Source organism: Leclercia sp. AS011, assembly GCF_037152535.1.
Lineage (GTDB): Bacteria > Pseudomonadota > Gammaproteobacteria > Enterobacterales > Enterobacteriaceae > Enterobacter.
This window is the reverse complement of the sequence record NZ_JBBCMA010000006.1, coordinates 113,203-169,780: the sequence shown is the minus strand read 5'-3', so window position 1 is coordinate 169,780 and position 56,578 is coordinate 113,203. Positions and strand designations below refer to the sequence as shown.

At 58.9% G+C, this 56,578-nt stretch carries 53 protein-coding genes and 1 pseudogene (1 of these 54 cut by a window edge); 19 read left to right on the top strand and 35 right to left on the bottom strand.

The annotated features are described in order from the left end of the window. Nucleotides 1-186 precede the first annotated feature (186 nt). The 3 genes and pseudogenes from aphA to WFO70_RS19550 all read left to right on the top strand — a co-directional run bounded on the left by aphA (nt 187) and on the right by WFO70_RS19550 (nt 1,464). Complete coding sequence (gene aphA, locus WFO70_RS19560; protein WP_337018559.1) at nt 187-900, top strand: acid phosphatase AphA; 714 nt, start codon at nt 187-189, stop codon at nt 898-900. A 93-nt stretch (nt 901-993) separates the two neighbouring features. Then, a pseudogene (locus WFO70_RS19555) lies at nt 994-1,108 on the top strand (secondary thiamine-phosphate synthase enzyme YjbQ); the annotation flags it as partial. Between the two features lie 2 nt (nt 1,109-1,110). Next, nucleotides 1,111-1,464, top strand: a complete 354-nt coding sequence (locus WFO70_RS19550; RefSeq protein WP_142490045.1) for an MmcQ/YjbR family DNA-binding protein — start codon at nt 1,111-1,113, stop codon at nt 1,462-1,464. On the opposite strand, the gene uvrA is transcribed toward WFO70_RS19550, so the two are convergent. After that, nucleotides 1,465-4,290: an excinuclease ABC subunit UvrA gene (gene uvrA / locus WFO70_RS19545; RefSeq protein ID WP_337018557.1), complete on the bottom strand. Its 2,826-nt coding sequence runs from the start codon at nt 4,288-4,290 to the stop codon at nt 1,465-1,467. It lies immediately after the preceding gene. A 251-nt stretch (nt 4,291-4,541) separates the two neighbouring features. On the opposite strand from uvrA, the gene ssb1 reads away from it, so the two are divergent. Beyond that, nucleotides 4,542-5,066, top strand: coding sequence for a single-stranded DNA-binding protein SSB1 (gene ssb1, locus WFO70_RS19540; protein WP_337018555.1), 525 nt, complete (start codon nt 4,542-4,544; stop codon nt 5,064-5,066). A 61-nt stretch (nt 5,067-5,127) separates the two neighbouring features. Here ssb1 and WFO70_RS19535 read toward each other — a convergent pair whose 3' ends face one another. Beyond that, a complete protein-coding gene (locus WFO70_RS19535; protein ID WP_337018553.1) occupies nt 5,128-5,409 on the bottom strand; it encodes a YjcB family protein in 282 nt (93 codons plus the stop codon). 612 nt (nt 5,410-6,021) lie between these two features. Here WFO70_RS19535 and WFO70_RS19530 point away from each other — a divergent pair. Continuing rightward, on the top strand, nt 6,022-7,350 hold the full coding sequence (locus WFO70_RS19530) for a GGDEF domain-containing protein (protein ID WP_337018552.1): 1,329 nt from the start codon (nt 6,022-6,024) through the stop codon (nt 7,348-7,350). A gap of 338 nt (nt 7,351-7,688) precedes the next feature. Continuing rightward, nucleotides 7,689-9,275 (top strand): EAL domain-containing protein, encoded by a 1,587-nt coding sequence (locus WFO70_RS19525; protein WP_337018550.1) that lies wholly within the window; start codon nt 7,689-7,691, stop codon nt 9,273-9,275. On the opposite strand, the gene soxS is transcribed toward WFO70_RS19525, so the two are convergent. Beyond that, nucleotides 9,272-9,598 (bottom strand): superoxide response transcriptional regulator SoxS, encoded by a 327-nt coding sequence (soxS, locus tag WFO70_RS19520; protein ID WP_103177869.1) that lies wholly within the window; start codon nt 9,596-9,598, stop codon nt 9,272-9,274. The two genes, WFO70_RS19525 and soxS, sit on opposite strands and share 4 nt — an antisense overlap. Nucleotides 9,599-9,696: 98 nt before the next feature. Here soxS and soxR point away from each other — a divergent pair, with 98 nt between their 5' ends. The 4 genes from soxR to WFO70_RS19500 all read left to right on the top strand — a co-directional run bounded on the left by soxR (nt 9,697) and on the right by WFO70_RS19500 (nt 14,548). Continuing rightward, nucleotides 9,697-10,155 (top strand): redox-sensitive transcriptional activator SoxR, encoded by a 459-nt coding sequence (soxR, locus tag WFO70_RS19515; RefSeq protein WP_337018548.1) that lies wholly within the window; start codon nt 9,697-9,699, stop codon nt 10,153-10,155. 274 nt (nt 10,156-10,429) lie between these two features. Then, nucleotides 10,430-11,101, top strand: coding sequence for a glutathione S-transferase family protein (locus tag WFO70_RS19510; RefSeq protein ID WP_337018546.1), 672 nt, complete (start codon nt 10,430-10,432; stop codon nt 11,099-11,101). Between the two features lie 299 nt (nt 11,102-11,400). Beyond that, entirely contained in the window at nt 11,401-12,750 is a 1,350-nt protein-coding gene (gene ghxP / locus WFO70_RS19505; RefSeq protein WP_156262696.1) for a guanine/hypoxanthine transporter GhxP, read from the top strand. Nucleotides 12,751-12,901: 151 nt separating this feature from the next. Beyond that, nucleotides 12,902-14,548 (top strand): Na+/H+ antiporter, encoded by a 1,647-nt coding sequence (locus tag WFO70_RS19500; RefSeq protein ID WP_337018544.1) that lies wholly within the window; start codon nt 12,902-12,904, stop codon nt 14,546-14,548. An 81-nt stretch (nt 14,549-14,629) separates the two neighbouring features. Here the strand turns inward: WFO70_RS19500 and WFO70_RS19495 are convergent, their stop codons facing one another. Then, a complete protein-coding gene (locus WFO70_RS19495) occupies nt 14,630-15,517 on the bottom strand; it encodes a LysR family transcriptional regulator (RefSeq protein WP_337018542.1) in 888 nt (295 codons plus the stop codon). Between the two features lie 100 nt (nt 15,518-15,617). On the opposite strand from WFO70_RS19495, the gene WFO70_RS19490 reads away from it, so the two are divergent. Continuing rightward, nucleotides 15,618-16,028: a CidA/LrgA family protein gene (locus WFO70_RS19490; protein ID WP_307763426.1), complete on the top strand. Its 411-nt coding sequence runs from the start codon at nt 15,618-15,620 to the stop codon at nt 16,026-16,028. Next, a complete protein-coding gene (locus WFO70_RS19485; protein ID WP_142487865.1) occupies nt 16,021-16,710 on the top strand; it encodes an LrgB family protein in 690 nt (229 codons plus the stop codon). The genes WFO70_RS19490 and WFO70_RS19485 overlap by 8 nt, the downstream gene beginning before the upstream one ends. 76 nt (nt 16,711-16,786) lie before the next feature. Here WFO70_RS19485 and WFO70_RS19480 read toward each other — a convergent pair whose 3' ends face one another. Both WFO70_RS19480 and WFO70_RS19475 read right to left on the bottom strand, forming a co-directional pair. After that, nucleotides 16,787-18,064 carry an ABC transporter substrate-binding protein gene (locus tag WFO70_RS19480; RefSeq protein ID WP_442913405.1) on the bottom strand — a complete coding sequence of 426 codons (1,278 nt, stop codon included), beginning with the start codon at nt 18,062-18,064 and terminating at the stop codon, nt 16,787-16,789. Between the two features lie 71 nt (nt 18,065-18,135). After that, entirely contained in the window at nt 18,136-19,431 is a 1,296-nt protein-coding gene (locus WFO70_RS19475) for a Gfo/Idh/MocA family protein (protein ID WP_337018537.1), read from the bottom strand. 46 nt (nt 19,432-19,477) lie between these two features. On the opposite strand from WFO70_RS19475, the gene WFO70_RS19470 reads away from it, so the two are divergent. Next, the gene (locus tag WFO70_RS19470; protein ID WP_337018535.1) at nt 19,478-21,055 is read left to right on the top strand and encodes a hypothetical protein; all 1,578 of its coding nucleotides are present in this window, start codon (nt 19,478-19,480) and stop codon (nt 21,053-21,055) included. 210 nt (nt 21,056-21,265) lie between these two features. Here the strand turns inward: WFO70_RS19470 and actP are convergent, their stop codons facing one another. The 3 genes from actP to acs all read right to left on the bottom strand — a co-directional run bounded on the left by actP (nt 21,266) and on the right by acs (nt 25,257). Continuing rightward, nucleotides 21,266-22,915: a cation/acetate symporter ActP gene (gene actP / locus WFO70_RS19465; RefSeq protein ID WP_337018533.1), complete on the bottom strand. Its 1,650-nt coding sequence runs from the start codon at nt 22,913-22,915 to the stop codon at nt 21,266-21,268. Then, entirely contained in the window at nt 22,912-23,226 is a 315-nt protein-coding gene (locus WFO70_RS19460; protein ID WP_142487870.1) for a DUF485 domain-containing protein, read from the bottom strand. Before WFO70_RS19460 ends, actP begins: the two co-directional genes overlap by 4 nt. Before the next feature lie 72 nt (nt 23,227-23,298). Then, nucleotides 23,299-25,257 (bottom strand): acetate--CoA ligase, encoded by a 1,959-nt coding sequence (gene acs / locus WFO70_RS19455; RefSeq protein ID WP_337018530.1) that lies wholly within the window; start codon nt 25,255-25,257, stop codon nt 23,299-23,301. Nucleotides 25,258-25,677: 420 nt separating this feature from the next. Between acs and gltP the strand changes: the two genes are divergently transcribed. After that, nucleotides 25,678-26,991, top strand: coding sequence for a glutamate/aspartate:proton symporter GltP (gene gltP, locus WFO70_RS19450; RefSeq protein ID WP_337018528.1), 1,314 nt, complete (start codon nt 25,678-25,680; stop codon nt 26,989-26,991). A gap of 86 nt (nt 26,992-27,077) precedes the next feature. Here the strand turns inward: gltP and WFO70_RS19445 are convergent, their stop codons facing one another. The 3 genes from WFO70_RS19445 to fdhF form a co-directional block, all read right to left on the bottom strand. Further along, a complete protein-coding gene (locus tag WFO70_RS19445) occupies nt 27,078-27,752 on the bottom strand; it encodes a tetratricopeptide repeat protein (protein ID WP_337018526.1) in 675 nt (224 codons plus the stop codon). Nucleotides 27,753-27,869: 117 nt separating this feature from the next. Continuing rightward, the gene (locus WFO70_RS19440) at nt 27,870-28,022 is read right to left on the bottom strand and encodes a Hok/Gef family protein (RefSeq protein ID WP_337018524.1); all 153 of its coding nucleotides are present in this window, start codon (nt 28,020-28,022) and stop codon (nt 27,870-27,872) included. 324 nt (nt 28,023-28,346) lie between these two features. After that, the gene (fdhF, locus tag WFO70_RS19435) at nt 28,347-30,494 is read right to left on the bottom strand and encodes a formate dehydrogenase subunit alpha (RefSeq protein WP_337018522.1); all 2,148 of its coding nucleotides are present in this window, start codon (nt 30,492-30,494) and stop codon (nt 28,347-28,349) included. Nucleotides 30,495-30,737: 243 nt separating this feature from the next. Between fdhF and WFO70_RS19430 the strand changes: the two genes are divergently transcribed. Then, nucleotides 30,738-31,469, top strand: a complete 732-nt coding sequence (locus tag WFO70_RS19430; protein ID WP_337018521.1) for a response regulator transcription factor — start codon at nt 30,738-30,740, stop codon at nt 31,467-31,469. On the opposite strand, the gene WFO70_RS19425 is transcribed toward WFO70_RS19430, so the two are convergent. The 6 genes from WFO70_RS19425 to WFO70_RS19400 all read right to left on the bottom strand — a co-directional run bounded on the left by WFO70_RS19425 (nt 31,466) and on the right by WFO70_RS19400 (nt 37,695). After that, nucleotides 31,466-32,479, bottom strand: coding sequence for a carbohydrate kinase family protein (locus WFO70_RS19425; protein WP_337018630.1), 1,014 nt, complete (start codon nt 32,477-32,479; stop codon nt 31,466-31,468). The genes WFO70_RS19430 and WFO70_RS19425 overlap by 4 nt on opposite strands. After that, nucleotides 32,476-33,336, bottom strand: a complete 861-nt coding sequence (locus WFO70_RS19420) for a ketose 1,6-bisphosphate aldolase (protein WP_337018519.1) — start codon at nt 33,334-33,336, stop codon at nt 32,476-32,478. The genes WFO70_RS19425 and WFO70_RS19420 overlap by 4 nt, the downstream gene beginning before the upstream one ends. Nucleotides 33,337-33,345: 9 nt before the next feature. Further along, the gene (locus WFO70_RS19415; RefSeq protein WP_337018517.1) at nt 33,346-34,032 is read right to left on the bottom strand and encodes a D-lyxose/D-mannose isomerase; all 687 of its coding nucleotides are present in this window, start codon (nt 34,030-34,032) and stop codon (nt 33,346-33,348) included. A gap of 51 nt (nt 34,033-34,083) precedes the next feature. Next, nucleotides 34,084-35,025: an ABC transporter substrate-binding protein gene (locus WFO70_RS19410; protein ID WP_337018515.1), complete on the bottom strand. Its 942-nt coding sequence runs from the start codon at nt 35,023-35,025 to the stop codon at nt 34,084-34,086. A gap of 157 nt (nt 35,026-35,182) precedes the next feature. After that, on the bottom strand, nt 35,183-36,178 hold the full coding sequence (locus WFO70_RS19405; protein ID WP_156262707.1) for an ABC transporter permease subunit: 996 nt from the start codon (nt 36,176-36,178) through the stop codon (nt 35,183-35,185). A gap of 2 nt (nt 36,179-36,180) precedes the next feature. Next, entirely contained in the window at nt 36,181-37,695 is a 1,515-nt protein-coding gene (locus WFO70_RS19400) for a sugar ABC transporter ATP-binding protein (RefSeq protein WP_337018512.1), read from the bottom strand. Nucleotides 37,696-37,825: 130 nt separating this feature from the next. Here WFO70_RS19400 and WFO70_RS19395 point away from each other — a divergent pair, with 130 nt between their 5' ends. Together WFO70_RS19395 and yjdP are read left to right on the top strand one after the other, a co-directional pair. Next, nucleotides 37,826-40,108, top strand: coding sequence for an ATP-binding protein (locus WFO70_RS19395; protein WP_337018510.1), 2,283 nt, complete (start codon nt 37,826-37,828; stop codon nt 40,106-40,108). Nucleotides 40,109-40,178: 70 nt separating this feature from the next. Beyond that, nucleotides 40,179-40,505 carry a DDRRRQL repeat protein YjdP gene (gene yjdP, locus WFO70_RS19390; RefSeq protein WP_337018508.1) on the top strand — a complete coding sequence of 109 codons (327 nt, stop codon included), beginning with the start codon at nt 40,179-40,181 and terminating at the stop codon, nt 40,503-40,505. A gap of 85 nt (nt 40,506-40,590) precedes the next feature. Here the strand turns inward: yjdP and phnP are convergent, their stop codons facing one another. The 16 genes from phnP to WFO70_RS19310 all read right to left on the bottom strand — a co-directional run bounded on the left by phnP (nt 40,591) and on the right by WFO70_RS19310 (nt 52,422). Further along, nucleotides 40,591-41,349, bottom strand: coding sequence for a phosphonate metabolism protein PhnP (gene phnP, locus WFO70_RS19385; RefSeq protein ID WP_337018506.1), 759 nt, complete (start codon nt 41,347-41,349; stop codon nt 40,591-40,593). A gap of 9 nt (nt 41,350-41,358) precedes the next feature. Then, entirely contained in the window at nt 41,359-41,793 is a 435-nt protein-coding gene (phnO, locus tag WFO70_RS19380) for an aminoalkylphosphonate N-acetyltransferase (RefSeq protein WP_337018504.1), read from the bottom strand. Next, on the bottom strand, nt 41,786-42,337 hold the full coding sequence (gene phnN / locus WFO70_RS19375; RefSeq protein WP_337018628.1) for a ribose 1,5-bisphosphokinase: 552 nt from the start codon (nt 42,335-42,337) through the stop codon (nt 41,786-41,788). The genes phnO and phnN overlap by 8 nt, the downstream gene beginning before the upstream one ends. Next, on the bottom strand, nt 42,334-43,470 hold the full coding sequence (gene phnM / locus WFO70_RS19370) for an alpha-D-ribose 1-methylphosphonate 5-triphosphate diphosphatase (RefSeq protein WP_337018502.1): 1,137 nt from the start codon (nt 43,468-43,470) through the stop codon (nt 42,334-42,336). Before phnM ends, phnN begins: the two co-directional genes overlap by 4 nt. Beyond that, nucleotides 43,467-44,147: a phosphonate C-P lyase system protein PhnL gene (phnL, locus tag WFO70_RS19365; RefSeq protein WP_337018500.1), complete on the bottom strand. Its 681-nt coding sequence runs from the start codon at nt 44,145-44,147 to the stop codon at nt 43,467-43,469. Before phnL ends, phnM begins: the two co-directional genes overlap by 4 nt. Before the next feature lie 147 nt (nt 44,148-44,294). After that, nucleotides 44,295-45,050, bottom strand: a complete 756-nt coding sequence (phnK, locus tag WFO70_RS19360; RefSeq protein WP_337018499.1) for a phosphonate C-P lyase system protein PhnK — start codon at nt 45,048-45,050, stop codon at nt 44,295-44,297. Continuing rightward, on the bottom strand, nt 45,047-45,892 hold the full coding sequence (gene phnJ, locus WFO70_RS19355; RefSeq protein WP_029740231.1) for an alpha-D-ribose 1-methylphosphonate 5-phosphate C-P-lyase PhnJ: 846 nt from the start codon (nt 45,890-45,892) through the stop codon (nt 45,047-45,049). Before phnJ ends, phnK begins: the two co-directional genes overlap by 4 nt. Next, the gene (locus WFO70_RS19350; RefSeq protein ID WP_337018497.1) at nt 45,885-46,949 is read right to left on the bottom strand and encodes a carbon-phosphorus lyase complex subunit PhnI; all 1,065 of its coding nucleotides are present in this window, start codon (nt 46,947-46,949) and stop codon (nt 45,885-45,887) included. Before WFO70_RS19350 ends, phnJ begins: the two co-directional genes overlap by 8 nt. Next, on the bottom strand, nt 46,949-47,533 hold the full coding sequence (gene phnH / locus WFO70_RS19345; protein ID WP_337018495.1) for a phosphonate C-P lyase system protein PhnH: 585 nt from the start codon (nt 47,531-47,533) through the stop codon (nt 46,949-46,951). The genes WFO70_RS19350 and phnH overlap by 1 nt, the downstream gene beginning before the upstream one ends. Then, nucleotides 47,530-47,982: a phosphonate C-P lyase system protein PhnG gene (phnG, locus tag WFO70_RS19340; RefSeq protein WP_303569607.1), complete on the bottom strand. Its 453-nt coding sequence runs from the start codon at nt 47,980-47,982 to the stop codon at nt 47,530-47,532. The genes phnH and phnG overlap by 4 nt, the downstream gene beginning before the upstream one ends. Next, nucleotides 47,983-48,708, bottom strand: a complete 726-nt coding sequence (gene phnF, locus WFO70_RS19335; protein WP_337018491.1) for a phosphonate metabolism transcriptional regulator PhnF — start codon at nt 48,706-48,708, stop codon at nt 47,983-47,985. Nucleotides 48,709-48,728: 20 nt separating this feature from the next. Continuing rightward, nucleotides 48,729-49,508 carry a phosphonate ABC transporter, permease protein PhnE gene (phnE, locus tag WFO70_RS19330; RefSeq protein WP_028015213.1) on the bottom strand — a complete coding sequence of 260 codons (780 nt, stop codon included), beginning with the start codon at nt 49,506-49,508 and terminating at the stop codon, nt 48,729-48,731. Nucleotides 49,509-49,610: 102 nt separating this feature from the next. Next, nucleotides 49,611-50,627, bottom strand: a complete 1,017-nt coding sequence (gene phnD / locus WFO70_RS19325) for a phosphonate ABC transporter substrate-binding protein (protein WP_337018489.1) — start codon at nt 50,625-50,627, stop codon at nt 49,611-49,613. A 23-nt stretch (nt 50,628-50,650) separates the two neighbouring features. Further along, a complete protein-coding gene (phnC, locus tag WFO70_RS19320) occupies nt 50,651-51,439 on the bottom strand; it encodes a phosphonate ABC transporter ATP-binding protein (protein ID WP_337018487.1) in 789 nt (262 codons plus the stop codon). A gap of 133 nt (nt 51,440-51,572) precedes the next feature. After that, the gene (yjdN, locus tag WFO70_RS19315) at nt 51,573-52,004 is read right to left on the bottom strand and encodes a VOC family metalloprotein YjdN (protein WP_337018485.1); all 432 of its coding nucleotides are present in this window, start codon (nt 52,002-52,004) and stop codon (nt 51,573-51,575) included. A gap of 82 nt (nt 52,005-52,086) precedes the next feature. Next, nucleotides 52,087-52,422, bottom strand: coding sequence for a zinc ribbon domain-containing protein YjdM (locus WFO70_RS19310; protein ID WP_337018483.1), 336 nt, complete (start codon nt 52,420-52,422; stop codon nt 52,087-52,089). A gap of 592 nt (nt 52,423-53,014) precedes the next feature. On the opposite strand from WFO70_RS19310, the gene crfC reads away from it, so the two are divergent. Beyond that, complete coding sequence (gene crfC, locus WFO70_RS19305; RefSeq protein WP_337018481.1) at nt 53,015-55,372, top strand: clamp-binding protein CrfC; 2,358 nt, start codon at nt 53,015-53,017, stop codon at nt 55,370-55,372. Further along, nucleotides 55,369-56,247 (top strand): diguanylate cyclase regulator RdcB family protein, encoded by an 879-nt coding sequence (locus WFO70_RS19300; protein WP_337018479.1) that lies wholly within the window; start codon nt 55,369-55,371, stop codon nt 56,245-56,247. Before crfC ends, WFO70_RS19300 begins: the two co-directional genes overlap by 4 nt. Nucleotides 56,248-56,290: 43 nt before the next feature. Here WFO70_RS19300 and kdgT read toward each other — a convergent pair whose 3' ends face one another. Beyond that, a protein-coding gene (kdgT, locus tag WFO70_RS19295; protein ID WP_337018626.1) for a 2-keto-3-deoxygluconate transporter crosses the window boundary here: on the bottom strand, nt 56,291-56,578 show its end. 708 nt of this gene lie beyond the right edge of the window; only the last 288 of its 996 coding nucleotides appear in the window; its start codon lies off the right edge, out of view — the gene reads right to left on this strand; its stop codon occupies nt 56,291-56,293.

Genomic DNA, 56,578 nt, shown 5'->3' with positions numbered 1-56,578 from the left:
CACGGCCTCCTTCGGTTAGCGAAGGGGGCCGGAATGGGTAAAGCCCCGCGTTGTGATACCCCTCCTTTTATTGTGGATTGGATAAAAAATTCCCTTTCCTTCCCCTGCCGCTACGGTTATTTTCGAGGTGGTTTTTGACCATCCGCTCAAAATAAAAAATAACGGTTTGAATATTCAGGGGAAAAAATGCGCAAAATCACACTGGCGCTCAGCGCTGTCTGCTTGTTGCTCTCGCTTAGCCACCCGGTGGCGGCGCGCCCCTCATCACCTCCGTCGTTATATACCGGCACCAACACCGCCAGACTGGCCGAGCAGGCACCAATCCACTGGGTCTCCGTTGCCCAGATTGAAAACAGCCTGATAGGCCGCCCGCCCATGTCGGTAGGCTTTGATATTGATGACACCGTGCTGTTCTCCAGTCCGGGCTTCTGGCGGGGGAAAAAGACCTGGTCACCGGACAGCGATGACTACCTGAAAAACCCGGCCTTCTGGCAGCAGATGAACAACGGCTGGGATGAGTTCAGCATACCGAAAGAGGTGGCCCGCGCGCTGATTGCCATGCACGTTAAGCGCGGCGACCGGATCTGGTTTATTACCGGGCGTCATCCCACGAAAACCGAAACCGTTACCCAGGCATTGCAGAACGCCTTTCTGATCCCCGCCGCGGCCATGAACCCGGTTATTTTTGCCGGTGAGAAAGCGGGCACTAACAATAAAGCCCAGTGGATGGAGCAGAAACAGGTCAAGATTTACTACGGCGATGCCGACAGCGACATCACCGCGGCCCGCGAGGCGGGGGCCAGAGGCATTCGGGTGCTGCGCGCCTCCAACTCGACTTACAAACCGCTGCCACAGGCGGGGGCCTTTGGTGAAGAGGTGATCGTCAATTCAGAATATTGAGTAGCCGGGCAGAAAAGACGCTTTTTTAAGCAGATTTACCCGCTACGGGTTTTACCTTTCGTCGTATTGCTGCACACTTAGAAGGAAACGGAGCTGCCGGTGAAACATAGCCGCGCGCAGCTCGGCACCTGGCGGGGGGATCTGGCCGGGAGCACATCGTATCCATGGCGGTTCGCGCAAAATTATCGCTACGCTACAAGGGGAGTAATGATGACAATTTCGGAGATACTTCAGTACTGCATGAATAAGCCGGGTGCGGAGCAGAGTGTGCACAGTGACTGGAAGGCAACCCAGATTAAAGTCGCAGACGTGCTGTTTGCGATGGTGAAAGATGTGGAGGGGCGTCCGGCGGCCTCGCTAAAAACCAGCCCGGAACTGGCGGATCTGCTGCGCCAGCAGCACACCGACGTGCGTCCCAGCAAGCACCTGAATAAAGCGCACTGGAGTACAGTCTATCTCGATGGGTCGATACCGGATTCGCAGATTTACTACCTGGTGGATGCCTCGTACAAGCAGGCGGTGGAACTGCTGCCGGAGATGACCCGGCAGCAGCTGTCAGTCTGACTACTGCAGAAGTGGTTTAAGGAAGCGGGCCGTGTGCGAGGCTTCGCACTCCGCGACGGTTTCCGGAGTGCCGGAAACCAGAATTTCGCCGCCGCCGCTGCCGCCTTCCGGGCCCAGATCGACAATCCAGTCCGCGGTTTTAATCACGTCCAGGTTGTGCTCAATCACCACGATGGTGTTGCCCTGATCGCGCAGCTGGTGCAGCACCTCGAGTAGCTGCTGGATATCGGCAAAGTGCAGACCGGTGGTCGGCTCATCCAGAATGTACAGCGTCTGCCCGGTACCGCGTTTGGAGAGCTCACGCGCCAGTTTGACGCGCTGCGCTTCCCCGCCCGACAGGGTGGTCGCTGACTGGCCCAGACGAATGTAGGTCAGACCGACATCCATCAGGGTCTGGAGCTTACGCGCCAGCGCCGGAACCGCATCAAAGAACTCACGCGCCTCTTCGATGGTCATATCCAGCACTTCGTGGATGGTTTTGCCTTTGTACTTAATCTCCAGCGTTTCGCGGTTATAGCGTTTGCCTTTGCACTGGTCGCACGGCACGTAGATATCCGGCAGGAAGTGCATCTCAACCTTGATCACCCCATCACCCTGACAGGCTTCACAGCGACCGCCGCGAACGTTAAAGCTGAAACGTCCTGGCGTATAGCCGCGGGAACGCGATTCCGGCACGCCGGCAAAGAGTTCACGTACAGGCGTAAAGACGCCGGTATAGGTGGCCGGGTTAGAGCGCGGCGTACGACCGATCGGGCTCTGGTCGATATCGATCACCTTGTCGAAGTGCTCCAGACCGTGGATATCGCGGTATGGTGCCGGTTCAGCGAGGGTTGCGCCGTTGAGCGCCGTCTGCGCAATCGGGAACAGGGTGTCGTTGATCAGCGTTGATTTACCGGAACCCGAGACACCGGTGATACAGGTGAACAGGCCGACCGGCAGGGTCAGGGTCACGTCTTTCAGGTTGTTGCCACGGGCACCGGTCAGCTTCAGCACTTTTTCCGGGTCGGCGGGCACGCGCTGTTTCGGCACTTCAATCTTGCGCTTGCCGCTCATGTACTGGCCGGTCAGGGACTCCGGTACCGCCATAATGGCGTCCAGAGGCCCTTCCGCCACCACCTGACCACCGTGCACGCCAGCCCCCGGGCCGATGTCGATCACATGGTCGGCGGCGCGGATGGCGTCTTCATCGTGCTCAACCACAATCACCGTATTGCCGAGGTTACGCAGGTGGATCAGCGTCCCGAGCAGACGTTCGTTGTCGCGCTGGTGCAGGCCGATGGACGGCTCATCCAGCACGTACATGACGCCGACCAGGCCCGCGCCAATCTGGCTCGCCAGACGGATACGCTGGGCTTCACCGCCGGACAGGGTCTCTGCCGAGCGGGAGAGGGTCAGGTAGTTCAGACCGACGTTGACCAGGAACTTGAGGCGATCGCCGATCTCTTTCAGCACTTTCTCAGCGATTTGCGCGCGCTGGCCGGAGAGCTTCAGGTTGGTGAAGAAGTCCATCGCATGGCCGATGCTCATGTCTGAGATGGTCGGCAGCGGCGTGTTTTCAACATACACGTGGCGCGCTTCGCGGCGCAGACGAGTCCCGTCACAGGTGGCGCAGGAGCGGTTGCTGATAAACTTCGCCAGCTCTTCACGTACCGCACTGGATTCCGTCTCTTTGTAACGGCGCTCCATGTTGTGCAGCACGCCTTCGAACGGATGACGGCGCACCGAGGTATCGCCGCGATCGTTCATGTATTTAAACTCGATGTTCTCTTTCGCCGAGCCGAACAGGATCACTTTGTGCACGGTTGGGCTGAGGCTGCCCCACGGCGCTTCGACGTCGAACTTGTAGTGTTCAGCCAGCGACTTCAGCATCTGGAAATAGTAGAAGTTACGCTTATCCCAGCCGCGGATCGCGCCGCCCGCCAGCGACAGCTCCGGGTTCTGGATCACCCGGTCAGGATCGAAATACTGCTGCACGCCAAGACCGTCACAGGTCGGGCAGGCACCCGCCGGGTTGTTGAACGAGAACAGACGCGGTTCCAGCTCGCGCATACTGTAGCCACAAACCGGGCAGGCGAAGTTGGCAGAGAAGAGCAGCTCTTCCGCCTGCGGATCGTCCATATCGGCCACCACCGCCGTACCGCCGGAGAGATCCAGCGCGGTTTCGAACGACTCGGCGAGGCGCTGGGTCAAATCGTCACGCACCTTAAAGCGGTCGATCACCACCTCGATAGTGTGTTTCTTCTGCAGCTCCAGCTTTGGCGGATCGGAGAGATCGCACACTTCCCCGTCAATACGGGCGCGGATATAGCCCTGGCTGGCCAGGTTCTCCAGCGTTTTGGTGTGCTCGCCTTTACGCTCTTTAATGATAGGGGCCAGCAGCATCAGGCGTCTGCCTTCCGGCTGGGCCAGCACGTTATCCACCATCTGGCTGACGGTCTGGGCCGCCAGCGGAACATCGTGATCCGGGCAGCGTGGCTCGCCCACGCGGGCATACAGCAGACGCAGGTAGTCATGGATTTCGGTGATGGTCCCGACGGTGGAACGCGGGTTGTGGGAGGTCGACTTCTGCTCAATAGAGATGGCAGGCGACAGCCCTTCGATATGGTCGACGTCAGGCTTTTCCATCAGCGACAGGAACTGACGCGCATAGGCAGAGAGAGACTCAACGTAACGACGCTGCCCTTCGGCATACAGGGTGTCGAAAGCCAGTGAAGATTTGCCTGAGCCTGAAAGCCCGGTCACGACGATCAGTTTGTCGCGAGGGATAACGAGGTTGATATTCTTGAGATTGTGGGTGCGCGCGCCCCGAACTTCTATCTTATCCATTCACCTTTCCCGGTAGGTAGATACACGGAATGCCTGGTTTGTTTGAAGGACAACCGGCAGAAACGATTAATTATGACACAAATTGACCTGGCTGGATATACAGTATTGGAATGCAAATTCTGATTACTTGTGCAACAATGTAACCCTCGTGAGAACTCTGGAAGATGCTTCGAAACTATCGGAAGACCACGTGGAAATGGTACACTCGCGCGCTTACACTATTTTCAGACACGTTTTCAGGAGACACGATCATGGCCAGCAGAGGCGTAAACAAGGTGATTCTCGTCGGTAATCTGGGCCAGGACCCGGAAGTACGCTATATGCCGAGTGGTGGTGCAGTGGCCAACATTACGCTGGCGACGTCCGAATCCTGGCGCGATAAAGCGACCGGTGAGATGAAAGAGCAGACCGAATGGCACCGCGTTGTGCTGTTTGGCAAACTGGCTGAAGTGGCCGGTGAATATCTGCGTAAAGGCTCCCAGGTCTATATCGAAGGCCAGCTGCGTACCCGCAAATGGACCGATCAGTCCGGCGCAGAAAAATACACCACCGAAGTGGTGGTTAACGTCGGCGGCACCATGCAGATGCTGGGTGGCCGTCAGGGCGGTGGCGCACCAGCAGGTGGCGGCCAGCAGCAGGGCGGTTGGGGTCAGCCTCAGCAGCCACAGGGCGGCAACCAGTTCAGCGGCGGCGCACAGTCCCGTCCGCAGCAGCCGTCTGCACCGGCGCAGTCTAACGAACCGCCAATGGATTTCGACGACGACATCCCGTTCTGATAACAGAACCTGCGTTTCGCAACCACAAAAAACCCAGACATCGTCTGGGTTTTTTTATTCACTAGGTGTACATCATCGGCCAGTCTGGTGGTGTATGGCTCATCGCCTCAACCATTACCGCTTTAACGTTGTTCCAGATAACGGCTACATCCAGCAGGGTGATGCCCAGCAGGCCGGTCGCGAACCAGCATGCCGCCGCCAGACCCAGACAGGTGCTCACCACCGCCAGCACGGTGTAATCTGATTTACGAAACTGAATGTTCAGCGTGCTGGCCAGAAACATCAGCACCGCGCTCAACAACTCCCAGCGTGCAAACACAACACCGGTGGTAATAGCTGCCATAATAGGATCCTCAAAGATAACCGCCGCCGGGTAAAGCGCGACGTTGCCCACACACTGTGGCAAACTGGCTATCGGCAGGCTCAGACTCACAACAATGAAACAATGTTTCTTGTTACATAAGATGTGTGAACTATATCACATTTGTTCTTTTATTCGCCACTGGGCAAATGCATAAAAATGGCCTGAATTAACCCTGTAGTCACAACGGTTATAGTTAGCAAAAATATATATTTAGCCTGCTAACCGGTGTAATTACGATAACTTTGCTGATAATTCATTGAGATAAGAAAACATGTACAGGCCGGGAGCGGATGTACAATATTTACAGCCTCAGGGCTATGGCTTATGCTTCTTCCGGTTGCTTACTCCGTTCGTAATAAATAAATCAGGCTTGACCTTTTTGCTGGTTATTATTATTTGTCATTTTATTTTTACACACGCATCCCTGTAAGATCGTCAGTATTAATTTATGCTGACTGACTATCACTTTATTCCTGATTAATTCGTTGCGGTATTTCTGTCTCGTTAATGAGCTGCGAATAAACAATGAAGCAAGTAAATCGAGAGAATAGTAATGACAGTACCCGGGCCCTGCACGCATTAGCTAAATTAATGCCAAAGTTATCATCCCATGCCACCTTAACGTCTCTGCTGGAGACGATTAATCATACCTTTGACGCTCAACTGAGCTGGGTGATGATGCAGGATGATACGGGTCAGCCGCAGTTTGTCAGTGCCGGGAAATTAACCTGCCATCCGCTGGAAATTAATGCGTTTCTTGCCAGCCTGTTATTGCAGCGCCATCGCCGTTCATGGCGGGTCATCGGCTGGAAAGAGAATTTGGGTGCGCTGATATTTCCTCCCGGACATCCGGGCCATCAGCAATTACAGTCCGGGGTGCTGTGTAAAATGGCACCGCATCAGCAGGGCTATTTCTTCCTGGGGTTTACGCAGCCGCAAAACACCCTCACCGTGCTGAAAGAGGTGGTGATTATCCTGGTGGAAAAGCTGAAGGATTTTGTCACCGGTCTCGTCGCCCGGGAGCGCACGGCCAAAGAGATGCAGCGGATGATCGCCCAGTACAAAACGCTGTTTGAACGGGCACCGGTGCTGATGAATTCGTTCGACAGGAATAGCCGCTGCGTATTGTGGAATGCCGAATGCGAAAAGGTATTTGGCTGGACCATGGCGGAGATCAACGCTTATGCCGATCCGCTGGCGCTGTTTTATCCTGACCCGGAGGTGCGCCGTCGGGTGCACGAGTCGGTTAACACCACTCCGCTGAACGATATGTATGAATGGCATCCGGTACGGCGGGACGGAATGCAGCTCACCATCCTGTGGTCGAACATCTCCCTGCCGGACGGCTCAATTCTCAATATCGGGCTCGATATCACCGCCCGCAAAAAAGCAGAGCGGCAGCTGGAGATGAAGGCCATGACCGACGATCTGACCCGCTGCTTAAATCGCTTTGCCATCCTGCAGCAGATTGCCGCTGCCCTGGAGGCCAGCCAGCGGCAGGAGGCCGACAGCCACTTCTCGGTGCTGATGTTTGACCTGGATTTCTTCAAACAGATCAATGACCAGTGGGGGCACCTGGTGGGAGATGCCGCGTTGGTGCACTTCTGTGACTGCCTGCGGGGGCTGATCCCGCCCGGCTCAGCGCTGGGGCGGGTGGGCGGAGAGGAATTTTTACTGCTGCTGCCGAAGACCCGCAGCGGCGCGGCGGTACAGCTCTCTGCCCGGCTTCGCCAGGCGCTGGCCGGGACGCCGCTTAACGTCGGCAGCCGGACGCTGATCCTCTCCTTTAGCGCGGGGGTGGTCGAGGTGAGCAGTGCCCGGCACGATACTTCCTCATTACTCATTAGCGCAGATAAGGCACTTTATGATGCCAAACGCGCGGGCAGAGGAAAAACAATCGTCGCGGTTGATTATTTATAAATCACTTTAATCATTATCATGGGATAAATAGCACAAAATCTCATGATGAAGTTGCGCTTTTTTCACGCTGTCGGTAGTTTGACTTAATCGACGACATTCTGTTGCGTAATCCGGGTGCCTGGCTTTCTAAACGAGTATTTATTTTACTTAATAAACAGCAAACGAATACTTTCAGTTTGGCTTACGGACAAATATTATCGGCATAACCAAATATTAGGTTATTGGTGTTAAAAGTCAGTTGCTAACTTCGCATGATTCATGCAACGTAATCACCTGTTTAGCAAAGCATCCGGCCTTCATGATTACAGGCACATAAAAAGCAGGGATATAGGGCGGAAATGAATCGTAGCGCACGGGACAAGGTGCTGAGTATAGTCGGGGTTATCATGGTAGTTTCGCTACCTGTGATGCTTGCGCTATGGTTTGCCCAGCAACGCGCGGTTAACGAAACACGCAGCCAACTCAGCTCCTTTGCTCAACTCGCTTTAGATAAAACTGAACTGGTTATTCAACAGGTGGAGCTGGCACGTCATGCGGCTGAACAGTATTCGGGCGATATTTGCACGCCAGCACACCGACAGGATATGTTAAATATCGTGCGGGGCCGGCTTTACATTGCCGACCTGCTCTATGCTGATGGCCGTGAATTCCTCTGCTCCACGACGGGCACCCCCGATACCCCTTATACAATTTCCGCCGCCAATTACCAACGCCAGCCTGACGTCTCTATCTATTATTACCGCGATACGCCCTTTTATGCGGGATATAAGATGACGTATATGCAATTAGGGCATTATGTGGTGGTGGTGAACCCCCTGACCTATAGCGAGGTCATGTCTTCGGATCGCTCTCTGGCATGGGGTGTATTTGATACGGTGACCAACGCCTTTTTTTCCGTCAGCGAACAGGCGAATCAAAATGAATTAAAAACGCTGATTGGTGATAACACTCTCGCCTTCCAGAACGAAGGCCGCTTTTATACTATTGTTCGCTCGGACAAGCGCCCCATTGCCGCTATTGTTTCAACGACCAACCAGCGTTTTTATGAAGTGCTCTATCATCAGGCAACATTAACCCTGCCGCTGGGAATGATTAGCAGCATTATTATTTTACTGATGTGGTCGCGAACGCGACGGGAATTTAATTCCCCGGGGCGTTTATTGCATCGGGCATTAAATAAAAGACAGCTTTGCCTGCACTACCAGCCAATTATTGATATTAAAAGCAACGTCTGTGTCGGGGCTGAGGCGCTGTTGCGATGGCCTGGATTTAACGGCCCGGTGATGAGTCCGGTAGAATTTATCCCGCTGGCAGAAGAAGAGGGCATGAGCGAGCGCATTACCGACTACGTGGTGGAAGAAGTCTTCAGCGATTTGGGCCCTTTCCTGGCCTGCAATCCGCATATCTATATCTCCATTAACCTGTCGGCGACCGACTTCCACTCTTCACGCCTGATTGCGATGATCACCGATAAGGCCCGCCACTACAACGTTCGGGCCCAGCAGATTAAAATCGAAGTGACCGAGCGCGGGTTTATCGACGTGCCGAAAACGACGCCGGTGATTCAGGCGTTCCGTCAGGCAGGTTATGAAGTGGCGATCGATGATTTTGGTACCGGCTATTCCAACCTGCACAACCTCTACTCCCTGAACGTCGATATCCTGAAAATCGATAAATCCTTTATTGATACGCTGACCACCAACAGCACCAGCCACCTGATCGTCGAGCACATTATCGAAATGGCCCAGAGCCTACGCTTAAAAACCATCGCCGAAGGGGTGGAAACGGCGGAACAGGTCACCTGGTTAAACAAGCGCGGCGTGCAGTATTGCCAGGGCTGGCACTTTGCGAAGGCCATGTCGCCGCAGGATTTCATGACCTGGCAGCAACAGCCTGTCGCGGCATCACTCGCCCACAGCCACTAATTCAGCTGATGACGGTAGTCGCTGGGGGTGCGATCAAACTCGCGGCGGAATACGCGGGAAAAGGTCTGCTGAGAGACATAGCCCAGATCCATGGCGATATCAAAAATAGGTCGCTGGGTCGTGCGCAGCGCCTGGGCGGCCAACAATAACCGGCGCTGACGAATGTATTCGCCCAGCGTCTGGTGCGTGACGGCGCGGAACATCCTCTGCAAATACCACTTCGAATAACCTGACTTTTTCGCCACCACATCGATACTCAAGGGTTGATCGATATGGTCATCCATCCATTCAATAAGTGTCTGAATAATTTGTTGATGCGACATAAAGCAGCCTCCCTCTGGGTACACCTGTGTCTGTAGATTCGTCGTTTTGTCTGCGGGCGAGTATAATTCCTCAAGTTAACTTGAGGTAAAGAGGTTTTATGGAAAAGAAATTACCGCGGATAAAACCGCTGCTGACCCCGGGCGAGGTGGCCAGGCGTAGCGGCGTGGCGGTGTCAGCCCTGCATTTTTATGAAAGCAAAGGGTTAATTAAGAGTATTCGCAACACCGGCAACCAGCGGCGTTATACCCGTGACGTGCTGCGCTACGTGGCGATCATTAAGATTGCCCAACGCATTGGCATCCCGCTGGCCACCATTGGCGAGGCGTTCGGCATCCTGCCGGAGGGGCATACCCTGAGTGCAAAGGAGTGGAAGGCGTTATCCTCCCAGTGGCGCGACGAGCTGGATCGGCGCATTCATACCCTGGAGGCGCTGCGCGATGAGCTTGACGGCTGCATCGGCTGCGGTTGCCTGTCGCGCAGCGACTGCCCGCTGCGTAACCCTGGCGACAGACTGGGCGAGCAGGGCACCGGCGCGCGGCTGCTGGAAGAGGATTAGCCAGACGCAGTAAAAACTAAAGCGCCACAGAGGGCGCTTTAGTTTATTCCCGGTCTTTGTCTTTCTCTCTATCCCGCTGGTTCACAGGAGGGTTTCCCCCGACATCAACACCCCTCAGTCGAGCATGCTTTGGAGGTTCCGGTTTGTGCTGACAATTTAAGTCTAGGCCGGGAGCCCGGGTTTTCCAGCGCGCCTGTACAAAAACTCGGCGAAATTTTTTCGCCAGGTTGTGCAATTTTCTATAGTTAGTGGATAAGCCCAACTGGAGATGACCATGATTAAGGTCCACCACCTCAACCAGTCCCGATCCCAGCGCGTGCTCTGGGCGCTGGAAGAGCTCTCACTGCCCTATCAGATTGAACGTTATCAGCGGGATAAGACCATGATGGCCCCCGCCGCGTTGCGCAAAGTCCACCCGCTGGGCAAATCCCCGGTGCTGGAGGATAACGGCCTGATCCTCGCGGAGTCGGGGGCTATCCTCGAATACCTGCAGGAGACCTACGATCCCGGGTCGCAGCTTAAGCCGCAGGATCGCGAGATGAAACTGCACTACCGTTTCTGGCTCCACTACGCCGAAGGCTCCCTGATGCCGCTGCTGCTGATGAAGCTGGTCTTCTCCAGCCTCGGTAAACCGCCGATCCCGTTTGGCCTGCGCTCGCTGGGCAAAGTGCTGGGGCAGGGGGTGCAGAAGGCCTATCTCAACAAACAGCTGGAAACTCACGCCCGTTTTCTCGAGTCCTGGCTGAAGGATCACCGCTGGTTTGCCGGGGATAGCCTCAGCATGGCGGATGTGCAGATGAGCTTCCCGGTGTTTGCCCTGCTGAAACGTGGCGGTATCGAGGATCTTCCTCACCTGCAGAGCTGGATGAAAAACGTCGAAATGCGTCCGGCCTGGCAGCGGGCGATCCAGCAGGGCGGTCCGTTCGAAATTCCTGGCGAGTCCTGAAAATGTTATCAAATTGCGCATTCACGATAACGTTTGCGCATACTCTGTCTACTTCTTCACCACCCCGTATGGAAATTAGCGAAAAACGGCAAAGTTAAGTTGAAAACGCCCATGTTTAAGCCGGATAATCGTTTGCCTTTAATTCAACACCCGTTTTGTCAGCGTGAAGCTAAACGTTTGCTTTTTTTATGACGCCCCTCTTTGTCATAAACGCAGCACAGGGATAAGACGTTTCGCTGGTCGTGGAGTGTCCATCACGCTGACCGACGACGATAATAATTTTTCAGGGGATGTTTTCTATGTCTACGCCATCTGCGCGTACCGGCGGTTCACTCGACGCCATGTTCAAAATTTCTGCCCGCGGCAGCACCGTGCGTCAGGAGATCGTTGCCGGTCTGACGACCTTCCTGGCGATGGTCTACTCGGTGATCGTGGTCCCGGGCATGCTGGGCAAAGCCGGTTTCCCACCGGCGGCGGTCTTTGTTGCCACCTGTCTGGTGGCCGGTGTGGGCTCCATCGTGATGGGTCTGTGGGCCAACCTGCCGCTGGCGATCGGCTGCGCCATCTCGCTGACCGCCTTCACCGCGTTCAGCCTGGTGCTGGGTCAGCAGATCAGCGTGCCGGTTGCGCTGGGTGCCGTGTTCCTGATGGGTGTGCTGTTTACCATCATCTCCGCTACAGGTATCCGTAGCTGGATCCTTCGCAACCTGCCGCAGGGCGTTGCGCACGGCACCGGGATCGGTATCGGTCTGTTCCTGCTGCTGATTGCCGCCAACGGCGTTGGTCTGGTGATCAAGAACCCGCTGGACGGTCTGCCGGTTGCGCTGGGTAATTTCGCCAGCTTCCCGGTGATCATGTCGCTGATTGGCCTGGCGGTGATCATTGGTCTGGAAAAACTGAAAGTGCCGGGCGGCATCCTGCTGACCATCATCGGCGTTTCTGTTGTGGGTCTGATTTTCGATCCTGCGGTGCACTTCTCCGGCGTGTTCGCCATGCCATCCCTGAGCGATGAAAACGGCAACTCGCTGATCGGTAGCCTGGATATCATGGGCGCGCTGAACCCGGTGGTACTGCCAAGCGTGCTGGCTCTGGTGATGACCGCGGTCTTCGACGCCACCGGCACCATCCGTGCGGTAGCGGGCCAGGCGAATCTGCTGGATAAAGACGGTCAGATTATCGATGGCGGCAAAGCGCTGACCACCGACTCCCTGAGCAGCGTCTTCTCCGGCCTGGTGGGTGCTGCCCCGGCAGCCGTGTATATCGAATCTGCGGCGGGTACGGCGGCAGGCGGTAAAACCGGTCTGACGGCGATCACCATCGGCGTGCTGTTCCTGCTGATCCTGTTCCTTGCTCCGCTGTCGTATCTGGTGCCGGCATACGCCACTGCACCGGCGCTGATGTACGTTGGCCTGCTGATGCTGAGCAACGTGGCGAAAATTGATTTTGCCGACTTCGTTGATGCGATGGCCGGTCTGATCACCGCGGTGTTCATCGTGCTGACCTGTAACATCGTAACCGGCATCATGATCGGTTTCGCGTCGCTGGTGATTGGCCGTATCGTCTCCGGTGAATGGCGTAAGCTGAACATCGGTACGGTAGTGATTGCCGTGGCGCTGGTGGCATTCTACGCGGGCGGCTGGGCTATCTAAGCTGGCAACTGCACAAAACAACGGGTGGCTCAGGCCGCCCGTTTTTATTTTCGGAACACATCTTGTTGCCTTATGCGTTACTCTGGGGGAGATACACTGTGGCAAGATGCCAGTGATGTAAACGTACAGAAATCTCGCAAACAGGGAACGCATGGAAATCTTCTTCACAATACTCATCATGACCCTTTTGGTCTCTCTCTCCGGGGTAGTCACCCGCGTACTGCCCTTCCAGTTACCGCTGCCGCTGATGCAGATCGCCATCGGTGCTCTGCTGGCGTGGCCGACGTTCGGATTGCATGTCGAGTTTGATCCCGAACTGTTTCTGGTACTGTTTATTCCTCCCCTGCTGTTTGCCGACGGCTGGAAAACCCCGACCCGTGAGTTTCTCGAACACGGGCGCGAAATTTTCGGCCTGGCGCTGGCGCTGGTGGTGGTCACCGTGGTGGGGATTGGTTTTCTCATCTACTGGGTGGTGCCGGGCATCCCGCTGATACCGGCCTTTGCGCTGGCGGCAGTGCTGTCGCCAACCGATGCCGTGGCGCTGTCGGGGATCGTCGGTGAAGGGCGCATACCGAAGAAAATCATGGGCATTCTGCAGGGCGAGGCGCTGATGAACGACGCCTCCGGCCTGGTGGCGCTGAAGTTTGCCGTTGCCGTGGCGATGGGCACCATGGTCTTCACCATCGGCGGGGCGTCCGTTGAATTCTTTAAAGTCGCCATTGGCGGCATTTTGGCTGGGTTTGTGGTGAGCTGGCTGTACGGTCGTTCGCTGCGCTTCCTCAGTCGCTGGGGCGGCGATGAGCCCGCCACGCAAATCGTGCTGCTGTTCCTGCTGCCGTTCGCCTCTTATCTGATTGCAGAACACATCGGCGTATCTGGCATTCTGGCGGCGGTGGCTGCCGGGATGACCATTACCCGCGCCGGGGTCATGCGTACCGCGCCGCTGGCGATGCGCCTGCGCGCCAACAGCACCTGGTCGATGCTGGAGTTTGTCTTTAACGGCATGGTGTTCCTGCTGTTGGGCCTGCAGCTACCGGGGATCCTCGAATCCTCGCTGGTGGCGGCCGAAGCCGACCCGAATGTTGAAACCTGGATGCTGTTTACCGATATCGTGCTGATTTACGCCGCGCTGATGCTGGTGCGTTTCGGCTGGCTGTGGACGATGAAAAAATTCAGCGTGCGTTTCCTGAAAAAGAAACCGATGGAGTTTGGCTCATGGACCACCCGTGAACTGCTGATCTCCACCTTCGCCGGGGTGCGTGGGGCTATCACGCTGGCCGGTGTGCTCTCCATTCCGCTGCTGCTGCCGACCGGCGACGTCTTCCCGGCCCGCTATGAGCTGGTGTTCCTGGCGGCAGGGGTGATCCTGTTCTCGCTGTTTGTCGGCGTGGTGATGCTGCCGATCCTGCTGCAACACATGGAAGTCGGCGATCACGTTCAGCAGCATAAAGAGGCGCGTATTGCCCGGGCGGCAACGGCGGAGGTCGCCATTGTTGCCATCCAGAAGATGGAGGAGCGTCTGGCCGCCGATACCGAAGAGAACATCGATACCCAGCTGCTGAAAGAGGTGAGTTCGCGGGTGATTGGTAACCTGCGCCGCCGCGCGGATGGCCGCAACGACGTGGAGAGCTCGCTGATGGAAGAGAACCTCGAACGCCGCTTCCGCCTGGCCGCGCTGCGCTCGGAACGCGCGGAGCTGTACCACCTGCGCGCCACTCGGGAGATCAGCAACGAGACCCTGCAAAAACTGCTGCACGATCTCGATTTGATGGAAGCGTTGTTAATAGAGAAGCAGTAGCCGTTTATTGCCCGGTGGCGCTACGCTTACCGGGCCTGCATGCTGACCGTAGGCCGGGTAAGGCGAAGCCGCCACCCGGCGTTATTCCACCGAAGTCCAGAATCCCTCACAGCATTTCAGCCACGCCTGAGCGCTGTTCGACAGGTAGACCCCCTCCCGCCAGATCATCCCCAGCTGCCAGTGCAGATCGCTCTGCAACGGGATCCAGCGCAGCGTGTTTTTATCCAGCCGCTCGCAGATGGGCTGCGGCAATATGGCAATCCCCACCCCCGCCTGCACCATCGCCGCCAGAAAGTCCCACTGCCCGCTGCGCACCACGATGCGCGGCTTCACGCCGTGCTGGCTGAAGAGCTGCATCAGCTGGCGGCTGAGGGCAAAATCTTCGTTGTAGATCAGTAGCGGATGCTCGGCCAGCAGCTCCGGATTAATGGCCTCAAGCGTCAACCAGCTACCGGAGCGCGGCACCAGCACGCACAGCGGATGGCTGAACAGCGGCAGCGCGGTCAGGCCGCTGTCCTCCTCCACCGGCAGGGCGGTCATCGCCAGATCCAGCTCGCCGTTGATCACCGCCTGCTGAACGGTTAAGCCGCCAAATTCAGAAATTTTCAGCTCCACGCCGGGGTAGCGCTGGCGAAACAGGCCGATGGGCCCGGCCATCATCATCCCCACCATTGGCGGGATCCCGAGGCGCAGTAAGCCTTTATTCAGGTGGTTGATATCGCCCAGTTCGGCCTCCAGCTGGCGAAACTCCGCGAGGATCGCCAGCCCGCGCTCAAACACCACCCGACCGGTGTCGGTTAACAGCAGCTTGCGTCCGTCGCGGATCAGCAGGGTACAGTTCAGTTCATCTTCGAGGTTTTTCAGCATTTTGCTGATGGTGGGTTGGGTGACAAAAAGCTTCTCCGCGGCGCGGGTGAAACTCTGCTGGCGGACCACTTCGACAAAGTAACGCAGCGTGCGTATGTCCATGACTATTCCTCGAAACTATACCTTTGATGATTTTAATTCATTTCAGTCAATTACGGGCGCTCACTATACTGGCGCTCTCTCTCATTTTTAGGAAATCCCCATGACCGTGGCGTTAGGTCGCGTTACGCCTGCCGTCGTGCAACGACTCCAGGTACCGGTGCAGGTACTGCTTTATGCGGGTCTTTTTGTCTTCGCTGAATACCTAGTTAGCTGGCTACATCTGCCGCTGCCGGCCAATCTGGTCGGGATGGTGCTGATGTTCAGCCTGATCCTCTGTCGCGTTATTCCCCTGAACTGGGTGCGGGCGGGCTCGCGCTGGCTGCTGGCGGAAATGCTGCTGTTCTTTGTGCCTGCGGTGGTGGCGGTGGTCAATTACGTCCAGCTGCTGATGGTGGATGGCTGGCGTATTTTTGCGGTGATCGCCCTGAGCACGCTGATGGTGCTGGGTGCCACCGCGTGGGTGGTGGATAAAGTCTATCGCTTTGAAATCAGCAGGCAGAAACATGACTAACTTTCAGGTCAGCGTCCTCTGCCTGGTGGTGACGCTGGTGATCTATTTCGCCAACAAGCGTCTCTATCGCCGCTTTCGTAAACTGCCTCTGATGCCGCTGGTCTTCACCCCGATTCTGCTGGTGATGATGCTGGTGTGGGGCCATATCTCCTGGCAGAACTATATCGGGGAAGCGCACTGGCTGCTGTGGCTGCTCGGCCCGGCGACCATCGCCTTTGCGGTGCCGGTGTACGACAACCTCGCGGTGATCAAACGCCACTGGATGTCGCTCTCCGCCGGGGTGATCACCGCCACGGTGGTGGCCGTTACCAGCTCGGTCTGGCTGGCGCGATTGTTTACCCTGTCGGACGAGATCCAGCGCAGCCTTGCGGTGCGCTCCGTCACCACGCCCTTTGCGCTGGCCGCGGCGAAACCGCTCGGCGGACAGCCGGATCTGGTGGCGCTGTTCGTGGTGGTCACCGGGGTGTTCGGTATGGCGGTGGGGGATATGCTGTTTCTGCGGCTCTCGATCCGTGAAGGGATGGCGAAAGGGGCCGGGTTTGGCGCGGCCTCCCACGGCGCGGGCACTGCCCGCTCCTACGAGCTGGGCCAGCAGGAGGGGGTGGTCGCCAGCCTGGTGATGATGCTCTCCGGCGTGGTGATGGTGCTGGTGGCTCCGCTGGTGGGCTGGTTGATGTTCTGATTTTTGCCCGGCGGCGCTGCGCTTGCACGGGCCTACGGTATTGTAGGCCGGGTAAGCGCAGCGCCACCCGGCAAGGCTAACGATTCAAACGACGCACAATCCGCTCCACCTTCTGACGGAAATCTGCCGCGACCTGCGCGGGCGTCTGGCCCTGCTCCAGTTTTTCCCGCGCTGAGGTGAACTGGTCGATCACCTGCAAATCTTCGATATAGGGCGTGGCAACGGCGGTAGTGTGCAGGGACTGCGCCTGACGCAGCCCGGCGATCACCGGATCCTGCGGGTCAATCACCCCTTTCTCCGTAAGCTGCGTCTCCGCCGCCTTGTTGAGCGGAATACCGCGCTCCAGCCCCAGCGCTTCAACCGAGTGCGGATCGTTAAGCAGATAGTTCACCAGTATCGCCGCCTCTTTTGGATGCTTCGTGGATTTCGCCACCGACAGCATCTGCGCCGTTTTGAAGTAGACCCCCGATTCCTCCGTCCCGGGCTGCATCACGTAGTCGCCCAGCACCAGCTTCGCCGGCGGCGTCATGTTGTTGGCAAACATCCGAATGGTGATGTTCCAGGTAAACAGGCCGCCCCATTCGCCGTTAATCCACGGCTTCATCTCATAGAGATTGCCTTTGCCGTAGGAGGAGAGGGTTTTTGGTGACGGAAGAACGCGATCGTCGCTCAGGCGCTTCACAAAGCTGAATGCCTCCTGCCACTGGGCGTCGTTCCAGGCGAAGGTGCCGTCGCTGTTGAACATCGGCTGGTGGTGGGTCTGCATCATGTACGTATTGAGCAGCAGAATGACGTCCTGATCGACCATCGCGTAGGGGTAGTAGTTGTTACCCAGTTTTTGCTGGAAGGTTTTCCCGGCGGCAAAAAATTCATCCCAGGTTTTCGGGTACGCCAGCCCGGCTTTCTGCCAGGTGACGTCGTTGTAGTAAAAGACCGGGGCGTTAACCGAGATCGGCAGGCCGTTGAGCTTGCCTTTGATGGTGGTGGACTGCAGATCCTGCGCCTGATACTGGCTTAAATCGAGCTCCGCTTTCAGCTTGTCGAGATCGTAATAGCCTTCGCCGTTTTTGGAAAAGACGATCAGCCACGGCCAGTTGGTCTGCATCACATCCGGCTCGGTGCCGCTCGCCATCTGGGTGGTCAGGCGCGAAAGGTGCCCGTCCCAGCCGGTGTATTCGGCCTTCACTTTGATCTCCGGATGCGCTTTTTCGAAAGCGTCGAGCGCCTTCAGCGTGGCCTGGTGGCGGCTGTTGCCACCCCACCACGACATGCGTAATTCAACGGGCTGCGCCCAGGCAGAGGTACAGGAAAATAACAGCGATGCGATGACACCTGACAGGAGCTTATTCATTATTTTTCTCCGGGACTTTTATTATTAAACAGGTGAATAACGGCGCAGCCTCCTGCCGCGCCTGCAATACGTCCTTAGCGTTTCGTCAGACGGGAAACCAGCTCAAACTCCCTGAAGTTGACCGGCCGCTGCTGCTGCATGGAGATGTTGCCTGCAATCCCGGTGAGGATAGACATCGCCCCGGCCCGGTGGTCGGCCGCGCGCTGCAGCGGGTCGTGGCCCGGCGTACCGAACAGGTCGGCCAGCATGGCGTTGTCGCCGCCGCCGTGGCCCCCTTCGCCGAGGCTGAACTCCGCTTTCCAGGGTTCGGCAAACATCGGGAAGACGGTGAGATCGCACTGCTCAAGGCTGCCCTCGTTTTCGCGCTCGCCCCCGGCGTTGACGTAAGACTTCTCGACGATCTTCATCTCCAGCCGGCCTTCGGTACCGTTAAAGACCACATTCAGCCCTTCCCACGGCAGGTAGACATTGAGGGAGTAGGTGAGCTGGACCTGGTTCTGGTATTTCACCAGCACTGACATCGTGTCTTCAATGGTGATGCCGTCGCTGAACACGCTCTGGTCGCGAAAGTAGTTATCTTCATGCTCGGCGTCGAGATAGAGCGCTTTCAGCTGGGCGTTCTCTGCCATCTGCAGGGCAAAGGGATCCGCTTTCGCTTCGGCAAAGCCGTGGGCGCGCGGGTAAAAGTGCGTTACCCCGCGCTTCTCCGCGTTCTCCCGGCCATAGAACTGCAGGCTGCCTTCGGCGTAAACCCGCTCCGGGTAGCTGCCGAGCCAGAAGTTCATCAGGTCGAAGTGGTGGGTGGATTTATGCACCAGCAGGCCACCACTGTTGCGTTTTTCCCGGTGCCAGCGGCGGAAGTAGTCCGCGCCGTGTTCGGTGTTGAGCAGCCATTCGAAGTGTACCGAGGTGACCCTGCCGATCGTCCCCTGCATCAGCAGCTCGCGCACCTTGCTATGGTGCGGGGCGTAGCGGTAGTTGAAGGCCACGCGCACGCTGCGGCCGGTCTCTTCGATGGCGTCAAGAATGCGCAGGGCGCGCTGTTCGTCGATGGTCATCGGCTTTTCGGTAATCACATCGCAGCCGGCGTGCAGGGCGCGAACGATGTAGTCGTCGTGGGTGCGGTCCATGGTGGTGACAATAATCACATCGGGACGCGTTTCGCGGATCATCTCTTCAAACTGCGCCGCCTGCCAGGTAGAGACCGGCGCGGCCCCTTCGTTTTTTAATAACTGATTGGCGTAGTGCATCCGCGTGGTATTGGTATCGCAGAACGCGACCATTCTGGCATTTTCCCGCCAGGCGCCGCCGATGGCGGAAATATATAAACCGGCGCGACCGCCCGTTCCTACCAGAGCATAAGTTTTCATGGCATCCTCGATTAATATGAATAATAAAAATCAGCAAGGTGGCCCAATGAAACGTATTCCACATCAGTTGATGGAGCTGAACAGCACTTTTATCTGGCACTGGCCCTGGTTTATTCAGGGCGTAAAAAGCGCGAAACAGCACGGTTTCACTGGGATCATCCTGCATCAACAGGAACTGCTTTCGGTACTGGCGACGCCCTCGCCGTTAAGCCAGAAGCTCAACGTCGAGAACCTTATTCATCAGCAAAATTACGCCCTGCAATATTTAATCCGCGTCGATCGTTATCTGGCGGAAAATAACCTGTCGTTCTGGCTTCAGGGTGAAGCCGCGCCCAATGACGACATTATTAAGCGTAAATTTCCTGAGCTGACGTTCGACGAAAAAAGCGCGCCCGATTTCTGGCACCTTTTTTATGCCGCGATATTGCATTCGCTATTACATGCCTTGCCCCATCTCAGCGGGCTTATTCTCAGCCTGACGACGCCGGACTTTCAGACCACCCGCTGGCAGCAAAGCCTGCATGATGTCTGGAGCCTGCTGCGCGCCCGGGGCAAGAATCTGATCCTGCGCGACTTCATTGATGACAGCTGGCCGCGCCAGCAGCTCGCGAACATTCTGGCGACGCTCCCGGACGACGTGCGCGCCTCGGTAAAAGCCACCGAACTGGATTACCATCCCGGCTTTGCCAACCATCCGCATATCGCCACCCTGCCGGGACATAAAAAGTGGATCGAGTACGACCTCTTCGGCACCGGCTACGGCTGGACCGCTCTGCCGTGCTATCTGGCCGATGAGATCGGCGGCCGCTTAAGCTGGGCGCTCAGCGCCGCCGAAAACGAAATCGAAGCCATTACCTCCCGCGTGAGCTGGCAGTGGCTGCCCGACAGCCGGGTGATGGACTCCGCCAACGCCATCAACCTGTTTGGGCTTACCGCCGCCAACCAGGCCGCCGATGCGGCGCTGCCTGCCACCTTCGATCGCTGGGCGGAGCACCATCAGCTCGGTTTTCGCTCCCAGCAGGACAGGCATCAGCTCTCGACCATCGTCCATGCCAGCTACGACTGGCTGTGCAAAACGCCGAACCTCCTCGGGCGACGGCTGCACTATCAGAGCCAGATCCCGGAGAGCATGGCCCAGGCGCAGCAGCTGCTGCATATGGACACCCGCAGCGCCAACTGGCTGCATGCCTGGCAGCCGCTGATGCCCACCGACGATCCCGCGCTTGGCAGAGAGCAGCGGGAGCGGATGGCGCTGGAGAAAGAGGCCGCCTGCTTCCTTGCATCACGCACGCTGCAAAACCTGCGTGAGCTGATGCCGCGTATTATCTGCCCGGACGACAGCCTGGCGATCCTGCTCGCCGCCTGGCGCAGCGCGGAGATCTACAGCCAGATGTTCTCCCACGTGGCCGCCGCAGTGACCGACGTGCTGTGGCTCGACCATTACGGTGCGAACAGCCTGCCTGCTGATACCCTGCAGAAGCATCAGCACCGGCTGCTTCACTACAGCGACACCCTGAATCGCTGGCTGGCTGATCCTCCCGCCAACGCGCCGTTATTCCTGCCGCTGTTGCTGAGCCCGGCGCGGCTGGAGCGCTTTGCCAGAAGCCTGAGCGCGTCGCGGTAACTAAAGAATAAAAACTGAGACAAGGATTGTCTGTACGGTGGGGAGAGGGAAAGCCGGGGATTGGCGTGAAATGGGGAAAAGTGTGATGGCCTTTGCGGATCGCAGATAAAGCCTGTGATGTGCATCGGCTTTTTCCGTTCTGGCGACGTGATAAACGTCACCAGAAGGGGAAAAAAATGTGATCCCCGACCAGCGGCCGGGGAGGGGATTTTAGTGCGCGCGGCCCTGTTCGACACCCAGGCCGGTTTGAGAACGGATAAACTGGGCGCGGAACTTCTCACGCTCCAGATTCCCTTCCGCCGAGTTATCGGTGGCGGAGAAGAACCAGATCCCAATGAATGCCACGGCGATAGAGAACAGCGCCGGGTACTCGTAAGGGAAGATGGCTTTTTCGTGGCCGAGGATCTGCACCCAGATGGTTGGGCCGAGGATCATCAGGATCACCGCGGTCAGCAGGCCCAGCCAGCCGCCCACCATCGCCCCACGGGTGGTCAGTTTTGACCAGTACATGGAGAGCAGAATGATCGGGAAGTTGCAGCTTGCAGCGATGGAGAAGGCCAGTCCCACCATAAAGGCGATATTCTGGTTCTCGAACAGGATCCCCAGCAGGATCGCCACCACCCCCAGCACCAGCACGGTGATTTTGGAGACTTTCAGCTCATCGCGCTCGGAAGCACCTTTACGCCAGACGTTGGCATAGAGGTCATGGGAGACCGCAGAAGCCCCGGCCAGCGTCAGACCCGCGACCACCGCCAGAATAGTGGCGAAGGCTACGGCGGAGATAAAGCCGAGGAACAGGTTGCCACCCACCGCGTCAGCCAGGTGCACTGCCGCCATGTTGTTGCCGCCAATCAGCGCACCCGCCGCGTCTTTGAACGCCGGGTTGGCACCTACCAGCATGATGGCACCGAAGCCGATGATAAAGGTCAGAATGTAGAAGTAACCCATAAAGCCGGTGGCGTAGAGTACGCTTTTACGCGCTTCGCGCGCATCGGACACCGTGAAGAAACGCATCAGGATGTGCGGCAGACCTGCGGTACCAAACATCAGTCCGAGACCTAACGACAGCGCCGAGATCGGATCTTTCACCAGCCCGCCCGGACTCATGATCGCTTCTCCTTTCGGGTGGACCGCCATCGCTTCGCTGAACAGGTTGTTGAAGCTGAAGCCGACGTGCTTCATTACCATAAAGGCCATAAAGCTGGCACCGAACAGCAGCAGTACGGCTTTAATGATCTGCACCCAGGTGGTGGCGAGCATGCCGCCAAACAGGACGTACATCACCATCAGCACGCCCACCAGCACCACCGCGATATGGTAGTTCAGGCCGAACAGCAGCTGGATGAGTTTACCGGCACCCACCATCTGGGCGATCAGGTACAGGGCCACCACCACCAGCGAGCCGCAGGCGGAGAGGGTACGGATCGGCCCCTGCTTCAGGCGATAGGAGGCCACGTCGGCAAAGGTATAACGCCCGAGGTTACGCAGACGTTCAGCGATCAGGAACAGAATAATGGGCCAGCCGACGAGGAAGCCGAGAGAGTAGATCAGCCCGTCGTAGCCGGAGGTGTAGACCAGCGCAGAGATCCCGAGGAAGGAGGCCGCCGACATAAAGTCGCCCGCGATCGCCAGCCCGTTCTGGAAGCCGGTAATATTGCCGCCCGCGGTGTAGTAATCATTACGGGAGCGCACGCGTTTCGACGCCCAGTAGGTGATATACAGCGTCAGCACCACGAAGATCAGGAACATCACAATCGCCTGCCAGTTGGTTGGCTGGCGTTCAACAGCCCCGGTAATGGCATCGGCGGCATTTGCCGCAAAGGGGAGGGTGGCGGCGAGCGCCGTCAGAACTCGCTTCATGATGCTTTTACCTCACGCAGAACCGCTTTATTCAGACGATCAAATTCACCGTTAGCACGAATGACGTACACGGCGGTCAGCACAAACGAAATGACGATTACCCCGATACCGATAGGGATGCCGCGGGTGACGCTGGTCCCCGCGTGTAGGGGGGTGCCCAGCCAATGTGGGGCGAAGGCAATCAGCAGAATAAAGCCGACGTAAATGATTAACATGATGATAGATAAAGTGAAGGCAAACCGTTGCCGCTTATCGACGAGCTCCCTGTAGTGCGCACTATTCTCTATCTGCTGACAAATATTATCATTCATCACAGAGTCTCCAGACGTATTGTAGGGTTTTTATTCCCTCTCCCTTTAAGGGAGAGGGTTAGGGTGAGGGTATTACGATGGCATGGCGATGGCCTGCTTCTCTTCGAGCAGTTTGTCTACCACGCCAGGATCGGCGAGCGTCGAGGTATCGCCTAAGTTGCTGGTATCACCCGCGGCGATTTTGCGCAGAATGCGGCGCATGATCTTGCCGGAGCGGGTTTTCGGCAGCGAGTCGGTCCAGTGCAGTACATCCGGAGTGGCAAGCGGGCCAATCTCTTTACGCACCCAGTTACGCACCTCGGTATAGAGCTCCGGGGACGGCTCTTCGCCATGGTTCAGGGTAACGTAGGCGTAGATCGCCTGGCCTTTGATGCTGTGTGGAATGCCCACAACCGCCGCTTCGGCAATCTTCGGATGCGACACCAGCGCCGACTCGATCTCGGCGGTCCCCAGACGGTGGCCTGAAACGTTAAGCACGTCGTCCACGCGACCGGTGATCCAGTAGTAACCGTCTTCATCACGGCGCGCGCCGTCGCCGCTGAAGTACATGTTTTTGAAGGTGGAGAAGTAGGTCTGCTCGAAGCGATCGTGATCGCCAAACAGGGTGCGCGCCTGGCCCGGCCAGGAGTCAGTGATCACCAGGTTGCCCTCGGTGGCCCCGTCCAGCGGGTTACCTTCGTTATCCACCAGCGCAGGCTGGACGCCAAAGAACGGTCGGGTCGCGGAGCCGGCTTTCAGCTGGGTAGCACCCGGCAACGGGGTGATCATGAACCCACCGGTTTCGGTCTGCCACCAGGTGTCGACCACCGGGCACTTCTCGTTACCGATCTTCTTCCAGTACCACTCCCAGGCTTCCGGGTTGATCGGCTCGCCCACGGATCCGAGGATGCGCAGTGAGGAGCGGTCGGTCCCTTCGATAGCCTTGTCGCCCTCCGCCATCAGCGCGCGAATTGCGGTCGGCGCCGTATAGAGAATATTGACCTGATGCTTGTCCACCACCTGGCTCATGCGCGCCGGGGTCGGCCAGTTCGGCACCCCTTCGAACATCAGCGTAGTAGCACCGCATGCCAGCGGGCCGTACAGCAGGTAGCTGTGACCGGTGACCCAGCCCACGTCGGCGGTACACCAGTAGATATCGCCCTGGTGATAATCAAAGACATACTTGAAGGTGGTCGCGGCATAGACCAGATAGCCGCCGGTGGTGTGCAGCACGCCCTTCGGCTTGCCGGTAGAGCCGGAGGTATAAAGGATAAACAGCGGATCTTCCGCGTTCATCGCTTCCGGCTGGTGCTGGTCGCTGGCCTGCTCGATCAGATCGCTCCACCACAGGTCACGCCCCTCATGCCATGCAATGGCGTTGCCGGTGCGCTTCAGCACAATCACGCTCTTAACGCTGTTTACGTTCGGGTTATTCAGGGCGTCGTCGACGTTCTTTTTCAGCGGAACGGCACGGCCCGCACGTACGCCTTCGTCGGCAGTGATCACCAGTTTGGAACTGGAGTCGATGATGCGTCCGGCCACCGCTTCCGGCGAGAAGCCGCCGAAAATCACCGAGTGCACGGCACCGATGCGGGCACAGGCCAGCATTGCCACGGCCGCTTCCGGCACCATCGGCATATAGATAGCCACCACGTCGCCTTTTTTGATGCCCTGAGCCAGCAGTACGTTGGCAAAGCGGCAGACATCGCGGTGCAGTTCGCGGTAGGTGATATTTTTGCTCTGGGACGCGTCATCGCCCTCCCAGATAATGGCCGTCTGATCGCCGCGCTCGGCGAGGTGGCGATCCAGGCAGTTGGCGGCGAGGTTCAGGGTGCCGTCTTCATACCATTTAATAGAGACGTTGCCCGGCGCAAAAGAGGTGTTCTTGACCGTCTGATACGGGGTGATCCAGTCAAGGATTTTGCCCTGCTCGCCCCAGAAGGCGTCAGGGTTGGTAATAGACAGTTGATACTTCTCCTGGTACTGCTCCGGGTTAATCAGGCAGCGGTCCGCAATATTTGCGGGAATGTCGTGTTTATGGACCTGGCTCATGGTTTTTGTTCTCCTTGTAGAATGTTAATAATATGTCGCAAAAACGTTAATTGTAGGGGCTTTGGAACCTTTGTTTACTATTTGGGCGACAGATCACGCAAAAATTAAGGCGTTCGAAAAGTGAGCAAATGACACTTAGAAGAAAAATAATTACCCGTGCAGATTATTTGCATTTATGGATAAAAAAGCGTTTTTATAACAAAAGGTTATTTATCATGACTGATACAAATTAGCGTGATAACGCCATTTGTCAGTCAAATGCCTCGTTCTTAAAGGCTTGCGCAGCATGCCGTGCAAATGGTACTGATACCGCGCGTTAAAAAACCCCATAAATGAACGCAACACAATTCATACCCTTTCAGTATGTGTCGTCCCCGCCGTTTTACGAGTACGAACACTTCATTGAGGAAGTCTGTTGTTATGAAAAATTTGAAAGTCAGCCTGGCCTGGCAAATTTTGCTGGCCCTTGTGCTGGGTATCTTGCTGGGTAGTTATCTGCATTATCACAGTGACAGCCGGGAATGGCTGATCGCCAACTTACTGTCGCCTGCCGGTGATATCTTTATTCATCTGATCAAGATGATTGTGGTGCCGATTGTTATCTCGACGCTGGTGGTCGGGATTGCCGGAGTGGGTGACGCGAAGCAGCTCGGCCGCATCGGCGCAAAAACCATCCTTTATTTCGAAGTGATCACTACGGTAGCCATTATTCTCGGCATCACGCTGGCGAATGTGTTCCAGCCTGGCGCGGGCATTGATATGTCGCAGCTGGCGACGGTGGATATTTCGAAATACCAAAGCACGACCGCAGATGTGCAAAGCCATGCTCATGGCCTGATGGGAACTATCCTGTCGCTGGTGCCGACCAATATCGTGGCGTCGATGGCGAAGGGCGAGATGCTGCCGATCATCTTCTTCTCCGTGCTCTTTGGTCTGGGGCTCTCGTCCCTGCCAGCGACGCACCGTGAACCGCTGGTGACCGTGTTCCGCTCTATCTCCGAAACCATGTTCAAAGTGACCCACATGGTGATGCGCTATGCGCCGGTCGGGGTGTTCGCGCTGATCGCGGTGACGGTGGCGAACTTCGGTTTTGCCTCCCTGTGGCCGCTGGCGAAGCTGGTGCTGCTGGTGCACTTCGCCATCCTGTTCTTCGCCCTGGTGGTGCTGGGGCTGGTGGCGCGGATGTGTGGTCTGAGCATCTGGATCCTGATCCGTATCCTGAAAGACGAGCTGATTCTGGCGTACTCCACCGCCAGCTCCGAGAGCGTGCTGCCGCGAATTATTGAGAAGATGGAAGCCTACGGGGCCCCTGCGTCGATCACCAGCTTCGTGGTGCCGACCGGTTACTCGTTTAACCTCGACGGCTCCACGCTGTACCAGAGTATTGCGGCGATCTTTATTGCCCAGCTGTACGGTATCGATCTCTCCCTGTGGCAGGAGATCGTGCTGGTGCTGACGCTGATGGTGACGTCAAAAGGGATTGCCGGCGTGCCGGGCGTCTCCTTTGTGGTGCTGCTGGCGACCCTGGGTAGCGTGGGGATTCCGCTGGAAGGGCTGGCGTTTATCGCCGGTGTTGACCGTATCCTCGACATGGCGCGTACCGCGCTGAACGTGGTGGGTAATGCCCTGGCGGTGCTGGTGATTGCCAAGTGGGAACACAAGTTCGACCGTAAGAAAGCCCTGGCGTATGAACGCGAGGTGCTGGGCCGTTTCGATAAGACGGCGGACCAGTAAAATAAAAAGCCGGGTGGCGCTATCGCTTACCCGGCCTACGGACCTGTGGGCCGGGCAAGCGAAGCGCCCCCGGCACGCAGACCGCACTACTCCCCGCTCAGCGCCTCAAACTCTTCGCATCCGGTATCAAAGCCTTCGCTACAGCTCAGATTTAACCAGTACAGCGCCTTCTGTTTATTCGGGGTGATAAACCCGTCTTCGCCCTGCTGAAACACCTTGCCCGCCCAGTATTCCGCGTAACCCGTACGGGAGAGGGTGGAGCTCTGTTTAAACCACCGGGCGGCCTGCACATCATCCTGCGCCACCTCCACGCCGTTGGCGTAGATCAGCCCCAGCAGCAGCTGGGCATCAACGGCGGCGTCATCCTCGGTATTTTCTGCCACTTTATGCAGCAAGCTCAGCGCCTGCGGGTAGTCGGTTTTCCCGGCCCGGGTATTGACCAGCAACCGCGCCAGCATCACCGCACCCGGCGAGCTGCCCGCCACGGTGGCCTGCTGCGCCAGCCCTTTGGCCTGAACCAGATCGCCGTGCTTCAACTTGATTTGCGACAGCAGCGCCATGGCATCCACGTCGCCATTTTTGGCTGATTTTTCGGCCCAGATTTCGGCCTGTTTATCATCACCGGAGCTGTACCAGGTTTCGGCAAGATAATACTGAGCCCGGCTGTCGCCCGCCTCAGCCTGCTTCAGATACTGGCTGCCAATCTCCTCGGCACCCACCAGGGAGGAAAAAAGGATCAACAACAGATAAAGAGGTTTCATGCGTTATTTTCGTAGGGGTAGATAAGGGGCAGTATAAGCGTGGGAAGAGAAGAAAAAAATGGGTGCGTTAAGACCTCCACTCCCCACAAGCCGGACGGGTTTCCCCGCCCGCTGACGTTAGCCTGCCGCGCAGGCTAATTTAGCCGCCACTTCAAGTTGTTCGCTCTTTATTGTGAATTCGCATAACGTGCCGCGATTAATAAAGGCGAATATCACTATGGTCAAGCAAATAATAACGATTATGCCTGACACGGTTTTTAATGGCGTCATGCCCTTTACTCCTTGCTAATAAAAGAATAAGGGGCTATCCTCAACTTGTGAGTGGTTGAGGGATAGCCCCGGTTAATGGAAACATTTCCGGGGTTTTTCACTTTCTGTCCCTCAATTTATGCTCAAGACAGAAAGCCTTAAGCACCCGCCGATAATCTTATCCCTATGAACTCAAAAGAAAAGATCTAATTCATTTTGTGAGAAATTACATTTCTCTGGAATGCTGCTCGCAAAATAATATGCACTTTTTAAATTTATATATCGCTAATAAAAAAGGGAGTGAATGATTCACCCCCTTTTAATCGCTGTTCCGTTATTTACCGGTTAGCCCCTGGCCGTTTCGCGTAAATGATTTTTCAGCTGAGTATATTCATCGATAACATATTGTTCGGCGGCGGCCTGGTCCGCTATCGGCTCGACGCGCACGGCACAATATTTATATTCTGGCGTTTTGGTTATCGGGCTCAGGTTTTCCGTCACCAGCTCGTTGCAGGCCCCGATCCACCACTGATAGGTCATGTACACCGCCCCGACGTTTGGCCGATCGCTCACCTGCGCACGGGTGATGACCCGGCCTTTGCGCGAAGTGACCCACACCAGCGCCTCATCTTCAATGCCCAGCCGTTTGGCATCCCCGGTGTTAATCTGCGCATAGCCGGGCTCATCGGCCAGCGCCGACAGCGCCGCACAGTTGCCGGTCATCGAGCGGCAGGAGTAGTGGCCCACTTCGCGCACGGTAGAAAGCACCATCGGATACTCTGGCGACAAGGTGTCCATGGGTGCCATCCAGTCGCAGGTGAAGAACTGCGCCAGCCCGTTTGGAGTATCGAATTTGTCCGCAAACAGGTACGAGGTGCCCCGATCCTCCGCCGACTCGTCCCGGCACGGCCACTGGATGTAGCCCAGCTCGCCCATCTTCTCGTAGGTCGCGCCTTTAAAACCTGGACACAGCTGGCGCAGCTCATCCCAGATTTGCTGCGTGTTGTCGTAGTGCATCGGATAACCCATCCGGGTCGCAATCTCGCTGATGATCTGCCAGTCGGTTTTCAGATCCCACTTCGGCTCGACGGCCTTAAAGAAGCGCTGGAAGCCGCGGTCGGCGGCGGTGTAGACCCCTTCATGCTCGCCCCAGGAGGTAGCGGGCAGGACAACGTCCGCCACCGCCGCGGTTTTGGTCATAAAGATATCCTGGACAATCACCAGCTCGAGATCCGCAAACGCCTGACGCACCGCCGACAGTTCGGCATCGGTCTGGAGCGGATCTTCGCCCATGATGTACGCCGCCCGCACCTCTTTGTGGGCCACGCGGTGCGGCAGCTCGCTGATACGGTAGCCGGGGCGCGCCGGAAGACTCTCCACGCCCCAGGCTCTGGCGAATTTCTCACGGTTTTCCGGGTGCTTAACAAACTGGTAGCCCGGATAAGTATCCGGTAGCGCCCCCATGTCGCAGGCCCCCTGCACGTTATTCTGCCCGCGCACCGGATTGACCCCGACGTGGGCTTTACCGAGGTTGCCGGTCAGCATGGCGAGGCTGGTCAGCGCGCGCACGGTCTCCACCCCCTGCCAGAACTGGGTCACGCCCATTCCCCACAGCAGGGTGGCCGTTTTCGCCCCGGCATACAGCCGCGCCGCCTGGCGGATCTCCCGCGCGCTGACGCCGGTGATGGCCTCGACCGACTCCGGCGTGTAGCGTTCGACTATCTGCCGGTACGCCTCAAAGCCCTCCGTACGCGTGGCGACGAAGGCCCGATCGTAGAGCTGCTCCGTAATAATCACATGGCCGATGGCATTGAGCAGGGCGATGTTCGACCCGTTTCGCAGCGCGATATGCATATCGGCAATGCGCGCGGTTTCGATGCGCCGTGGATCGCAGACGATGATCTTTGCCCCGTTCTGCTTCGCGCGCAGAATATGGTTCGCCACGATGGGGTGCGAATCCGCCGGGTTATAGCCGAAAATAAACACCAGATCGGTGTCATCAATCTCGTTGATGGCGTTACTCATCGCGCCATTGCCGACCGACTGGTGCAGACCTGCAACCGAGGGGCCGTGTCAGACGCGGGCGCAGCAGTCGACGTTGTTAGTACCAATCACCGCGCGGGCAAATTTTTGCATGATGTAGTTGGTTTCATTCCCGGTGCCGCGCGAGGAGCCGGTGGTCTGGATCGCATCCGGACCGTGCTGCGCCTTAATGTCGCTGAGGCGGCGGGCGACATAGTCCAGCGCCTCATCCCAGGAGACCGCCTCCAGCCTGCCGCCGCGAACGCGCCGGATCATCGGGGTTTTCAGCCGGGGAGTGAGGATCTGCGTGTCGTTGATAAAATCCCAGCCGTAATAGCCCTTCAGGCACAGCGTGCCCTGGTTGGTTTTTCCCGCGGCAGCCTCCGCCCGGACGATGCTGCCGTTATCGACCACCAGGTTGATTTTGCATCCTGATGCGCAATAGGGGCACACCGTGATGACGTTTTTCATCGGTCTCGCTCCAGTTATCCAGTGAGGTTGAGGTGTTGAAGTAGTATGCAGCTTCTATGCCACATTCTTATTGTGGAATTACCCTGACTTTACGGGCGAATCCTGGTCAAAATCCTGACGAAAAGCAGGCAAAGGGTAAAAATTGCGACAGCGGTTGAAGATTTGTCACGCCACGGGCGTTTTGGCTGGAGCCTTGCACAGAATGGGCCAGACTGATCTCTATCTCCCTGATGGAATCCGGTAATGAAACCAGCAATTCTGGTGGTCGATGACGACACCGCGGTCTGCGAACTGTTGCAGGATGTGCTCAACGAGCACGTCTTCACCGTCCATGTGTGCCACAACGGCCAGGATGCCCTGCGGCTGGCGCAGCAGGCACCGGAGATCGCGCTGGTGTTGCTGGATATGATGCTGCCGGATATCAACGGCTTGCAGGTGCTTCAGCAGTTGCAAAAGCAGCGCCCGGAGCTGCCGGTGATCATGCTTACCGGCCTTGGCAGTGAGTCGGACGTGGTGGTGGGGCTTGAGATGGGGGCTGACGACTACATCGGCAAACCTTTCAACCCCCGGGTGGTGGTGGCGCGGGTCAAAGCCGTGCTGCGCCGTACCGGCGCCCTTGCGGCAGAGCCGGTGGTGGCACGGGCGGCCGGGATCGGCTTTAACGGCTGGACGCTGGATACCACCCGCTGTGAGCTGATTGACGCGCAGCGCGGCGTGGTCCCCCTGACTCAGGGCGAGTACGGTTTACTGCTGGCCCTGACGCAGAACGCCCGGCGGGTGCTGAGCCGGGAGCAGCTGCTGGAGCTGACCCACAGTGAAAGCGCGGAGGTGTTCGACCGCACCATTGACGTATTGATCATGCGTCTGCGCCGCAAAATCGAAATCAACCCCCATCAGCCGCTGCTGATTAAAACCATCCGCGGGCTGGGCTATGTCTTTGCCGCCGACGTGCAGCATGGCGACAGGGCGGCTTAGGCCAGCGGGTTCTCCTGAATGAACAGCTGTAGCTCCGCCAGGGTTTTTGCCCCGTCGATGGCGTTGGCCGCCAGCAGGCTGGCCCGCGCGCAGGCGTGCGCCATCCGGATGCTCTCCGCCAGCGGCAGCGATTCGTGGCAGCCGTACAAAAAACCGGCGCAGAAGGCATCGCCCGCCCCGACGCTGCCGACAATCTCCTGCCGGGTCAGCCGCCACGAGGGGATCCAGCACCCTTCGCGATCCGGCTCCTGCCCCCAGGCCCCCTCCGGACAGTGGATCACCACCCGCGCCTTCACCCCTGCCGCCAGCAGCTCCGCCGCCGCCGCGGCAATATTAGCGATTACCGGCGCATCCTGATCATCGCGCATCGGCAGGCCGCTGAACTCGCCGGCCTCCAGCTCGTTGATCACCAGGTAGTCGAGATGGCGCAGGGCAGGGAGTACCAGCGGCTGATAGCGCGGATCCCCCTTGCGCGACACCAGGTCGAGGGAGGTCTGAAAGCCCAGCTCGCGCATCTGCGCCAGCAGCCGCGCGCTGCGGGTGCCGTACGCCTCGTCCGGCATATCCAGGCTGTCCAGCAGCAGGAGATAGCCCAGATGGAAGATCTTCAGGCTGTGATCCAGCCGGTCGAAGGCAGGGAGATCCAGCAGCCGGTTGGCCCCCGGGGAGTGGAAAAAGGTGCGCTGGCCGCTGGGATCGGTCATCACCTGCGACATAGACGTGGGGGCAAAGGTGGTGCGCTGCACCCGCTGGCGGTTGACGTGATACTGGTCGAGCATGGCGAGAATGTAATCCCCGTCGTGGTCATCCCCCACCAGCCCCACCGCCTGTAGCGGGAGGCCGGCATGCATTTTCGCCAGGGTGAGCAGCACGTTGAGCGGCGCACCGCCGGTGGCGCGCTCGCTGTGGGTGATCTCCGCCAGCCAGCCGCGCTCCGGCCACTGCACAATCTGGTGGACGTGATCCACCAGCATATTGCCCGCGGCGATAATGCCCCGGCGTTCCATCAGGCGTACCCCGCGCTGCCAAAGATGCGCATCTGGGCGGCCACGGTATCGGTGATCGCCCCTTCGATGCCCAGCAGCAGTTCGGCAAACTCATCGTACAGCGGCTGTCGGTTGGCCATCCGCCGCTCCACCTCCGCCAGCGCCGCCTGGGACATGCCGGTGTAGAAGTTAATCTTGTGGATCCCAAGCTCAATAGCGCGACGGAAATCGGCGTCGCTGATCCCGGACCCGCCATGCAGCACCAGCGGCAGGCCGGTTTGCTGGCGGATGGCATCCAGGCGGGCGAAATCAAGCTTCGGCTCGCCCTTGTACTTGCCGTGGGCATTGCCGATGGCCACCGCCAGCGCGTCGATGCCGGTCTGGTCGACAAACTCCCGTGCAAGCCCAGGGTCGGTGAAAAAGGCTTCGTCAGCATGGCCGTACAGGGCACCGCCCTCATCGCCGCCCACGGCCCCGAGTTCCGCCTCCACCGACACGCCCACCGCGTGGCACATCTTCACCACTTCCCGCGTCTGGCGGATGTTCTCCTCGTAGCTCAGCGTGGAGCCGTCGAACATCACCGAGCTGAATCCCAGGCGCAGCGCCCGCACCACCGCCTCGAAATGCAGGCCGTGATCGAGATTCAGCACCACCGGAATATCGTGCCGTGCGGCTTCGAATTTAACCGCCTCCACCAGCGAGTCGAGCGACACATACTTAAAATGCACTTCGGCAATGTTGATGATAAAAGGCGAATTCTCCTGACGGGCGGCGGCAAACAGCGCCCGCAGGAAGTGAGAGTCGAGAACGTTAAAGGCGCCCAGGGCGTAACGATGCTCCCGGGCGTGCGCCAGCCCGTCGGCGAGAGAGATAAGCGGCATGATCACTCCTTACAGGCGAAACAGGCTGTACTCATTGCATAAGACCAGCACGGCCGGTTCGTCTTCGTCGATGTTGTTATAGCGGGCGGTAGGTTGCAGGAAGTGGTTGTCCGTCTCGTCGTCATTCACAGAGGAGACCTCACCCACCAGCACGTCACCAAAGCCCTTTTCACCCCAGAAACTGTGGTACAGCCCGGGCGGCAGGCAGATGCTCTCCCCCGGCGCGAGGCGGATATGGCTGCCCGCCACGTGGGTCTGCTGGCATCCGTCGATGGCGACCTGGATATCGCCATCCTCTTTCTGCTCATCTTCATCAGCGTTCCACAGCTCGACAATCAGATTGCCGCCGCCGCGGTTGATGATGTCCTCGCGCTTGCGCCAGTGAAAGTGCAGGGGCGTCACCTGGCCCTCGCGCACGTGCATGATCTTCTCGGCGTAGCATTTGTCCCACGGCTTGCCGCCGGGAGAGCCGTTGCGCAGGGCAAAGAGGGTTAAGCCCTGTGCCGCAAAGTTATCCCCGCCGAAAGCGGTCACGTCCCAGCCGAGCCGCAGGTCGAACACTTCCTGCCAGGCGTCGGCATCAAGCTGCTGCCAGCGGGTAGGGGGAAAACTGGCAAAGGGGGGCAGATGCACATCGTGCATGGAGAAAAACTGTCGTGTGTGGCCGAGGATCTCGTTAATTTCGGAGCGTTTCATGTGGACTCCTTGAGTGATGCGCAGAGCCCCATCGGGGGCTCTGCGCCGATCTTACTTAACCGTCCAGCCCTTATAATTGCCGACGTTGCTCTTATCGATCATCGTCACCGGGATCAGCACCGGCTCTTTCGGCGCGGGTTTGCCCTGTAGAATGTCATAGCCGATCTCCACCGCTTTTGCCGCCATAACCTGCGGATCCTGTGCCGGAGTGGCGATAAACAGGGAATTTTCCCGCTTCAGCGCCTCTTCCGCATCCGGCGAGCCATCGACGCCGACGATAAAGAACTCGTTACGTTGCGCCTGTTTTGCCGCCAGATCGGCACCGATCCCCGTTGGATCGTTGATGGCGAACACGCCGTCGATCTTCGGATTGGCCGCCAGCAGGGAGGTCATCACCTCCAGCCCGCCGTCACGGCTGCCTTTGGCGTTCTGGTTATCGGAAAGCACTTTGATATCCGGATGCTTTTTAAATTCTGTCTTACAGCCTTCTACCCGGTTTTGCACCGCAGAGACCGGTGGTCCGTTGATGATCACCACGTTGCCTTTACCTTTCAGGCGATCGGTGATCAGCTTACAGGCCATCTCACCGGCCTGGGTGTTATCGGAGGTGATGGTGGCATCGGCCCCCTCTGCCGCCACGTCAACCGCCACCACCACGATCCCGGCGTCTTTCGCGCGCTTCACCGCCGGGCCGATGCCTTTCGAGTCGGCGGCGTTGAGAATGATCATATCGACTTTGGCGGCGATAAAGTTGTCAATCTGAGAAACCTGCTGGCCGAGATCGTAGCCGCTGGAGACCAGCGTCACTTTCACGTTATCCCCGGCCAGTTTGCGCGCTTCGAGCTCCGCCCCCTTGGTGATCTGGACAAAGAACGGGTTCGCCAGATCGCCCACCGTCACGCCGATGGACTTCAGCTCTTTGGCCTGAACAAACGGGCTTGCTGCAAGCAGTGCGCCAGCACAGAGCGCGGTAACAAGAGGTTTTAAACGCATACTTTACTTCCTCGTTATGTAGGGTTTCCCGTCATCCTTCTGGCCGCAGATGCGTTGGCTGCGCTCATTCACCCGAATCACTTACTACAGTAAGCTCATCGGGATTCACTCACTTGCCGCCTTCCTGCGACCAGAATGATTTAGGGAAATATTGTTGTTATGCACTTTGATGGTGTCGGGTACGGTATTTGTCGATCAGTACCGCAATGATGATCACCGCCCCTTTGATCACCAGTTGCCAGAAATAGGAGACGCCCATCAGCGTCATGCCGTTGTTAAGGGTGGCGATGATTAGCGCCCCCACCAGCGTACCGGTGATGGTGCCGATCCCGCCGACAAAGCTGGTGCCGCCAAGGATCACCGCCGCGATAGCGTCCAGCTCATAGCCGGTGCCGAGGTTGCCGTTGGCGCTGTAGAGCCTGGATGCGCTCATCACCCCGCCGAGGCCCGAGAGCAGGCCGCTCATGCCGTAGACAAACAGCAGCACCATCCAGACCTTGATGCCCGTTAAGCGCGCGGCCTGCATGTTGCCGCCCACCGCGTAGATATGAACCCCGAGGGTGGTGCGGCGCAGGATGAACCAGCAGACCACAATCACCGCCAGGGCGATCACCACCAGCCACGGCACCGGCCCGAGGTAGTTATTGCCGATCCATTCAAAGCTGATGCTGGAGTTGATCACCGTGGTGCCGTCCGCCAGCAGGTAGGCCGCCCCGCGCAGCGCCGTATAGGTGCCGAGCGTGACGATAAAGGGCGGCAGTCCGGCAAAGGCCACCAGCGCCCCGTTGAACAGCCCCAGCACCATACCGAGCATCAGTGCCGCCGGTACCGAGAGCATCGACAGCTCCGGCATCAGCGAGACCACCATCGCCGCCACCGCGGTGGTGCCGAGAATCGAGCCCACCGACAGGTCGATGCCGCCTGTCAAAATAATGAAGGTCATCCCCGCCGCCAGCACGATGTTGATCGACGCCTGGCGGGTAATGTTCAGCAGGTTGCTTTCGGTAAAGAAGTTCGGCGCGATAAAGCCAAATACCGCGACAATCAGGATCAATATCGGCAGGATACCGATGGTTTGCATCAGATCGCCCATCAGCATTTTTTTGGCGGAGGCCGCTTTGGCCACCTGTTGCGGAGTGTTTGGTTGCGTCATGGTTATACCGCCCGATGGTGAGAGTCGTTAACGCCGGTCGCCAGCGTCATGATGTTTTCTTGTGTGATATCGGCCCGATGGAGTTCCCCGGCAATGCTCCCCTCGCGCATCACGTACACGCGATCGCTCATGCCGACCACTTCCGGCAGTTCGCTGGAGATCATCAGGATCGCCACCCCTTTGCGCGCCATCTGGTTCATGATCCGGTAGATCTCGCTTTTGGCCCCGACGTCCACGCCGCGGGTCGGCTCGTCGAGGATCAGGATCCGCGGGCCAATCGCCACCCAGCGGGAGATCAGCAGCTTTTGCTGGTTGCCGCCGGAGAGCCCGCCTGCCCGCACCTGAGAGTGCGGCACGCGGATATTGAGCAGGGCGATGGCGTCATCGGAGATCGACTGGGCTTTTTTGCGGTTCAGCATGCCGAAACTGGCGTCGCGCTCAAGCGTCGCCATGGTGATGTTCTCCTGTGCCGCCAGCTCGAGGAACAGCCCCTGCTCCTTACGGTTCTCGGTTAAAAAGCCGATCCCGTGGTCGATGGCGGCGCGCGGGGAGTGGATCACCACCGGCTCGCCATCCACCTCAATCATCCCGCCGGTGGCCTTGCGCACGCCGAAAATCAGCTGCGCCAGCTCGGAACGTCCGGCCCCCACCAGCCCGGCGAGGCCGACGATTTCACCGGAGCGCACCTGCAGGCTGCAGGGCTGTACTTTGCCGCCGTCGGTCAGGTGATGGACGTTAAGGCGCGGGCTGCCGAGCGGGATATCGCGCTCTTTGTTGAACAGATCGCTCAGCGGCCGCCCGACCATCATCCGCACCAGCTCAGAGGCGTTCAGCTTGTCGCGGGTCAGGCTGCCGACGTACTGGCCGTCACGCAGCACGCTGACGCGATCCGACAGTTCATAGACTTCGGCCATGCGGTGGCTGATATAGATAATCGCCATCCCTTCGTCGCGCAGGCGCAGAATCAGCTCGAACAGACGGTGGGTTTCCCGGGAGGAGAGGGCGGCGGTGGGTTCATCCATCACCAGGATGCGGCTGTTGCGGTGCAGGGCGCGGGCAATCTCCACCTGCTGCTGCTCGGCGATGGTCAGCTTCATCACCAGATCGGTGGCTTTGAAGTTGGCGCCGAGGCGATCGATCACCGCCTGGGCCTGGGCCGCCATCTCTTTGCGCTGAACCAGCCCGCCGCGCGACAGCTCGCTGCCGAGGAAGATGTTCTCGGCCACGGTGAGGTTGGGGGCGAGCTGCATCTCCTGATAGATCAGGGTGATGCCCGCCGCCAGAGCGTCTTTCGGGCCTTTGATGTGAAACGGCTTGCCGTCGATCAGGATCTCGCCGCCGGTGGCGATATAGGCCCCGGCGAGGATTTTCATCAGGGTGCTTTTTCCGGCACCGTTTTCACCCATTAAAGCGTGGATCTCACCGGGGAAGACCGTCAGATCCACACCCTTCAGCGCGTGGAAGTTGCCAAAGGTTTTGGCAATGTTACGCATCTCTAAAACCGGGGTTCTGCTCATGGCGGATCTCCTGTGACGTTCGATATCCGCACTTCATCACACCCCGGTAAATGCAAAATGTCAGAAGTCGTTCATATTTGTCATAGTTATGAATAGTTAATGTGGATCACAGTTACGCCACGGAGCCATTATGCCCTCACGCCGTCCCCCCTTCTTCGCCAGCGCCCGTGGCCGCCTGCTGATCTTCAATCTGCTGGTGGTGGCGGTGACCTTAATGGTTAGCGGCGTGGCGGTGCTGGGCTTTCGCCATGCCAGCCAACTCCAGGAGCAGGTGCAGCGCCAGACCCTCGACGACATGACCGGCAGCATGAACCTGGCGCGGGAAACCGCCAACGTGGCGACGGCAGCGGTGCGGCTGTCCCAGGTGGTGGGGGCGCTGGAGTATAAAGACGAAGCCAACCGCCTGAAACAGACCCAGACGGCGCTGGGCCACGCGCTGGAGCAGCTTGCCGACGCGCCGCTGGCGCAGCAGGAGCCGGGGCTGGTGGCGCGGATCATCCAGCGCAGCAACGAGCTTCAGCGAAGCGTGACCGGGATGCTGGAGCGCGGGCAGCGACGCCACCTGGAGCGTAACGCCCTGCTCAGCGCGCTCTACCAGAGCCAGAGCTATCTCCGCCATTTGCAGGACATCAACCGCCGCTATGCCAGCAACCTGCCTGACGCCCGGCTGCTCAGCGAGATGGACCGGCTGATCGTCGCCGCCATCGAAACCCCCTCGCCGCGCGCCACCCTTCAGCAGCTGCAGACGGTGACGGGGATGCTGCCCCGCCAGGCCGCCCAGCCGGTGGTGAACTTCGTCCTGCCCGATTTCAACGCTGAGCTGAACAAGCTCGGCCCGCTCTCCGGGCAGCTTGAACAGAGCGATCTGGCGATCAGCTGGTATATGTTCCACATCAAGGCGCTGGTGGCGATTTTAAACAGCGATATCAACCGCTACGTGGAGCAGGTAGCGCAGGCCTCACAGCTGCGCACCGCCGAGAGCCATCAGGAGCTGCGCTCCATCAGCATCTTTATCACTCTGTTTGCGGTGCTGGCGCTGATCATTACCGCCTTTGCCTGCTGGTATATCTACCGCAATCTGGGCACCAACCTGACCGCTATCTCCCGGGCGATGTCGCGGCTGGCCCACGGCGAGCAGGATGTGTCGGTGCCTGCGCTGCAGCGCCGGGATGAGCTGGGCGAGCTGGCGCGGGCGTTTAACGTTTTTGCCCGTAATACCGCCTCGCTGGAGCACACCACCCGGCTGCTGAAGGAGAAGACCTCGCAGATGGAGATCGACCGCATCGAGCGTCAGGGGCTGGAAGAGGCGCTGCTGCACAGCCAGAAGATGAAGGCGGTCGGGCAGCTGACGGGCGGACTGGCGCATGATTTCAACAACCTGCTGGCGGTGATCATCGGCAGCCTGGAGCTGGCCGATCCCCACTCGCCGGATGCCCCGCGCATTGGCCGCGCGCTGAAGGCCGCCGAACGCGGGGCCTTGCTGACCCAGCGCCTGCTGGCCTTCTCCCGCAAGCAGTCCCTCAACCCGCACGCGGTGGAGATGAAGCCCCTGCTGGAGAACCTGGCCGAGCTGATGCGCCACTCCCTGCCCGCCACGATGGCGCTGGATATCGAAGCGCAGACCCCGGCATGGCCGGCGTGGATTGACGTTGGCCAGCTGGAGAACGCCATCATCAACCTGGTGATGAACGCCCGCGATGCGATGGAAGGGCACAGCGGAACCATTAAAATTCGCACCTGGAACCAGCGCGTCACCCGCAGCGACGGGCGTAAGCAGGACATGGTGGCGCTGGAGGTGATCGACCACGGCGCCGGGATGTCGCAGGCGATCAAATCCCAGGTCTTTGAACCCTTCTTCACCACCAAACAGACCGGCAGCGGCAGCGGTCTGGGGCTGTCGATGGTCTACGGCTTCGTGCGCCAGTCCGGCGGGCGGGTGGAGATCGAAAGTGCCCCCGGCCAGGGTACCACCGTGCGGCTGCATCTGCCGCGCGCCACCCTGCAGGCGGTACCCTCCCCGGAAGCCGGGGCAACCACCAGCTCGCCGCCGGGCGACCGGCTGGTGCTGGTCCTGGACGACCAGACCGACGTCCGGCAGACGCTGTGCGAACAGCTTCACCAGCTGGGCTACCTGACGCTGGAGGCCGAAACCGGCGAGCAGGCGCTGCAGATGCTGGACGCCTCTGCGGATATCGGGATGTTCATCAGTGATTTAATGCTGCCCGGCAATCTGAGCGGCGCGGAGGTGATCCAGCACGTGCGCCAGCATTACCCGCATCTTCCGGTGCTGCTGATGAGCGGCCAGGATCTGCGTCCGGCGCACAACCCGCAGCTGCCCGAGGTGGAGCTGCTGCGTAAGCCGTTCACCCGGGGGCAGCTGGCGCAGGCGCTGCAAAAAGCGGTTAACATTTGAGATTCCTCCGCTACTCGCTCTGACTGCCGTTGATTACCGTAAAGCCAGCTTATCCTGCGAGACTGGCTTTATGAAACGTACCTCTACCGCTCTGTTATTTGGTCTGCTCTCTTTAACCAGCCAGCTGGCGCATGCCGACATCGTTGACGATGCGATCGGCAATATTCAGCAGGCCATCAATGATGCCTATAACCCCAACAGCAGTAATCGCAATTCCGACGACGATCGCTACGAAGAGAGCCGTCGCAGCAGCGACAGCCGCCAGTATGACGATCGCCGCAGACAGCTTGAGGACCGACGCCAGCGGTTAGATGAGCGCCAGCGCCAGCTGGACGAAGACCGGCGTCGCCTTGAAGAGGACGAACGGCGTTTAGAGGACGATTACGATCGGCGGTAACGCCCGGCGGCGCTTCGCTTGCACGGGCCGACAAATGGCCGCGAACCGTAGGCCGGGTAAGGCGTAGCCGCCACCCGGCAAAACCTCAGTCCAGCACCAGCACCATCCCGTCATACCCCGCCTCGAACGCCTCTGGCAGCGGGTTGTCCATCATCCACACGTCAAACTGATGGCTGATATGGGTCAGGATCACCTGCGGGCAGCCAATCACCTGATTCAGCGCAATCACGGTATTTAAATCGCAATGGTTTCGCGGCGTCTCGTCGCGCGGTTCGTGGCTGCAGTCAATCACCATTGCCTGCGGTTGGTTGTTGAGCAGAAACTTCACCGTTTTGTCCGGCAGCCCGGCGGTGTCCGACAGCCAGGCCACCCGGCTGTGGGCGCTCTCCAGCAGATAGCCAAAGGTCAGCTTTGAATGGTTAAGCGGCAGCGGCGTGACCCGCAGGCCCTGCAGTTCAAACACCACAAAGGGCTCCAGGGTGTGGCTAAAGTCGAGAATGCCCGGGTGTTTAAACAGGTCGTCGCAGCCGAGTTCGTCCGGCGGGCCGTAGACCGGAATGGTCGCCCCCACGCCCCAGCGCAGGGGGAACAGCCCCTGGACGTGATCCATATGGTAGTGGGTGAGTAAAATCTGCTGAAAACTGCCCGCCGGCCAGTCGTCCATCAGGTGCGGGATCCCTGCATCCAGCAGCGTCACCGCGTCGTTGAATTTGACCACCGCGCTGCAGGGGCGACGACGATAGTCCGCCTGCAAACGCGCCCGGCGGCAGGCCGGACAGTCACAGCCAAAGGCGGGCACCAGCTGGGCACCACCGGTTCCTGTTAAGGTTATGGTCAGACTCATCGCGCCCCCTTACAGCGGTTTGGTAAAGCGGAAATGGCTCCGGGTGTACCCTTCACGAAGATAAAAGCGGTGCGCGTCGAGGCGCTTAACGCTGGTGGAGAGTTCGGTCATCTCCGCTCCGGCGTGGCGGGCCTCCTCTTCGGCCCAGGCCAGCAGCTGGCTGCCCACCCGGAGTCCGCGCGCCTGCGGCATCACCACCAGCTCCTGGATCTCGCCGATCCAGTTGGCGTGATGCAGGTGAAACTGCATATGCAGGCCGATCATGCCGATGATGTGCCCCTCCTGCTCGGCCAGCTGGTAGCGCATATTGTGATCCTGCAGATTGGCCGCGTATCCGGCATGAAACGCTGACCGGTCAAGCTCCGCCTGTTTTAACTCACAAATAAGGCCATAGACGGCGTCAACGTCCTCCGCGGTGGCGGGACGCAACTCACACTCAGGCATGGTTTTTCTCCTTCTGGTGGATCAGGGACAGCAGGTTATCCACGGACTGGCACAAACTGCCGTCGTTATTGAGGACAGGGCAGTCGGACGGGGTATAGCGGGCGGCGCGCGCCAGCCGCTGGTCGATCTCTCTGGCGCTCTCCCGGCCACGGCTTTGCAGTCGGCTCCGCAGGATGTCGGGCGACACCTGCAGGCAGATCGGCAGCAGCGCCTTTGCATAGCGCGCCTGCGCCTGGGGAAGGTGGGCGCGCGAACCGTTGACCACCACGTCAAATCCGGCGTGCAGCCAGAGGTCGATCTCCAGACCCACCCCATAATAATAGCCGTTAGCGTGCCAGCTCAGGGCAAACAGTTGCTGCCCCGCGCGGGTGAAAAACTCCGGCTCGCTGAGGGCGATATGGTTTTCACTCCCGGCGCTGGCGGGGCGGGTGATGTAGCGATGCGCCACCAGCAGCTGCGGGTGGGTCTGCTGGCGCAACGCCGCCAGCAGGCTGTCCTTTCCGGAGCCCGAAGGCCCCATTAACCAGATCACTCTTCCCATCAGAACACCCGTTTTCCCTGACGCCAGACGTGGTCGATATGAATATGCTCGCCTTTGCGGTGCGCCAGCACCAGGTCCGCCCGCTTGCCTTCGCCAATCACTCCGCGATCGTGCAGGTTCAGCGCCTGCGCCGGGTTTTTCGTCACCAGACGGATCGCCTGCGGCAGGGTAAAACCGTTGCCCGCATCGTCCGCCACCCGGAATGCCGCATCCAGCAGGCTGGCGGGGTAGTAGTCGGACGACAGGATATCCAGCAGGCCAAGCGAGGCGAGCGTGCTTGCCGCCACGTTGCCGGAGTGCGAGCCGCCGCGCACGATATTTGGCGCGCCCATTAGAACGTTCATGCCGTGCTGGCGGGAGGCTTCTGCTGCTTCAAACGTGGTGGGAAATTCGGCGATGACGCTGCCAAGCTGCCGGGATTCGAGCACATGATCGGCGGTGGCGTCGTCGTGGCTGGCGAGAGCGATATTGCGCTCCCGGCACAGGGCGGCAATGGCCTGACGATTGGGCTGCGTCCACCGCGCCGCAAGGGCCAGCTGCTCCTCTTCGTAGCGCGCCATCTGCTGGTCATTGAGGGAATATTTGCCCTGATAGTATTCGCGGTACTTTTCGATGTTGGCGAACTGGCGCTGGCCCGGGGAGTGATCCATCAGCGACACCAGGGTCACCGGCTCGCGGCCCACCAGCTTCTCGAACAGCGGCAGGGTGGTGTGATGGGGCAGCTCGCAGCGCAGGTGCAGACGGTGCTCGGCGCGATTCAGGCCGCGTTTTTGCGTCTCCTCCACGGCGTTGATCATCTTCTCCAGATTCTCCAGTCGGTCGCCACCGTCGCGCACGTCGCCAATGGCTACCGCGTCCAGCACGGTGGTGATGCCGCTGGCGACCATCATCCCGTCGTGGCTGCTCATCGCCGAATGGGCGGGCCAGTCCACCTTTGGCCGCGGGGTGAAGAACTTGTCCATGTTGTCGGTATGCAGCTCGATCAGCCCCGGCAGCAGCCAGCCGCCTTCGCCGTCCATTGCCTGCGGGGAGCGGCTCGGGGTTTCAGCAAAAGCGCGAATGACGCCGTCCTGAACCTCAATGGAGCCATCGACAACCTCGTTTTCCAGCACCAGTTTTACGTTGTTAACGATCATGCGGTGATCCCCATCGGATGCAGACGATCCGCCACGCGATCCCGCACCGCGTCGTCGTGGAAGATCCCGACGATCGCCGCGCCGCGCGCTTTGGCTTCTTCGATCAGTTCTATGACCGCCGCGCTGTTTTTCGCATCCAGCGAGGCGGTCGGTTCATCGAGCAGTAAAATCGGGTAATCAACGATAAAGCCGCGGGCGATGTTGACCCGCTGCTGCTCGCCGCCGGAAAAGGTCGACGGGGCGAGGTGCCACAGGCGCTCCGGCACGTTGAGGCGCGTCAGCAGACTGGCTGCTTTGGCGGCGCAGGCTTCACGCGGTACGCCGAGATCCAGCAGCGGCTGCATCACCACCTCCAGCGCCGGGACGCGCGGGATCACGCGTAAAAACTGGCTGACCCAGCCGATGGTGGTGCGACGCACATCCCGCACCTTGCGCGCCGGGGCCTGCACCAGATCCACCCATTCGTCGCCGTGACGGATATGGATATGGCCTTCATCCGGCAGGTAGTTGGCATACAGGGAGCGCAGCAGGGTGGATTTTCCGCTGCCGGAGTGGCCGTGCAGCACTACGCATTCGCCCTTGCTGACCTCTAACGAGGCGTTTTGCAGCACCGGCAGGCGCACGCCGTTTTGCTGGTGGAGCACGAAGGTTTTACTGACGTTTTCGACGCGGATCATGTTGACCTCGTGGTTCGGGATGCCGGGTGGCGCTTCGCTTACCCGGCCTGGAAGGTGCTGGATTCATTGCCGGGTGGCGGCTGCGCCTTACCCGGCCTACAAAACCGTAGGCCCGTGCAAGCGAAGCGCCGCCGGGCAACAGCAACCTCAGTTCTGCAATACGGACGACACCAGCAGCTGGGTGTACGGATGGTGCGGATCGTCGAGCACCCGGTCGGTTAACCCACTTTCCACCACCTGACCCTGCTTCATCACCAGCAGGCGGTCCGCCAGCAGGCGCGCAACGCCTAAATCATGGGTGACAATCACCACCGCCAGGTTCAGTTCCACCACCAGGCCGCGCAGCAGGTCGAGCAGGCGGGCCTGCACGGAGACGTCCAGCCCGCCGGTGGGTTCATCCATAAACACCAGCTTCGGGTGCGTGACCAGGTTGCGGGCGATCTGCAGACGCTGCTGCATCCCACCGGAGAAGGTTGTCGGCAGGTCGGCGATGCGCGAGGCGGGGATTTCCACCTCCTCCAGCCAGTGCTGGGCGGTGGCGCGGATGTTGCCGTAGTGGCGCGCGCCGGTGGCCATCAGCCGCTCGCCGATGTTGCCTCCCGCCGAGACCTGACGGCGCAGGCCGTCCATCGGGTGCTGATGCACCACGCCCCACTCGGTGCGCAGCAGGCGACGGCGTTCGGCCTCGCTTATGCCGTAGAGGGAGCGTCCCTGATACAGGATCTCACCGTGTTGCGGCGCGAGGCGCGCAGAGATGGACTTCAGCAGCGTCGTTTTGCCGGAGCCAGACTCGCCGACGATCCCCAGCACTTCCCCCGGCCAGAGTTCAAACGACACGTCGCTAAAGCCTTTGCCCGGCGCATAAAGGTGAGTCAGGTGATTAACCGAAAGCAGCGGTTTCATTGGCCGTTCGCCTCGCTCTGTTGGCGGCAGTAATCGGTGTCGGAGCAGACAAACATCCGTTTGCCCGTGTCGTCCAGCACCACTTCGTCCAGATAGCTGTGTTTGGATCCGCAGATGGCGCACGGCTCGTCCCACTCCTGCACCGTAAACGGGTGATCGTCGAAATCGAGACTTTCCACGCGGGTGTAAGGCGGGACGGCGTAGATGCGTTTTTCACGCCCGGCGCCGAACAGCTGCAGGGCGGGCATCATGTCCATCTTCGGGTTATCGAATTTCGGGATCGGCGACGGATCCATGACGTAGCGCCCATTCACCTTCACCGGGTAGGCGTAGGTGGTGGCGATATGGCCGAAGCGGGCGATATCCTCATACAGCTTCACCTGCATCACCCCGTACTCTTCCAGCGCATGCATGGTGCGGGTTTCTGTTTCGCGCGGCTCGATAAAGCGCAGCGGCTCCGGGATCGGCACCTGGAAAATCAAAATCTGATCTTCTGTCAGCGGGGTTTCGGGGATGCGGTGACGGGTCTGGATCAGCGTCGCGTCTTCGGTTTTTTCAGTGGTGTTTACGCCGGTTACGCGCTGGAAGAAGCTGCGGATCGACACGGCGTTGGTGGTGTCGTCGGCACCCTGGTCAATGACCTTCAGCACGTCAGACTCGCCGATCACGCTGGCGGTGATCTGAATACCGCCCGTGCCCCAGCCGTAGGGCATCGGCATTTCGCGGCCGCCGAACGGCACCTGATAGCCCGGAATGGCCACCGCTTTAAGTATCGCGCGGCGGATCATGCGTTTGGTTTGCTCGTCCAGATAGGCAAAGTTGTAGCCGCTTAAGTTAGCCATTGTCGCGCTCCCGTTGCAGGCGTTTCAGCAGTTCCAGTTCAGCCTGGAAATCGACGTAGTGCGGCAGCTTGAGGTGCGAGACAAAACCGGCGGCCTCAACGTTATCCGCGTGGGCCAGCACGAACTCTTCGTCCTGCGCCGGGCCGGCGATGTGCTCGCCGTAGTCCGGTGCCTGGAGTGCGCGGTCGACCAGCGCCATTGCCATGGCTTTGCGCTCGCCGAGGCCGAACACCAGCCCGTAGCCGCGGGTAAAGTGAGGGTCTTCATTTTCGGGCGCGACAAAACCGTTCACCATTTCACACTCGGTCATCAGCAGTTCGCCGACGTTTACCGCAAAACCCAGCTCTTCCGGCACGATTTCGACGTCGATATAGCCGCTGCGGATCTCGGCCGCAAACGGGTGGTTGCGCCCGTAGCCGCGCTGGGTGGAGTAGGCCAGCGCCAGCAGATAGCCTTCGTCGCCGCGCATCAGCTGCTGCAGGCGGGACGAGCGCGAGCACGGGTAAACCGGCGGCGTGCGGGTGATGTCATCCGGCTGCGCGCCAGAATCTTCTTCCGCCTTCGCCAGGCCCTGTTTGGCCAGCAGGCTGAAGACATGGGGAGACGGTTCTTGTTCGGCGTCAGAGGTGCTGAGCGGCGGTGTTTCGCCGTTCGCCAGCAGAGTGAAATCCAGCAGGCGATGGGTGTAGTCATAGGTAGGACCCAGCCGCTGGCCGCCGGGAATATCTTTGTACACCGCTGAAATGCGGCGTTCTAAGCGCATCTCCGCCGTATTAACCGGCTCGCTCACCGCCAGTTTGGCAAGCGTGGTGCGGTAGGCACGCAGCAGGAAGATGGCTTCGACGTTATCGCCGCTGGCCTGCTTCAGGGCCAGCGCCGCCAGCTCGCGGTCGGCGATGCCGCCCTCGGTCATCACGCGGTCGACGGCGAGGTTTAACTGCTGCTCAATCTGGGCGACGCTCAGCTCGGGAAGCCGTTCATCGCCCCGTCGTCTGTGCGCCTGCAGCGCATGGGCGGCGGCGATCGCTTTTTCGCCCCCTTTGACGGCAACGTACATCAGCACACCTCCACGTGGGTGGTCCGCGGGATCGCCAGCAGGCGCTCGCCGCAGGTCAGGATCAGGTCAATGCCCAGCGGGAACGGGTGCGGGCGTTCGGTCAGCTCGTGAATGATGCACTCCGGCAGCTGCGGCGCGACCATGCGTTCTTCGGCAATGCCTGCGCCCGTCAGGCGCAGCATGCGGCCGCCGCTCAGGCTGGAAACCTGCAGGATCAGCGTGGCGCTGGTCTCCGGGGCGACGGCGCTGCCTTCACTCAGGGCGTTAAGCTGTTCATGGCTGATTTGCTCATCGGCCACGGCAAAGATTGCCTGCTGGGGCTGATCAACCAGCGGGGCGCTGGTGTGAAAACGCAGGTTCTGGCTGGCGATATCGTTGGATAATGCGCCTGAAAGCCAAACAGGCGTGTCGTTATCGGCAAGCGTCAGCAGCACGCTGGTGGTCGCCAGGTTCAGCGGCAGCCAGCCCTGTGAAAGCTGGTGCAGCGAGACGATCACGCCCGGCTCGCTCATCGCCTTCAGCAGGCGACGAAAACTGTGTTGGGCATCCTGAACGGCCAGGGTAAAAGCAGGTTGAAGCATCATGCGTTGTCTCCGCGAACGAGCGTAAAGAAGTCGACCCGGCTGGTGTTCACTTCGGCCTGACGTGCGGCAATGCGCGCGGTGCGGTCGGCTTCCAGCGGGGCAATAAGGGTTTCCATTAACGTCTGGAAATGCGGCTGTTCCTGTAAAAGCGCGTCGATCACCGCGCAGCGCTCGGCGTGGGCTTTGTCGCGCCCCAGCACGTAGCTGTAGCCCAGCGTGCCGCTGTTCAGACGGATTGCTGCGCGGGTGAGGGTGGCGTCTCCGGCGAAGAAGCGCTCGCCGGTGCCGCCCATGCGCGCCTGGATTTGTACCAGGCCAATCTCCGGTGCGCGGAGGGGGTCGTAATCAGGTGCCAGGCTAAGGGCGCTCATGCGGGCAGAGAGCGCAGCAGGCTGGCTGTGGGCCAGCACGCGCATCCAGCGCTGTCGGGTGGCGATGTCGAAGTGCATTCAGTGCTCCATGGTGAATTCGATCATGTCGGCGCGGGTCAAGCTGACGGAGTATTCCGTCGCGTTGATCTCGCCGTCACGGTGGTTGAGGGTGCGTACGCAGAGCAGCGGAGCCATGTTGGGAATTTCGAGAACCTTGCTCTCTTTCGCCTGCGCGCGACGGGCGCTGATGCGTGTCTGGGTGCGCTTGAGCGCAATGCCTGTCGCATCCTGAAGAAAATCATGCAGCGAGCCGCTGGAGAAACGCTGGAGCGCGGGCCAGAGGGCGAGGTCCGCGAAGTAGTGGTCTATCTGGCACACCGCCACGCCGTTCACCCGGCGCAACGTGCGCAGGTGGATGACGTTATCGCCCTCCTGAATGCCCAGCGCGTCCGCCACGTGGCTGGAGGCCGGGCGCAATACCGAGAGCAGCTTTTCACTGGTCGGGTGGCTGCCCTGATCCAGCAGGTTCTGGCTAAAGCGCGCCTGGGCGTTTAGCGGGTAGTCGAAGGGGCGCATCAGCACCAGCACGCCCACGCCCTGGCGGCGCTGGACCCAGCCGCGCTCGACCAGCTGGTCAATGGCGCGGCGCAGGGTGTGGCGGTTCACTTCGTAGCGGTCAGCAAGCTGCTGTTCCGCTGGCAGGTAGTCTCCGCAGCGGTAGTGCGTGCGCAGCTCCATTTCGAGCTTTGCCGCAATCTCTTGCCAGCGGGTAGGGTAACTGGTCGGATGTCTGGATAAGTGCATAGAAAACAAAGCCTCGCTTCTCAGATGAAGTGCTTACGCAAACGTTGAGAGAGGAAATCCAGCAGGCTGACGGTGACGATGATGAGCACCATCAGGGCGCAGGTTTGCTGGAACTGGAAACCGCGAATGGCTTCCCACAGGGTGACGCCAATCCCGCCTGCGCCCACCATGCCGACGACGGTGGCGGAGCGGACGTTGGACTCAAAGCGGTACAGGGAGTAGGAGATCAGCAGCGGCATCACCTGCGGCAGGACGCCGTAGAGGATCTCTTCGATTTTGTTGGCACCCGTGGCGCGGATACCTTCCACCGGGCCGGGCTCGATGGCTTCGACCGCTTCGGAGAGCAGCTTGGAGAGCACGCCTGTGGTATGGATGAACAGCGCCATGACGCCCGCGAACGGACCGAGGCCGACGGCGACCACGAACAGCATGGCGAACACCATTTCGTTAATGGCGCGGCAGGCATCCATCAGGCGACGCATCGGCTGGTAAACCCACCACGGCACGATGTTTTCGGCGCTCATCAGGCCAAACGGAATGGAGAGAACAACGGCAAGGGCGGTGCCCCAGACGGCGATCTGCAGGGTGATCGCCATTTCGCTGAGGTAGTCCTGCCACTGGCTGAAGTCCGGCGGGAAGAAGTCGGCGGCGAAGGTCGCCATATTGCCGGAATCTTTGAAGAGCAGCAGCGGATCCATTTCCGCGCCCTTCCAGGAGATAACCAGCACCGCCAGCAGGATGGCCCAGCTTATGAGCGAGAACCAGCTGCGTTTCGGCGGTGGGAGGGTGATGGTTTGCATGTGTTACTCCGTGGGTCTTTGTGTGCCGGATGGCGCTACGCTTATCCGGCCTACGATCCAAAATGTAGGCCCGGTAAGCGCAGCGCCACCGGGCGAGAAGCGTTACTGCACCGCTTTATTCACGCTGGTCATCGCACCCAGCGCGGCGGTCAGCCGGTCAAGATCGTCCAGCTGGGCCTGAATTTCAGAGACTTTGCTGCTCTTCTCCTCTTCCTTGAGACCTTTGTTGTCCTTCACGCCCTGCATCTGCTTGAACAGCGCCAGCTGGCGAATCGGCACCAGCTGCAGGTCGCTGGATGCGCGGAACGGTGCCCAGCCCAGACGCTCCAGAACCGCTTTCTCTTCCGGCGTTTTGCCATAGCTCATAAAGAAGTCGTACACCTTGTCCTTGGTGCTTTCGGAGAGATTTTTACGCCACACAATCGGGTCGCCGGGGATCAGCGGGGATTTCCAGATCACCTTGATCTCTTTCAGCTTGTCCGGCGCGGAGGTCTTCAGCTTGTCGAGGTTTTCGGTGTTGTTGGTGGCAACATCTACCTGCTTGTTGGCGACGGCCAGGGCGTTGGTTTCATGCCCGGCGTTGACCGTGCGCTTGAAGTCGCTGGCGGAGGCGTTGTTTTTGGCGAAGACGTAGTAGCCAGGGACAAGATAGCCAGAGGTTGAGTTGGGATCGCCGTTGCCAAAGGTCAGCTCTTTGCGTTTGGCGAGCATGTCATTGAGGTTGTTGATCGGGCTGTCTTTGTTCACGATCAGCACGCTCCAGTAGCCCGGAGAACCATCTGCCGCGACAGTCTGGGCGAAGACCTGGCCGTTGGCGCGGTCCACCGCTTCCATGGCGGAGAGGTTGCCGTACCAGGCGATGTCCACTTTGTTGAAGCGCATCCCCTGGATGATGCCCGCATAGTCCGGGGCGAAGAAGGCGTTCACTTTGATCCCCAGTCTGGTTTCCATGTCTTTCAGGAAGGGTTCCCACTGGGGCTTCAGGTTCTGCTGTGATTCCGTCGAAATGATGCCAAAGTTCAGCGCTTTTTCCTGCTCCTCGGCGTAGGCCGGGCTTAACAGGGTGCTGATGCTGAACATGCTGGTGAAGGCCAGCGCGGCAACCGTTTTATAGCTCATTTCCATTCCTCGTTGTGGGGACGTTAAGCAGCCTGCGCGTTCTCTTCGACGCGGTTAATGCTGCGATAGAGATGGTCAAAACGTTCGTTATCAAACTGATGACTCGCGCCATCAAAGAACACGTGCCCCTGACGCAGGGCGACGATGCGCTCGCAGTAGCGCAGGGCGTAATCCACCTGATGCAGCGTCACCACCACGGTGATGCCGTCTTTCTGGTTAATGTCGCGCAGGGTTTCCATTACGATGCGGGCGGACTCCGGATCCAGCGAGGCAATGGGTTCGTCAGCGAGAATAATTTTGGCTTTCTGCATCAGCGCCCGGGCAATGGCGACGCGCTGCTGCTGTCCACCGGACAGGGTGGAGACGCGCTGGTGGGCGAAGTGGGCCATGCCCACGCGGGTCAGGGCGTGTAGCGCTTCTTGCTTCTGGGAAGGAGAGAACCAGCGCAGACAGGTGCGCCAGAACGGGGTGCTGCCGAGCGCGCCAATCAGCACGTTCTCCAGCACCGTCAGGCGGTTCACCAGATTGAACTGCTGGAAGATGTAGCCCGTCTGGGCGCGACTCTTGCGGATATCGCTTGCCAGACGACCCGCGCGCTGCACCGTATTGCCCAGCAGCTCGACGTGGCTTTCCGGCGTTTTATCGCAGGTGATAAGCCCGCTCAAATGGCGCAGAAGGGTGGATTTACCTGAACCGGATGGCCCCAGCAGCGCCACCATTTCGCCCTGCCGGACGGTGAGATCAACGGCATGCAGAGCCTTATTGTGATGGAAGGTCTTGCTCAGTTTCTCGACGCGGATGACAGTTTGCATGTGCGGGGCCTCACGATAAATGTGGCCTCATGCTGGCGGATCAATGTGACATTTGGGTTAAGTGTTGGTTGCGGGAGTTTGAAGAGTTGACGTGAAAGGGATGACAGGCGGGCACGAACGCCCGCCGTCGGGGTCATTGCTGTTTAACGACGTTGATCATCCAGGGTACGCCGTATTTATCGGTGACTTTGCCAAAGCCGTGCGCCCAGAAGGTCTCCTGCCAGGCCATTTCAATATTGCCGCCTGCGGCCAGGTTATCGAACCAGCGCTTGCCTTCGGCGACGTCCTGGGTGTCAAGCACGAGGGTAAAGCCAGCATAGGGGGTTCCGCCGCCGGGCTGGGCGTCACTCATCATGATATCGCTGCCGGCGATGCGCACGTTGGAGTGGGCGATAGCGGAGTCCGGGAACGACATGCCGGACGGGCAACCCTCTTCGGTGTTGTCGTCTTTGGGCATTTCGCCATAGGTGATTTTATAGAGGAGTTCAGCGCCGACGGCCTGCTGATAGAAGGCGGTGGCCTCTGCGCAGTTACCGGCGAATGAGATGTAGGGACTTAACGGCATAATCATTACCTCAGGTAAAGAGAAGCCCGTTAAGTGTAGTTCGGTATTTGTAGGCCCGGCGCTTTTGCCGGGCCTACAGACATCAGTTCTTTTTCACGAACTCGGATTTCAGCTTCATCGGGCCGAAGCCGTCAATTTTGCAGTCGATGTTGTGGTCGCCTTCAACCAGGCGGATGCCTTTGACTTTGGTCCCGATCTTCAGCATCGACGAGCTGCCTTTGACCTTCAGATCTTTGATAACGGTGACGTTATCGCCGTCGGCCAGCAGGTTGCCGTTGGCATCTTTAACGATCAGTTCATCGCTCTCTTGCGCAGGTTCTGCGTTGTTCCATTCGTAAGCGCATTCCGGGCAAATGAATATCCCGTTATCTTCGTAGGTATATTCAGAGCTGCATTTCGGACAGTGTGGCAGTGACATGGTGTTCTCCTCAAAATAGTGCGAACCGGCGGCAATCAGGCCCGCCAAAAATCGACAGGTTGTCGAAAAAGGCGGCAAGTATAACGCAAGTCCTTACTGTTGTCGGTGACATTATTTTTCGCTTTTGGCGAAAAATAATCTTTTGAATGACATGGACTGTCAGTGACCTGGGTGATGCTGGAGGTCAGACGCAGAAAAGAAACGCGCCTGATTAAAAGCGACAATATTTTATTGCGGCAAATTGATACGTTGTGTCATTTCAGATAAGGTTAAGACGCTAATGATATTTCACTTACATGCTTTAATCGCCATCCCCGGTCTGCACGGGATGATTTACCCCCCATTTTTGGTGGGTAACTAATGCTGAATTTTCCTGAAGTTTTTAAAATTTGAGCTAGGCTCTTAATCTTTCGGTTTCCCTGACCGAAGGAGCGCGCTCCGCTACTTCACGCGCTGTAAGAATATATTTTTACTGTCATGACAGAATTATATTGCTTCGAACATATTTACAACACGTAATCATATAAGCCGATCCTTCATTCTAAAAACAATTCGGTTATATAAAATTTGTGTTAAGGGAAGGCTTTTAACTATGCACACACAAACTATATTTGAATTGAGCCAGGAAGCCGAAAGGCTGTTGCAGCTCTCATTGCAGAATCTTGAGGCGCTGAGCGCCATGCCTGCCGCGATGCTGGACAGTGCCACCTCGGCGATTACTGGTGAAACCAGCAATGTCTTACCCCTGCATTTTAGTGCCCGTGGCTTAGAGGCGCAGCAGTCGATGCTCAATAATGAGCTGCGCAAAATTACCCGCCTGGAGATGGTGCTGGCGATCGTGGGCACCATGAAAGCCGGGAAATCCACAACCATCAACGCTATCGTGGGCACCGAAGTGTTGCCCAATCGCAACCGCCCGATGACCGCGTTGCCGACGCTGATCCGCCACACGCCCGGCCAGAAAGAGCCGGTGCTGCATTTTTCTCACGTCGCGCCCATTGATACCTTAATTAAGCAGATGCAGAAGAAGCTCGCCAATTACGATCGCGGCAAGCTGGCGCAGCAGCTGGAAATTGACAAAGACATGAATGCGCTGCTCGGGCGCATTGAAGCCGGCGAAGCATTTGAAAAACATTATCTGGGTGCTCAGCCGATATTTATCTGTTTAAAAAACCTCAATGATTTAGTGCGGCTCTCCCAGGCGCTGGGCACAGAATTTCCGTTCCCGGCCTATGCCGCGATCGAGAATATCCCGGTTATTGAGGTGGAGTTTGTCCATCTGGCCGGGCTGGATGGGCATCTGGGGCAATTAACCCTGCTGGATACCCCGGGGCCGAACGAGGCCGGACAGCCGCATCTGCAAAAAATGCTCACCGAGCAGCTTGCCCGCGCGTCGGCGGTGCTGGCGGTGATGGACTATACCCAGCTGAAGTCGATCTCGGATGCCGAAGTGCGGCTGGCCATCTCCGCCGTCGGTAAGTCGGTGCCACTGTACGCGCTGGTCAATAAGTTCGATCAGAAAGACCGCAACAGCGATGATGAAGAGCAGATCCGGGCGATGATCTCCGGCACCCTGATGAAGGGCCATATCTCCCCGGGGCAGATCTTCCCGGTCTCGTCGATGTGGGGATACCTGGCGAACCGGGCGCGCCACGAACTGGAGATGCACGGCAAGTTGCCCGATCACCAGGAGCAGCGCTGGGTGCAGGACTTCGCCGAAGCCGCGCTGGGCCGCCGCTGGCGCACTGCCGATCTGGATGATATTGAACACGTTCGCCACTCTGCCGACCTGCTGTGGGAGGACTCCCTGTTTGAGCAGCCGATCCGCAAGCTGATCCACGCCGCCTACGCCAACGCCTCGCTGTACGCGTTACGCTCCGCGTCGCATAAGCTGTTGAACTACGCCCAGAACGCCCGCGAGTACCTGGATTTCCGCTATCAGGGGCTGACGGTGGCCTTCGACGAGTTGCAGCACAATATTACCCGTCTGGAAGAGGACATGGCGCTGCTTCACTCCCGTCAGGCGACGGTGAGCGATGAGGTACGGCATGAGGTGAGCCAGGCCCTGAGCGCCACGGACCTGTTTCTCACCTCCCAGCAGAACGAGATCAAACTCGCCATTTCGCATGTCTTTAATCCCGACAATATGTTCGATCTGGCGGGGTTTGATCCGCATAAACAGCGTGCTGATGCCACGGCAACGCCCGGTCAACTGGTGCTGGACGATGAAGGCCAGGCGCAGATCCTGCTGAGTAAAATCCGCTCCTCCTGCGAGATGGTCATGCTGGATGCGCAGGCAAAAATCGGTCGGGAACTGGGGCTGCGTTTCGACCAGCTGGAGACTACGCTGGCGCGGTCGCTGAACGACGCCATGCGCCCGATTGAAACGCGCATTAAAGAAGAGTTGAGCCATGCTGGTTTCCGGGCGCGGATCAGCTTCCCGGCGTTTCAGGCCAACCAGCTTAACTTTAATACCCGGGGGCTGTTCAGCGATGCCATCGCCCAGGAGAGTGAGCCTGCCGGTCAGTCCCAGGGTGCCGGCAGCGCCCTGCGCGAGACGGTCTCCCGCTGGTTGAACAATCCGGGCTGGGGCTGGGAAGATTATGTGATGACGCGGACGCGGTATGTTATCAACGTGTCACAGCTTCATGAGAAATTTAATCAGCATATCGATCACTTTTGTGAACAAATCCGTAAAGCTTTGCGCGCCCAGGTCGATGTCTCTGTTACAGCAGGTATGGCGACATTCTTTGCAGAATTCTCCTTATGCCTGGCAGGGTTACAGGAAAGCTTGCGTGATAGCCTCGCGGTGCGTCAGCAGAATGAGCATGCCACACGTGCGCTCAGCCAGCTGTTGCAGCAATGTATTACGACTGCGACGTGGATTCAGGAAGACACCCGACTGTTACGCGATGATATTCAAACGCTATTCGCGGCAGAGCAACCATGACAAAACACTTACTGGACGGTCCCGGGCGGACGCTGGAATGTATTCATCCTAAATTTATGGTCGATCTGGTGCAGGGGGCTGACGCGCAGCGTCACACCTCTGTAGGGTCGCAACAGCAGCACTTTCGTGAACGTTTAACCCAGGAGATCATGGCGCAGGCTCAGCTTCGCCAGTGGGCGATGGGGGGAATGTTCAGCGAAAATGCTGTGCTGCGGCTCGGGCTGGCGGAGAAGCTGGCGGGCATGGTGGATCCCGGCCATCTGGCGTTGACCCGCATGACCCAGACCCTGACCACGCTGCGCCAGCAGGCTAATCTGCGTAACCAACCCCCCATTGGGCTGGTGCATCAGTATGAAATCCTCTCCGCGCATTTCCATCAACGCGCCCAGTTTAAAGAGAAGGCGTTAACCCAGCGCGGGTTAACGGTGCAGGCAGGCGTTCACAGCGAACAGATTTTTACCCGCTGGCGGGCCGGGCACTATGACGGCTGGTCGCTGGCCGGTCGCGGCTATGTGGTGCTGGAGGAGCTGCGCTGGGGGGCGTTCGGCGACGCCTGTCGGCTGGCGAATGCCGATGTCAGCGCCATGCTCAAAGATAACCTGTGCAGCATGGTGGCGAACTACCTGGCGCAGGGGATCAATGCCGCGCCTGCGACCCGCCATTTTTACCATCAGTGGCTGACCACGCCCAGTACGCCGGGGATTATCGATCATAAAGATATGCTTGGCTGGCTGGGGGACTGGTGTGATGCCGACCGGCATCCGGTGTGTTGGTCAGTGACGCAGAGCTGGCAGAACGTGGCGCTGGGGATGCCGAGACTCTGTTCGGCGGCCAGGCTGGCAAAAGCGATGGTGGACGAGGTGTTTGGGGAGTAAGGTTTTACCCTCTCCCCGGGCGGGGAGAGGGTCTGGATATTCATTAGTGATGCAGTGATTCAACCGGCGTCTGTTCCGCATTATTCGCCGGGACCTGACCGAAGCGTCTGGCATACAGCGCGGTAATAATCGGAACCAGAATCGCGGTGACGATGACGCTTGCAGCAACCAGCGCGGTGGCGGAAGCGGCAACCGGTTCGAACGCCGGGTTAATCTGGGCGATAATGACCGGGTTCGCTACAGCAGCACCCGCTGCGGACGAGGCGGCGACACCCGCAGTACCATTCCCTCCACCGATAACACGGTCGGCAATAATCAGCGGAATACCGGT

Excerpts from the sequence above, each read along its gene's own strand:
- aphA (WP_337018559.1), top strand. The coding sequence starts at position 187 with ATGCGCAAAATCACACTGGCGCTCAGCGCTGTCTGCTTGTTGCTCTCG.
- WFO70_RS19550 (WP_142490045.1), top strand. The coding sequence starts at position 1,111 with ATGACAATTTCGGAGATACTTCAGTACTGCATGAATAAGCCGGGTGCG.
- uvrA (WP_337018557.1), bottom strand. The coding sequence starts at position 4,290 with ATGGATAAGATAGAAGTTCGGGGCGCGCGCACCCACAATCTCAAGAAT.
- ssb1 (WP_337018555.1), top strand. The coding sequence starts at position 4,542 with ATGGCCAGCAGAGGCGTAAACAAGGTGATTCTCGTCGGTAATCTGGGC.
- WFO70_RS19535 (WP_337018553.1), bottom strand. The coding sequence starts at position 5,409 with ATGGCAGCTATTACCACCGGTGTTGTGTTTGCACGCTGGGAGTTGTTG.
- WFO70_RS19530 (WP_337018552.1), top strand. The coding sequence starts at position 6,022 with ATGCCAAAGTTATCATCCCATGCCACCTTAACGTCTCTGCTGGAGACG.
- WFO70_RS19525 (WP_337018550.1), top strand. The coding sequence starts at position 7,689 with ATGAATCGTAGCGCACGGGACAAGGTGCTGAGTATAGTCGGGGTTATC.
- soxS (WP_103177869.1), bottom strand. The coding sequence starts at position 9,598 with ATGTCGCATCAACAAATTATTCAGACACTTATTGAATGGATGGATGAC.
- soxR (WP_337018548.1), top strand. The coding sequence starts at position 9,697 with ATGGAAAAGAAATTACCGCGGATAAAACCGCTGCTGACCCCGGGCGAG.
- WFO70_RS19510 (WP_337018546.1), top strand. The coding sequence starts at position 10,430 with ATGATTAAGGTCCACCACCTCAACCAGTCCCGATCCCAGCGCGTGCTC.
- ghxP (WP_156262696.1), top strand. The coding sequence starts at position 11,401 with ATGTCTACGCCATCTGCGCGTACCGGCGGTTCACTCGACGCCATGTTC.
- WFO70_RS19500 (WP_337018544.1), top strand. The coding sequence starts at position 12,902 with ATGGAAATCTTCTTCACAATACTCATCATGACCCTTTTGGTCTCTCTC.
- WFO70_RS19495 (WP_337018542.1), bottom strand. The coding sequence starts at position 15,517 with ATGGACATACGCACGCTGCGTTACTTTGTCGAAGTGGTCCGCCAGCAG.
- WFO70_RS19490 (WP_307763426.1), top strand. The coding sequence starts at position 15,618 with ATGACCGTGGCGTTAGGTCGCGTTACGCCTGCCGTCGTGCAACGACTC.
- WFO70_RS19485 (WP_142487865.1), top strand. The coding sequence starts at position 16,021 with ATGACTAACTTTCAGGTCAGCGTCCTCTGCCTGGTGGTGACGCTGGTG.
- WFO70_RS19475 (WP_337018537.1), bottom strand. The coding sequence starts at position 19,431 with ATGAAAACTTATGCTCTGGTAGGAACGGGCGGTCGCGCCGGTTTATAT.
- WFO70_RS19470 (WP_337018535.1), top strand. The coding sequence starts at position 19,478 with ATGAAACGTATTCCACATCAGTTGATGGAGCTGAACAGCACTTTTATC.
- actP (WP_337018533.1), bottom strand. The coding sequence starts at position 22,915 with ATGAAGCGAGTTCTGACGGCGCTCGCCGCCACCCTCCCCTTTGCGGCA.
- WFO70_RS19460 (WP_142487870.1), bottom strand. The coding sequence starts at position 23,226 with ATGAATGATAATATTTGTCAGCAGATAGAGAATAGTGCGCACTACAGG.
- acs (WP_337018530.1), bottom strand. The coding sequence starts at position 25,257 with ATGAGCCAGGTCCATAAACACGACATTCCCGCAAATATTGCGGACCGC.
- gltP (WP_337018528.1), top strand. The coding sequence starts at position 25,678 with ATGAAAAATTTGAAAGTCAGCCTGGCCTGGCAAATTTTGCTGGCCCTT.
- WFO70_RS19445 (WP_337018526.1), bottom strand. The coding sequence starts at position 27,752 with ATGAAACCTCTTTATCTGTTGTTGATCCTTTTTTCCTCCCTGGTGGGT.
- WFO70_RS19440 (WP_337018524.1), bottom strand. The coding sequence starts at position 28,022 with ATGACGCCATTAAAAACCGTGTCAGGCATAATCGTTATTATTTGCTTG.
- WFO70_RS19430 (WP_337018521.1), top strand. The coding sequence starts at position 30,738 with ATGAAACCAGCAATTCTGGTGGTCGATGACGACACCGCGGTCTGCGAA.
- WFO70_RS19420 (WP_337018519.1), bottom strand. The coding sequence starts at position 33,336 with ATGCCGCTTATCTCTCTCGCCGACGGGCTGGCGCACGCCCGGGAGCAT.
- WFO70_RS19415 (WP_337018517.1), bottom strand. The coding sequence starts at position 34,032 with ATGAAACGCTCCGAAATTAACGAGATCCTCGGCCACACACGACAGTTT.
- WFO70_RS19410 (WP_337018515.1), bottom strand. The coding sequence starts at position 35,025 with ATGCGTTTAAAACCTCTTGTTACCGCGCTCTGTGCTGGCGCACTGCTT.
- WFO70_RS19405 (WP_156262707.1), bottom strand. The coding sequence starts at position 36,178 with ATGACGCAACCAAACACTCCGCAACAGGTGGCCAAAGCGGCCTCCGCC.
- WFO70_RS19400 (WP_337018512.1), bottom strand. The coding sequence starts at position 37,695 with ATGAGCAGAACCCCGGTTTTAGAGATGCGTAACATTGCCAAAACCTTT.
- WFO70_RS19395 (WP_337018510.1), top strand. The coding sequence starts at position 37,826 with ATGCCCTCACGCCGTCCCCCCTTCTTCGCCAGCGCCCGTGGCCGCCTG.
- yjdP (WP_337018508.1), top strand. The coding sequence starts at position 40,179 with ATGAAACGTACCTCTACCGCTCTGTTATTTGGTCTGCTCTCTTTAACC.
- phnP (WP_337018506.1), bottom strand. The coding sequence starts at position 41,349 with ATGAGTCTGACCATAACCTTAACAGGAACCGGTGGTGCCCAGCTGGTG.
- phnO (WP_337018504.1), bottom strand. The coding sequence starts at position 41,793 with ATGCCTGAGTGTGAGTTGCGTCCCGCCACCGCGGAGGACGTTGACGCC.
- phnM (WP_337018502.1), bottom strand. The coding sequence starts at position 43,470 with ATGATCGTTAACAACGTAAAACTGGTGCTGGAAAACGAGGTTGTCGAT.
- phnL (WP_337018500.1), bottom strand. The coding sequence starts at position 44,147 with ATGATCCGCGTCGAAAACGTCAGTAAAACCTTCGTGCTCCACCAGCAA.
- phnK (WP_337018499.1), bottom strand. The coding sequence starts at position 45,050 with ATGAAACCGCTGCTTTCGGTTAATCACCTGACTCACCTTTATGCGCCG.
- phnJ (WP_029740231.1), bottom strand. The coding sequence starts at position 45,892 with ATGGCTAACTTAAGCGGCTACAACTTTGCCTATCTGGACGAGCAAACC.
- WFO70_RS19350 (WP_337018497.1), bottom strand. The coding sequence starts at position 46,949 with ATGTACGTTGCCGTCAAAGGGGGCGAAAAAGCGATCGCCGCCGCCCAT.
- phnH (WP_337018495.1), bottom strand. The coding sequence starts at position 47,533 with ATGATGCTTCAACCTGCTTTTACCCTGGCCGTTCAGGATGCCCAACAC.
- phnG (WP_303569607.1), bottom strand. The coding sequence starts at position 47,982 with ATGCACTTCGACATCGCCACCCGACAGCGCTGGATGCGCGTGCTGGCC.
- phnF (WP_337018491.1), bottom strand. The coding sequence starts at position 48,708 with ATGCACTTATCCAGACATCCGACCAGTTACCCTACCCGCTGGCAAGAG.
- phnE (WP_028015213.1), bottom strand. The coding sequence starts at position 49,508 with ATGCAAACCATCACCCTCCCACCGCCGAAACGCAGCTGGTTCTCGCTC.
- phnD (WP_337018489.1), bottom strand. The coding sequence starts at position 50,627 with ATGAGCTATAAAACGGTTGCCGCGCTGGCCTTCACCAGCATGTTCAGC.
- phnC (WP_337018487.1), bottom strand. The coding sequence starts at position 51,439 with ATGCAAACTGTCATCCGCGTCGAGAAACTGAGCAAGACCTTCCATCAC.
- yjdN (WP_337018485.1), bottom strand. The coding sequence starts at position 52,004 with ATGCCGTTAAGTCCCTACATCTCATTCGCCGGTAACTGCGCAGAGGCC.
- WFO70_RS19310 (WP_337018483.1), bottom strand. The coding sequence starts at position 52,422 with ATGTCACTGCCACACTGTCCGAAATGCAGCTCTGAATATACCTACGAA.
- crfC (WP_337018481.1), top strand. The coding sequence starts at position 53,015 with ATGCACACACAAACTATATTTGAATTGAGCCAGGAAGCCGAAAGGCTG.
- WFO70_RS19300 (WP_337018479.1), top strand. The coding sequence starts at position 55,369 with ATGACAAAACACTTACTGGACGGTCCCGGGCGGACGCTGGAATGTATT.